The organism is Psychrobacter nivimaris (assembly GCF_904846365.1).
Lineage (GTDB): Bacteria > Pseudomonadota > Gammaproteobacteria > Pseudomonadales > Moraxellaceae > Psychrobacter > Psychrobacter nivimaris_B.
This window is the reverse complement of the sequence record NZ_CAJHAL010000005.1, coordinates 57,672-115,342: the sequence shown is the minus strand read 5'-3', so window position 1 is coordinate 115,342 and position 57,671 is coordinate 57,672. Positions and strand designations below refer to the sequence as shown.

The 57,671-nt window shown below is 44.1% G+C and carries 49 protein-coding genes (1 of these 49 only partly in view); 23 read left to right on the top strand and 26 right to left on the bottom strand.

The window, feature by feature from the left end; translation table 11 throughout:
* On the top strand, positions 1–370 hold the end of the coding sequence (locus tag JMX63_RS03935) for an S-(hydroxymethyl)glutathione dehydrogenase/class III alcohol dehydrogenase (protein ID WP_265089088.1). 761 nt of this gene lie to the left of the window's left edge; the window shows 370 of its 1,131 coding nt (coding positions 762–1,131); its start codon lies beyond the left edge, outside the window; its stop codon occupies positions 368–370.
* A gap of 124 nt (positions 371–494) precedes the next feature.
* Here the strand turns inward: JMX63_RS03935 and JMX63_RS03930 are convergent, their stop codons facing one another.
* Entirely contained in the window at positions 495–1,190 is a 696-nt protein-coding gene (locus JMX63_RS03930; protein ID WP_201571087.1) for a haloacid dehalogenase type II, read from the bottom strand.
* Between the two features lie 44 nt (positions 1,191–1,234).
* A complete protein-coding gene (locus tag JMX63_RS03925) occupies positions 1,235–1,894 on the bottom strand; it encodes a DsbA family oxidoreductase (protein ID WP_201571086.1) in 660 nt (219 codons plus the stop codon).
* A 406-nt stretch (positions 1,895–2,300) separates the two neighbouring features.
* Here JMX63_RS03925 and nfsB point away from each other — a divergent pair, with 406 nt between their 5' ends.
* The 7 genes from nfsB to JMX63_RS03890 all read left to right on the top strand — a co-directional run bounded on the left by nfsB (position 2,301) and on the right by JMX63_RS03890 (position 10,147).
* On the top strand, positions 2,301–2,957 hold the full coding sequence (gene nfsB, locus JMX63_RS03920) for an oxygen-insensitive NAD(P)H nitroreductase (protein WP_201571085.1): 657 nt from the start codon (positions 2,301–2,303) through the stop codon (positions 2,955–2,957).
* 335 nt (positions 2,958–3,292) lie between these two features.
* The gene (locus JMX63_RS03915) at positions 3,293–3,949 is read left to right on the top strand and encodes a 2Fe-2S iron-sulfur cluster-binding protein (protein WP_025650766.1); all 657 of its coding nucleotides are present in this window, start codon (positions 3,293–3,295) and stop codon (positions 3,947–3,949) included.
* Positions 3,946–4,938, top strand: coding sequence for an FAD binding domain-containing protein (locus tag JMX63_RS03910; RefSeq protein ID WP_201571084.1), 993 nt, complete (start codon positions 3,946–3,948; stop codon positions 4,936–4,938). Before JMX63_RS03915 ends, JMX63_RS03910 begins: the two co-directional genes overlap by 4 nt.
* A 2-nt stretch (positions 4,939–4,940) precedes the next feature.
* Entirely contained in the window at positions 4,941–7,379 is a 2,439-nt protein-coding gene (locus tag JMX63_RS03905) for a xanthine dehydrogenase family protein molybdopterin-binding subunit (protein ID WP_201571083.1), read from the top strand.
* A gap of 111 nt (positions 7,380–7,490) precedes the next feature.
* Positions 7,491–8,804 carry an XdhC family protein gene (locus JMX63_RS03900; protein WP_201571082.1) on the top strand — a complete coding sequence of 438 codons (1,314 nt, stop codon included), beginning with the start codon at positions 7,491–7,493 and terminating at the stop codon, positions 8,802–8,804.
* Complete coding sequence (locus tag JMX63_RS03895; protein WP_201571081.1) at positions 8,801–9,523, top strand: nucleotidyltransferase family protein; 723 nt, start codon at positions 8,801–8,803, stop codon at positions 9,521–9,523. Before JMX63_RS03900 ends, JMX63_RS03895 begins: the two co-directional genes overlap by 4 nt.
* Before the next feature lie 48 nt (positions 9,524–9,571).
* A complete protein-coding gene (locus JMX63_RS03890; RefSeq protein WP_201571079.1) occupies positions 9,572–10,147 on the top strand; it encodes a GNAT family N-acetyltransferase in 576 nt (191 codons plus the stop codon).
* A 19-nt stretch (positions 10,148–10,166) separates the two neighbouring features.
* On the opposite strand, the gene JMX63_RS03885 is transcribed toward JMX63_RS03890, so the two are convergent.
* The 6 genes from JMX63_RS03885 to JMX63_RS03860 all read right to left on the bottom strand — a co-directional run bounded on the left by JMX63_RS03885 (position 10,167) and on the right by JMX63_RS03860 (position 14,556).
* Complete coding sequence (locus JMX63_RS03885) at positions 10,167–10,847, bottom strand: class I SAM-dependent methyltransferase (RefSeq protein ID WP_201571077.1); 681 nt, start codon at positions 10,845–10,847, stop codon at positions 10,167–10,169.
* Between the two features lie 418 nt (positions 10,848–11,265).
* Positions 11,266–11,880 (bottom strand): hypothetical protein, encoded by a 615-nt coding sequence (locus tag JMX63_RS03880; protein WP_102090409.1) that lies wholly within the window; start codon positions 11,878–11,880, stop codon positions 11,266–11,268.
* A gap of 140 nt (positions 11,881–12,020) precedes the next feature.
* A complete protein-coding gene (locus JMX63_RS03875; RefSeq protein WP_102090408.1) occupies positions 12,021–12,644 on the bottom strand; it encodes a hypothetical protein in 624 nt (207 codons plus the stop codon).
* A gap of 124 nt (positions 12,645–12,768) precedes the next feature.
* On the bottom strand, positions 12,769–13,518 hold the full coding sequence (locus JMX63_RS03870) for a PhnD/SsuA/transferrin family substrate-binding protein (RefSeq protein WP_201571075.1): 750 nt from the start codon (positions 13,516–13,518) through the stop codon (positions 12,769–12,771).
* A 3-nt stretch (positions 13,519–13,521) separates the two neighbouring features.
* On the bottom strand, positions 13,522–14,016 hold the full coding sequence (locus JMX63_RS03865) for a PAS domain-containing protein (protein ID WP_201571073.1): 495 nt from the start codon (positions 14,014–14,016) through the stop codon (positions 13,522–13,524).
* Between the two features lie 177 nt (positions 14,017–14,193).
* Complete coding sequence (locus JMX63_RS03860; protein WP_010201036.1) at positions 14,194–14,556, bottom strand: roadblock/LC7 domain-containing protein; 363 nt, start codon at positions 14,554–14,556, stop codon at positions 14,194–14,196.
* 623 nt (positions 14,557–15,179) lie between these two features.
* On the opposite strand from JMX63_RS03860, the gene gdhA reads away from it, so the two are divergent.
* Positions 15,180–16,526 carry an NADP-specific glutamate dehydrogenase gene (gdhA, locus tag JMX63_RS03855; protein ID WP_201571071.1) on the top strand — a complete coding sequence of 449 codons (1,347 nt, stop codon included), beginning with the start codon at positions 15,180–15,182 and terminating at the stop codon, positions 16,524–16,526.
* Between the two features lie 114 nt (positions 16,527–16,640).
* Here gdhA and hutI read toward each other — a convergent pair whose 3' ends face one another.
* The 4 genes from hutI to hutU form a co-directional block, all read right to left on the bottom strand.
* A complete protein-coding gene (hutI, locus tag JMX63_RS03850) occupies positions 16,641–17,918 on the bottom strand; it encodes an imidazolonepropionase (protein WP_406947813.1) in 1,278 nt (425 codons plus the stop codon).
* A gap of 110 nt (positions 17,919–18,028) precedes the next feature.
* A complete protein-coding gene (gene hutG, locus JMX63_RS03845; protein ID WP_201571113.1) occupies positions 18,029–19,060 on the bottom strand; it encodes a formimidoylglutamase in 1,032 nt (343 codons plus the stop codon).
* Between the two features lie 42 nt (positions 19,061–19,102).
* Positions 19,103–20,665: a histidine ammonia-lyase gene (hutH, locus tag JMX63_RS03840; RefSeq protein WP_201571069.1), complete on the bottom strand. Its 1,563-nt coding sequence runs from the start codon at positions 20,663–20,665 to the stop codon at positions 19,103–19,105.
* A 62-nt stretch (positions 20,666–20,727) separates the two neighbouring features.
* Positions 20,728–22,446 carry a urocanate hydratase gene (gene hutU / locus JMX63_RS03835; RefSeq protein ID WP_227673229.1) on the bottom strand — a complete coding sequence of 573 codons (1,719 nt, stop codon included), beginning with the start codon at positions 22,444–22,446 and terminating at the stop codon, positions 20,728–20,730.
* A 382-nt stretch (positions 22,447–22,828) separates the two neighbouring features.
* Between hutU and JMX63_RS03830 the strand changes: the two genes are divergently transcribed.
* From JMX63_RS03830 to JMX63_RS03815, 4 genes are all read left to right on the top strand, one after another.
* Positions 22,829–23,602, top strand: a complete 774-nt coding sequence (locus JMX63_RS03830) for a UTRA domain-containing protein (RefSeq protein WP_201571068.1) — start codon at positions 22,829–22,831, stop codon at positions 23,600–23,602.
* A gap of 429 nt (positions 23,603–24,031) precedes the next feature.
* Complete coding sequence (locus tag JMX63_RS03825) at positions 24,032–24,868, top strand: amino acid ABC transporter substrate-binding protein (RefSeq protein ID WP_201571067.1); 837 nt, start codon at positions 24,032–24,034, stop codon at positions 24,866–24,868.
* A gap of 14 nt (positions 24,869–24,882) precedes the next feature.
* Positions 24,883–25,626, top strand: coding sequence for an amino acid ABC transporter permease (locus JMX63_RS03820; protein WP_057762590.1), 744 nt, complete (start codon positions 24,883–24,885; stop codon positions 25,624–25,626).
* Between the two features lie 241 nt (positions 25,627–25,867).
* Positions 25,868–26,611 carry an amino acid ABC transporter ATP-binding protein gene (locus tag JMX63_RS03815; protein WP_201571062.1) on the top strand — a complete coding sequence of 248 codons (744 nt, stop codon included), beginning with the start codon at positions 25,868–25,870 and terminating at the stop codon, positions 26,609–26,611.
* Positions 26,612–26,723: 112 nt separating this feature from the next.
* Here JMX63_RS03815 and JMX63_RS03810 read toward each other — a convergent pair whose 3' ends face one another.
* The 5 genes from JMX63_RS03810 to JMX63_RS03790 form a co-directional block, all read right to left on the bottom strand.
* Positions 26,724–27,677 carry a DMT family transporter gene (locus JMX63_RS03810; RefSeq protein ID WP_201571060.1) on the bottom strand — a complete coding sequence of 318 codons (954 nt, stop codon included), beginning with the start codon at positions 27,675–27,677 and terminating at the stop codon, positions 26,724–26,726.
* A 298-nt stretch (positions 27,678–27,975) separates the two neighbouring features.
* Positions 27,976–28,722 carry a lysozyme inhibitor LprI family protein gene (locus tag JMX63_RS03805; RefSeq protein WP_201571058.1) on the bottom strand — a complete coding sequence of 249 codons (747 nt, stop codon included), beginning with the start codon at positions 28,720–28,722 and terminating at the stop codon, positions 27,976–27,978.
* Positions 28,723–28,728: 6 nt separating this feature from the next.
* The gene (locus JMX63_RS03800) at positions 28,729–29,376 is read right to left on the bottom strand and encodes an anthranilate synthase component II (protein WP_201571056.1); all 648 of its coding nucleotides are present in this window, start codon (positions 29,374–29,376) and stop codon (positions 28,729–28,731) included.
* A gap of 72 nt (positions 29,377–29,448) precedes the next feature.
* Positions 29,449–30,867: an anthranilate synthase component I family protein gene (locus tag JMX63_RS03795; RefSeq protein WP_201571054.1), complete on the bottom strand. Its 1,419-nt coding sequence runs from the start codon at positions 30,865–30,867 to the stop codon at positions 29,449–29,451.
* A gap of 114 nt (positions 30,868–30,981) precedes the next feature.
* The gene (locus JMX63_RS03790) at positions 30,982–31,257 is read right to left on the bottom strand and encodes a Trp family transcriptional regulator (protein ID WP_201571052.1); all 276 of its coding nucleotides are present in this window, start codon (positions 31,255–31,257) and stop codon (positions 30,982–30,984) included.
* A gap of 512 nt (positions 31,258–31,769) precedes the next feature.
* On the opposite strand from JMX63_RS03790, the gene JMX63_RS03785 reads away from it, so the two are divergent.
* The 3 genes from JMX63_RS03785 to JMX63_RS03775 all read left to right on the top strand — a co-directional run bounded on the left by JMX63_RS03785 (position 31,770) and on the right by JMX63_RS03775 (position 38,593).
* Positions 31,770–33,872 (top strand): TonB-dependent receptor domain-containing protein, encoded by a 2,103-nt coding sequence (locus JMX63_RS03785; RefSeq protein WP_201571051.1) that lies wholly within the window; start codon positions 31,770–31,772, stop codon positions 33,870–33,872.
* 903 nt (positions 33,873–34,775) lie between these two features.
* Complete coding sequence (locus JMX63_RS03780; protein WP_201571050.1) at positions 34,776–37,097, top strand: FepA family TonB-dependent siderophore receptor; 2,322 nt, start codon at positions 34,776–34,778, stop codon at positions 37,095–37,097.
* Between the two features lie 218 nt (positions 37,098–37,315).
* Entirely contained in the window at positions 37,316–38,593 is a 1,278-nt protein-coding gene (locus JMX63_RS03775; protein ID WP_406947812.1) for a PepSY-associated TM helix domain-containing protein, read from the top strand.
* A gap of 429 nt (positions 38,594–39,022) precedes the next feature.
* Here JMX63_RS03775 and JMX63_RS03770 read toward each other — a convergent pair whose 3' ends face one another.
* The 4 genes from JMX63_RS03770 to JMX63_RS03755 all read right to left on the bottom strand — a co-directional run bounded on the left by JMX63_RS03770 (position 39,023) and on the right by JMX63_RS03755 (position 43,254).
* Positions 39,023–39,793: an iron ABC transporter ATP-binding protein gene (locus JMX63_RS03770; RefSeq protein ID WP_201571047.1), complete on the bottom strand. Its 771-nt coding sequence runs from the start codon at positions 39,791–39,793 to the stop codon at positions 39,023–39,025.
* A 58-nt stretch (positions 39,794–39,851) separates the two neighbouring features.
* Complete coding sequence (locus tag JMX63_RS03765) at positions 39,852–40,937, bottom strand: iron chelate uptake ABC transporter family permease subunit (protein WP_201571042.1); 1,086 nt, start codon at positions 40,935–40,937, stop codon at positions 39,852–39,854.
* A gap of 96 nt (positions 40,938–41,033) precedes the next feature.
* Positions 41,034–42,119 carry an ABC transporter permease gene (locus JMX63_RS03760; protein ID WP_201571041.1) on the bottom strand — a complete coding sequence of 362 codons (1,086 nt, stop codon included), beginning with the start codon at positions 42,117–42,119 and terminating at the stop codon, positions 41,034–41,036.
* 82 nt (positions 42,120–42,201) lie between these two features.
* Positions 42,202–43,254, bottom strand: coding sequence for a siderophore ABC transporter substrate-binding protein (locus tag JMX63_RS03755; protein WP_201571040.1), 1,053 nt, complete (start codon positions 43,252–43,254; stop codon positions 42,202–42,204).
* Positions 43,255–43,740: 486 nt separating this feature from the next.
* Here JMX63_RS03755 and JMX63_RS03750 point away from each other — a divergent pair, with 486 nt between their 5' ends.
* The 3 genes from JMX63_RS03750 (at position 43,741) to JMX63_RS03740 (ending at position 46,026) form a co-directional block, all read left to right on the top strand.
* Positions 43,741–44,700, top strand: a complete 960-nt coding sequence (locus JMX63_RS03750) for an energy transducer TonB (protein ID WP_201571039.1) — start codon at positions 43,741–43,743, stop codon at positions 44,698–44,700.
* A 108-nt stretch (positions 44,701–44,808) separates the two neighbouring features.
* Positions 44,809–45,498, top strand: a complete 690-nt coding sequence (locus tag JMX63_RS03745; protein WP_201571038.1) for a MotA/TolQ/ExbB proton channel family protein — start codon at positions 44,809–44,811, stop codon at positions 45,496–45,498.
* 126 nt (positions 45,499–45,624) lie between these two features.
* Complete coding sequence (locus tag JMX63_RS03740) at positions 45,625–46,026, top strand: ExbD/TolR family protein (protein ID WP_025651314.1); 402 nt, start codon at positions 45,625–45,627, stop codon at positions 46,024–46,026.
* 216 nt (positions 46,027–46,242) lie between these two features.
* Here the strand turns inward: JMX63_RS03740 and JMX63_RS03735 are convergent, their stop codons facing one another.
* Complete coding sequence (locus JMX63_RS03735; RefSeq protein ID WP_227673228.1) at positions 46,243–46,782, bottom strand: DUF2799 domain-containing protein; 540 nt, start codon at positions 46,780–46,782, stop codon at positions 46,243–46,245.
* A 357-nt stretch (positions 46,783–47,139) separates the two neighbouring features.
* On the opposite strand from JMX63_RS03735, the gene JMX63_RS03730 reads away from it, so the two are divergent.
* The gene (locus JMX63_RS03730) at positions 47,140–47,736 is read left to right on the top strand and encodes a hypothetical protein (protein WP_201571037.1); all 597 of its coding nucleotides are present in this window, start codon (positions 47,140–47,142) and stop codon (positions 47,734–47,736) included.
* 283 nt (positions 47,737–48,019) lie between these two features.
* A complete protein-coding gene (gene topA, locus JMX63_RS03725; protein ID WP_201571036.1) occupies positions 48,020–50,686 on the top strand; it encodes a type I DNA topoisomerase in 2,667 nt (888 codons plus the stop codon).
* 224 nt (positions 50,687–50,910) lie between these two features.
* Here the strand turns inward: topA and JMX63_RS03720 are convergent, their stop codons facing one another.
* Positions 50,911–51,468, bottom strand: coding sequence for a superoxide dismutase family protein (locus JMX63_RS03720; RefSeq protein ID WP_201571027.1), 558 nt, complete (start codon positions 51,466–51,468; stop codon positions 50,911–50,913).
* A gap of 361 nt (positions 51,469–51,829) precedes the next feature.
* Positions 51,830–54,433: an endopeptidase La gene (lon, locus tag JMX63_RS03715; RefSeq protein WP_227673227.1), complete on the bottom strand. Its 2,604-nt coding sequence runs from the start codon at positions 54,431–54,433 to the stop codon at positions 51,830–51,832.
* 434 nt (positions 54,434–54,867) lie between these two features.
* Here lon and JMX63_RS03710 point away from each other — a divergent pair, with 434 nt between their 5' ends.
* Together JMX63_RS03710 and JMX63_RS03705 are read left to right on the top strand one after the other, a co-directional pair.
* Complete coding sequence (locus JMX63_RS03710; protein ID WP_101205176.1) at positions 54,868–56,229, top strand: Na+/H+ antiporter family protein; 1,362 nt, start codon at positions 54,868–54,870, stop codon at positions 56,227–56,229.
* 127 nt (positions 56,230–56,356) lie between these two features.
* Complete coding sequence (locus JMX63_RS03705) at positions 56,357–56,572, top strand: hypothetical protein (RefSeq protein WP_197176127.1); 216 nt, start codon at positions 56,357–56,359, stop codon at positions 56,570–56,572.
* 35 nt (positions 56,573–56,607) lie between these two features.
* Here JMX63_RS03705 and JMX63_RS03700 read toward each other — a convergent pair whose 3' ends face one another.
* Both JMX63_RS03700 and JMX63_RS03695 read right to left on the bottom strand, forming a co-directional pair.
* Positions 56,608–56,856, bottom strand: coding sequence for a hypothetical protein (locus tag JMX63_RS03700; RefSeq protein WP_201571026.1), 249 nt, complete (start codon positions 56,854–56,856; stop codon positions 56,608–56,610).
* Positions 56,856–57,536, bottom strand: a complete 681-nt coding sequence (locus JMX63_RS03695; RefSeq protein ID WP_227673226.1) for a 5-formyltetrahydrofolate cyclo-ligase — start codon at positions 57,534–57,536, stop codon at positions 56,856–56,858. The genes JMX63_RS03700 and JMX63_RS03695 overlap by 1 nt, the downstream gene beginning before the upstream one ends.
* Positions 57,537–57,671: the final 135 nt, after the last annotated feature.

The following is a 57,671-nucleotide window of genomic DNA, read 5'->3' as shown; positions in this document are numbered from 1 at the left end:
CGTTGAGCTAACCGATGGCGGTGTTGATTATTCTTTTGAATGTATCGGTAATGTCGATGTTATGCGTTCAGCGCTAGAGTGCTGCCACAAAGGTTGGGGCGAGTCAGTCATCATCGGTGTCGCTGGTGCTGGACAAGAAATCTCAACCCGTCCATTCCAGTTAGTGACTGGTCGAGTCTGGAAAGGCTCCGCATTTGGTGGGGTAAAAGGTCGCACAGAGCTACCAGGTTATGTCGAGCGTTATCTAGCGGGTGAGATTCCTTTACAAGACTTCATCACTCATACGATGCCGATAGAAGACGTCAACGAAGCGTTTGACTTGATGCACAAAGGCGAAAGTATCCGTACGGTTGTACATTTCTCAGAGTAATTAATGACAGCAGCAACGAGGTTATTGTCTTAGAAATACTTTATTAAAAACAAAAAGGCTGCTTCAATATTGAGGCAGCCTTTTTTTAATGTTATTTGCAGACATAGCTTAAAGGTTAAATGTATCAAGCACTTTTTTTGCTAATGATTAGATCCGCTAGTGTCGATAAATCTGATGCGGTCAAATCAGGAACTGGTACATTAGGCGCGTTAAGCATCGCATTATAGGGACGGGTCAAAAATGCACCGCGACAACCAGCCGCTTGTGCGCCTATAGTATCCCAGAGGTGACAGGCAACAAGACATAAGTCTGACGTATCAACAGCTAGCGTATCAGCCACCAATTGGTAAGTATCAGGTGCTGGCTTGAACTTGCCAACAGTCTCAATACTAAAGTGCTGCTCAAAGTACTGACTGAGGCCTGCTTTTTCTAATGGCGTTGGAGACGCACTGCTTGCTGAATTGGTCAGCGTGACCAGTCGAAACCCTGCATCACGCAAACAAGTCAGTGCTGGCGCTGCATCAGGATGAGCAGGCAACGCACTCATTCTTTCTTTGAACTCATTGATATCGGCGTCTGTCAAAGTCACTTGTCTGATATCAGCAACCATTTGCAATGCACCAACCCCGAGCTCGCCAAAAGGCGTATAGAGGCCGGACAATGTCATAGTTTGCGAGTACAGTACCAGCTGAGCGAACCATTCTCGCAGCACTCTTTGTTTGCCAAATACACGGGTGAATAAAGGCGTTAGCGTGTCGATATCGAGCAATGTTTCATTGACGTCGAACACAATAATCGAGGGAAAGCGTTCAGAAGACATAAAGTATCCTTTTATAGAATGACATTTTTATAACGTCAGGTGGTTTACTCAGTCATGTTCATGTTGGCCAATTGCTCTAAGATACTGACATAGTTCTCGACCCCTTGAGCGCCGCTGACCAGATGACGCTCATTAAAGATAATCGCTGGTACACTTTGGATGCCTTGCTGTTGCCAATGCTGCTCTTCTGCTCGTACTTCTTTCACAAAGAATTGACCTTCCAACACTGCCAATGCTTCACTACGATCAAGCCCAGTCTCTGCTGCAATATCGGCAAGCACATTGATATCTGAGATATCTCTGTTATTGGTGAAATGCGCAGCAAACAAGGCTTGCTTTAATTCATGCATAAGGCCTTGCTGATCAGCGAAATGTAGCAGCTGATGCAAGTTAAAGGTGTTGTGCATGCGTGTGTCATCATTGAAGTTAAATTCAAAGCCAACTTCCTGTCCAGCTTCAGTCATTCTGACTCGGCTAGCATCTGACTCTTGCTTGGTAGAGCCGTACTTCTCGATGATGTGCTCACGTAGGTTTTGACCTTCGCTTGGCATATTTGGGTTTAGCTCAAACGGATGCCAGTGGATAGTGTGAGCAGTATTGGTTTGCTCAAGCGCTGCTGCCAATTGGCGATAGCCGATAACGCACCAAGGGCAGACGACGTCTGAGACGATATCTATTCGAAGTGGTTTTTCTGATGTGCTCATATTTCCTCGCGGGTATTATTATGTATGTTTTATTTGAGATGTATAGATAGAGGCATATCAGTTGGAATCAAGCAGATATACCTAGTTATCAGACAACTATAACTAGTTACCATATATCAAGTCAGTTCATACTAAGAGAATGGCTAAGTGATTACAATGTAGTCTGCGCAGTCGACGTCGCCAATTCGGTAGCGTAATTGTAACCATTACTAATAAGAAAGTAGGCGTTTTTGCAATACGCTGACTCAGTCATAACAAAACCTACGAATACTTAACCAAGCAAGCATGGTCATAAAATAGCTTTTTATTTAAAGTGACTTCGTTGAAATGATAATGTTGAAATGGCAATCGAAAAAGAAAAACTCTAAGCAAAAATAAAAAATTAATATCAATAATGGAGTCACAGATGAAAAATATCACTGAAGCAATGAACTGGCGCTATAGTACAAAAGAATTTGATACCAATAAGAAAATCTCAGCAGAAGACTTCCAAAGTCTAAAGGATATTTTGCGCCTCAGTCCTTCGAGTACCAACATTCAGCCTTGGCATTTTGTCATTGCCGATGATGAAGCTGGTAAAGCCCGAATCGTAAAAGGCACTGAGGGCATGTATGAGTTCAACAATGCCAAAGTAAAAGGTGCCTCGCACGTTATTGTATTCTGTAGCCGTGTCTATGCAGATGATGAGTTTTTGGATGACATCTTAGAAAAAGAAGATGCAGATGGACGTTTCGCAGAGCCAAAATTTAAAGAGCAAATGCATCAGACGCGTAAAATGTTTTTAGACATTCGTCGTTATGAGCAAAAGGACGAGCCACATTGGTTGATAGAGCAATTGTATCTCAATATGGGTGCTCTACTACTAGGAGCGGCTACCCTAGGTATTGATGCGGTGCCGATGGAAGGGGCGGATTTGAAAACGCTCGATGAAGAGTTTGATTTACGTAGCAAGGGCTACACCGCTGTGGCGGTCGTTTCGCTTGGTTATCGTAGTAAAGATGACTTTAACGCTGAGCTGCCAAAATCACGCTTTGATGAAGAAACGATTATCACGAAAGCCTAGCCAGTTATTATCTAAGCAAAGAACATTTTTGGTAGACAGATCTACTAAATACTATACGTAAAAAGTCTATCTAAGAGCCTCGTAAACTGACCGTTTATGGGGCTTTTTTTAGCCAGATTTCCTTTGAAACAACGTTAAAAAATGATGATAAACAATATACCACCTATTAGCAGCGTTAACATTTCGACACTATCGCAGATTAGAAACTACACTGGAATCCCTACAAAGTAAAAACAAAACAACTGTTTTCATACGTCATAATAAATTTATTGACGCTGTCATTTTGAAGCGTATTTCACCATTTTATTATATTCATCCGCCAGCGAGAAGCCAGCATGTCTACCTTGACGTTAACAATCAATAAGCAGGATTATCAGCTCGAGAATCTTGACGCCCGTACGACACTGCTCGACGTCTGTCGTCAACATTTACAAATTACTGGACCCAAAAAAGGCTGCGACCACGGCCAATGCGGCGCTTGTACCATGCTCATCAATGGTCGCCGAGTCAACTCTTGTCTCACACTTGCTATCATGCATGATGGTGATGAGATTACGACCATCGAAGGCATCGGTATGCCGGATTCACTATCGGCGCTGCAACAAGCCTTTAAAGATAACGATGCCTTTCAGTGCGGATATTGCACCCCAGGTCAAATTTGTTCAGCGACTGCCTTAATAGAAGAAGTAAAACAAAATTGGCCAAGCCATGTGAGCACAGACTTACAACATCCTGATAGCCTTCTGGTACAAGAAATCGCTGAGCGCATGAGTGGTAATGTCTGTCGCTGCTCCGCTTATCCCAATATCATCAAAGCCATCTCACAAGTACTTGAAAATGAGATGTCAGAGTCTGCTGCCCAGACCAATGACACCTCTACACAAAATTCAAGCGTAACAGGTATTTGGTCACCGCCGTCAAGCGAGGCTCAGTTCCATAAAGCCTCAGCGAATAACAAAACAATAACAGGCAAGGCAGGAGACCACTCATGAAACGTTTTGAATATAGCCGCGCTGATGCACCTAAGCAAGCCGCAACCTCTGCTAGCGGCAAAGACGCTTCTTTTATCGCAGGTGGTACCAACTTATTAGACTTGATGAAATTGGAGATTGAAACCCCAATCAAACTGGTCGATATCACTCGTTTAGAATTAGAGCAAGTAGAAACGACTGCCGATGGTGGTTTACGTATTGGTACGCTTGTGACCAATAGCGATTTGGCCGCGCATCCTGAGGTGATTGCAAACTATCCAGTATTGTCCCGAGCTATCTTGGCAGGAGCGACTGGTCAGCTACGTAACAGAGCGACAACGGGCGGCAACTTTTTACAGCGTACTCGTTGCTATTATTTTTATCAAACAGACAGCGCTTGTAATAAACGTGAACCGGGCACAGGATGTCCTGCTATCAACGGGGAGAACCGTACCCTAGCTGTCTTAGGTACCAGTGATTCATGTATTGCTCAGCACCCATCCGATATGGCAGTGGCAATGCGCTTACTGGATGCCACGATAGAGACAGTTAAAGCAGATGGCTCGACTCGCGCTATCGATGTCAAAGATTTTTATTGTTTGCCAAAAGACACGCCGCATATCGAAAATGTGCTAGAAGCAGGCGAGCTGATTACTCATGTTGTATTACCTGCCCCTATTAAGGGCATGCATACCTATGACAAAGTGCGTGATCGCGCTTCTTACGCGTTTGCGCTCGTGTCCTGTGCCGCAGTCATCGATGCTGACGACAATGGCAACCTAAAGACAGTACGATTGGCGTTCGGTGGCATCGGTACCAAGCCATGGCGTAATGAAGAGGTTGAGGCACTATTAACGGATACCGATGGCAATAGCGACGTTATCACGCAGGCCGCTGATCTATTATTGCATGATGCCAAAGGTAATGGTCAGAACGACTTTAAAATACCGTTGACGCGTCGCCTACTAAAACAAGTTATTCAGCGCGCATTAGCGGGCGAGGGAGCATAATCATGGCACTATTAGAATCAATCACCCAGTCAGAACCAACCAAAAAACTGACCATGGATGAGCCTGTTGAAACGCTATTTAGCACAACGGCAAGCAAGCTAGTTGGTAAGCCAATCAACCGTGTTGATGGTTCCCTAAAGGTTAGCGGTCAAGCGCCTTACAGTGCCGAAATCCACTTAGACAATAAAGCGTACGGTGTCTTGGTCGGTGCGACCATTGCTAAAGGTCAAGTTGAGAGTATCGATAGTAGTTCTTTAGACGGCATTCCTAATATTATTAAAGTCGTGACCGATCCTGAGCACTTTTTGCGTAACTCTCAACAAGGGACAAAAACTAAAGCACCCAAGCAAGGGGTTAGCGAGATTTTTTATCATGGTCAGCCTATTGCTGTCGTGGTTGCTGAGACTTTTGAGGCGGCAAGAGAAGGCGCTAAAGCGCTGAAAGTGACTTATAAGGATGAGACTGACCAAGCGGCACTGAACTTTACTCAAGAGCTCTCTAACGCACATGCGGTAGATGAAGAAAAAGGCTCTGATAAAAATAATGTCCAAGGCGATCCAGACCAAGGCTTAGCTGATGCGGCAGTGACCGTTGATCGCTTTTATCATACCTCAAGTCAAAGCAACTCTCCGATGGAGCCCCATACAACGTTGGCTCATTGGGAAGGCGATAAGCTCGTTCTGTATACTTCCAATCAGATGATCGCTTCTTGCAAACAGCAAGTCATGGATGCTCTGGACCTAAATAAAGATCAAGTACAACTGATCGCACACTATGTGGGTGGTGGGTTCGGTAGTAAGCTCGGTATTGCTCCTGAATCTATTGCAGCGGCGATTGCTGCGAAAGATCTGGGTCGTCCTGTGCTAATCACTATGACGCGTTCACAAGTGATGGAAGCAACGGTCAGACGCTCAAACACGCGTCAGCGTATCGCTATTGGTTGTAATAAAGAAGGTATTATCAACACATTTATTCATGATACTACGACCAGTAATTTGCCAGGAGAAGCTTTTTTTGAGCCGACGGCATTATCTACCCATTATCTATACCGTGGTGAAAACCGCCGTGTACATTATCAGATGGTAGATATGAATCAAGTATTATCAGGCTCGATGCGTGCGCCGGGTGAGGCGGTGGGTTTGATTGCGGTTGAATGTGCCATGGACGAGCTAGCCTCACAGCTGGACATTGATCCAATCGAGCTGCGCCGCCGTAATGAGCCTGAAGAGGACCCTACCGAAGAGATTCCTTTCTCCACCCGTCAGCTAGTCGCTTGTATGGAGAAGGGCGCTGAACAGTTTGGTTGGGATAAGCATAATCCCAAGCCTGCCAGTCAATTAGAAGGTGACTGGTGGATAGGTACAGGCATGGCGGCGGCTGCCCGTGGTAACCAATTACAGCCATCTGAAGCACGTGCAACCCTACAGGTAGATGAGTCAAAAGCACTTGGTATCAAAGCAGTTATCGAGACAGACATGACAGACATCGGTACAGGGTCTTATACGGTGTTTTCTCAGGTAGCGGCAGACCTGTTAGGACTGCCTATCGACCATGTTGAGATGAAACTAGGCGATAGTGCCTTACCACCTGCATCAGGTTCTGGTGGTAGTTGGGGCGCAGCAAGTGCAGGTAGTAGTATCTACCTCGCTTGTGAGCAGCTGCGTGAGATGCTAGCAGCAAAAGTCGGCCTGTATTCTGATACGATTCAGTTAGATAATGGTCAAATTAAGCAAGTAGGTAAGCACGATCTGACTGCAGTAGAGGCAGCCAAAGAGAACGGTCAAGCGTTCGCTGATAGTACTATTGATAAAATATCAAAAACTACAGGAGTTTCATTTTCAGAGAATGTATTAGAAGAACAGTCAGAATCAGAGAAGTATAATTTTGACAATATAGAATCATATGCGCTTGCTGACGTGATCGCAGGCTACGAGGAGCAAAAAGTCAGTGCCAAAGGACAGATAAAGCCAGGTAAAAATGGTAAAAAGTATCGTCAGTCTTCTTTTGGTGCAAACTTTGCTGAAGTAGCTGTGCATAAAGTTACTGGTGAGATTCGAGTAAAACGCATGACAGGCGCATTTGCTGCAGGTCGTATTCTTAACCATAAAACAGCGACTTCGCAATGCTATGGTGGCATGGTATTCGGTATTGGCTCAGCGTTGATGGAAGAGGTCATCCACGATAAACGTGACGGTCGCCTATGTAACCATGATCTCGCTGAATATCATGTGCCAGTCAATGCCGATGTACCACAGTTAGATGTGATATTGGTAGAAGAGGATGATCCTTATACCAACCCAATGCATATCAAAGGTATTGGTGAGACGGCTATTGCCGGTGCTGCTGCCGCGATTGCTAACGCTGTATACAATGCCGTCGGCGTACGTGTTTATGATTTTCCGATTACGCTTGATAAGCTGCTTTATGAGATGCCAGAGTAAATTTTTAAGCCATATGTACGACAGGAACCCGCTTAATGAGCGGGTTTTTATAACTCAATCAGCAGTATATTTCGTCATTATCAAGAAAATAACTACCAAATAAGAGGCGTTATGAATCAGGTCGCTGACATTCTTAAGCTGGCAATCAAAGCTAAGCAACAGGGTATTGATGCTGTATTGGCAACGGTCGTACGTACTGAAGGCTCAGCATATCGCCGTGCTGGCGCGATGATGCTTATCTGTGAGGATGGTCGCTCAGTTGGGATGATTAGTGGTGGTTGCTTGGAGCCGCATATTATCAAACGTGCCTTTTGGCTTACTCGTAACGGTGCCAATGTGCAAGTCTATCAGACGGGTGATGACATTCACTATGCTGACGATGGCCAAGCGCAAGCAGATGTGAAGCGAACTAACTCTAATATATATGATGGATCGGATAACGGTTTAGATGAAGCGGACTTTGATGAGCTAAACTTTGGATTGGGCTGTAATGGGCGAGTACATGTATTGTTTGAGCGACTAACGACAGCAACACCATTGTTAGAGACAATCCGTGATGTTCGACGTGCTCAGCAGCCGATTTCTGTAGCGACTTTAATTCGTGTTAATGACTATCAGCATCAAGATTCTATAACGCAAAACAGTGATAAATTGCAAATCGGGATGCGGATTAATTTAGATGAACATCGCAACTTGGGAAGTATTTCTGCACAAGGGAAAACAACGTTTTCAAGCATACTTGCCAATACCGTAGAAGAGTTAGCAGAATATAAGCTGTCTGATAAAAATGCCGAATATGTGACGGTGGAAAACGGCAAGGTAACAACAGAGTGGCTCGTGCAACGCCTGCAACCACAATTGCGTCTATTGATTTGCGGGGCAGGTAACGACGTGATGCCACTGGTGACCATGGCCAAACTACAAGACTGGTATGTGACAGTTATAGATAGCCGCGCGCAATATGCAACTCGTATGCGGTTTCCTCAAGCGGATGTTGTGATGTCGCTATCTTTAGGTGACAGTGAGACTTTGCTTGAGCTTAGTAACAACGCAGCAGTTGCTTTGATGTCACACAGCTTGAGTCAAGATCGCGCTCGCTTAGCAATACTGCTTAAGCATTCAGACAATTATAAATACTTAGGGCAATTAGGGCCGCGCTATCGGACCGAACGCTTGATTAATGAAATCAGCATAAACCTTAGCAATCCTACTATGTTAGAAGCGGGCATTCATAAACTGCATTATCCGATTGGTTATAAGCTGGGCGGAGATGGCCCTGAGGCACTCGCACTCGGTATCATGGCAGAGATTAATGCGGTCATGTACAATCAAGACGCTCCAGTAAATGGTTCACATAGTAATCTCTCAAATATCACAGCGATGAGTAGTGATATGGATGCCAATACTGTCCAGAGTGGCGTATGAGTAAGCGTGTATTTACAGAAGGTACTGAACATATAGAAAGTACTGAACAGCATAGCCAAAACCATGCGGTCATTATCTTAGCAAGTGGTCTCAGTCAGCGCCTTGGCCAACCCAAGCAGCTACTCGTTAAGAATGGCGAGCCGTTGATTACTGATATGACTCGACTGGCAACAACTACCAATCCGCAAGTTATTGTCATTGTCATTCCTGATAATCATTGTTTGATTGCTAGTACGATGACAGAGTTGGCCAATCAATATCCAACGGTTCAGATAGTGGTGAACTCACAAGCTGATACTGGTATGGCACATAGTTTGAGTCTGGGTATTGAGACAATTGTTGCTCTTGAAACGACTTCAATTGATCGAGTGCTCATCATGGGAGTCGATCAAGTATTGTTAGATGAGCCACATCTAACAGCTTTGCTAGCGGGCAAGCAGACGGTAGTGGCCAGTCGCTATCACAGTTGGCAACGTTTAGAAAAACATCAAAATCGAGATGAAAAGGTATCTGATATTATAGGTCTACCTTTAGCAATTAACTATAAACTGCTGAGACAGTGGCAGCCAGAATTGATAGGAGATAAAGGGTTTCGTCACTTAATTAGAGAATTGTCCGCTGATCAAATAGGTGAGATTGATAATGACCAACTTAGCTACGATATTGATACGCCCGAGCAGCTAGCATTTGCTAGAAAACTGGGTTGGCTTGATAGCTAGCATGATTAATTTAATTTATTTTGAACAGTATTCCTTCTGAACAATAAAATGCGAGAGAATAAAATTATAAATACGATAGAAACCGAACGACTGTACCTACGACAGTGGCAAGCGAGCGATTTTGCGCCATTCGCTGAGATGAATGCAAATCCTGAAGTAATGGAATACTTTCCCAAGTTATTAACTACTTCCATGAGTAATACTATCGCCAAAAAATGCCAGTCGCTGATTAATGATAATGGGTGGGGTTTTTGGGCGGTGAGTTTAAAAGAGACAGATACTTTTATCGGTATGGTTGGGTTAAATCACGCGCATGCCGATATGCCGTTTTCTCCTGCTGTCGAGATTGCTTGGCGCTTACATAATGACTATTGGGGACAAGGTTATGCAACTGAAGCTGCCCGAGCATCTCTGGATTTTGCCTTTGTTGAGCTAGAGATTGAGGAAGTGGTTGCCTTTACTGCCGTTATCAATAAGCGCTCACAATTGGTTATGGAGCGCCTTGGTATGACCAATACACAGGAGGATTTCTATCACCCTATGCTTGACCTTAATCATCGGCTCGCTGAGCATGTGCTATACAAAATTACTCGGCATCAGCGGCAAGATATTGTGCTCACTTAATTGCATTGACGGCTGTCTTTTACTCTGTTTGGCTACTATTATCACGCGAAAACGTCAAAATATGTCCCTTAAACGGTAAGTCTAGATAAGTCGTATTTTCAGGTTTAACGTGCTTACTACTAAAGCCAAATTCAGTCATCTTGTTGGTTAGTTTGTTTTTGCGTCCGCGACCAGGATCGACCACGATGACCTCGCAAGTCGGCATAGCATGGCGGTCAATAAACTCAGCTAATATGTCAATGTGTTGGTCTTCATAGAGCAAGTCACTGCCGATAATCATATCAAACTTGCCAAGATGGCTATTGTCCTCTGCCCAGTCTAAACGCTCAAAGTTTATCTCTTTGGTATTATTCAGCGTGGTATTTCTATCAAGGAAATACTCAACCGTTGGATGGTAGTCAGTCGCTGTGATGTCCGCATGTCTATGATTAAGTAGCAGACTAGAGAGCGCCATACCGCAGCCAACTTCCAAAATACGTTTGCCTGCAATATCGTAATCAAGCATATGATTGGCCAGCACCAAGCTTGACGGCCATATCACCCCAAACATCGGCCAAGAAGCAGAGCAAATGCCAAGTTTTAACGCTTCGTCGTCAGGGTCGCTAAATTGTTGATTGTCACGTAGTGTGCAAATATGAATGTCGGTATTGCCAATTTCAATCGTTTGATAACGCACGCGCACAGTGGTCAGCGAAGTCATAAACTGTCCTAAAAAATAAGCAAGAATGCAAGTTTTGGCAGGGGTTGCCGATTTCGGTAGGGTACGACGTTGGAAAAGATGATGAAAATATTGGAAGCTGTATAGATGTTTGAATGGTTAGAGATTTGTGGCAACTTAAGTCGTGGCAAGAAAATACTTAAGCGTGTGAGGAGAGTATGACCTAAATTCTGACAAGTTATTGTTAATTCTGAGAGTATTGTTATTGCTGCGTAGAATTGGCTGATATCAGAGAGTGATATAGATAAGAATGGTACGAACATTTTCGTATAAGCATAAGTAGTGCGCTTAATTTGAGCTAAGCGCACTGCTTATGCTCGCGTAAAAGATTGAGATTAGGTATCAAATCAGTTGATACAGTGGAATGAATTAAGCGAGTTAAATCAGTTAAGAAATCTCCTTAGTTAAGAAATCTCAATCCAGAGGTTTTGAGTGCCCATACCAGCTCTACAAAAGCGCGACTGTTGGTCAAAGGTTCACCATCGATGATGAGAACGTAGCCTGCATTATCTATCCATAAAAACACAAAGCTGGTCTCAGGAATGAGTAGGTCGACCTGCTGAAAAAACGAGATGGCTTGGCTTTCTACCGCCCATCCACGTTGCTTTTGGCGAAGCATAAATCCTGAAAAATCAGCGGCGGCGACACTGAGCATATCTGCTTCTTCTTGACTATAGCCCACTCGCGCTAAACAAAACCCTTCATCAGAGCCGATCGCGGCACGGCGTTTACCAGATAAGCTCGCCACGACATAAGGCAAAAACTGGTCCAATGGCAAGTTAGGCGCTGGTAAAAACAGCGACAGCTTTTCAATCCAACCTTGTTCGATAAAGCCTTGTAGCCATTGTTCAGAATAACGCTGAAGCCAGTCAGCAGCGAGCAGTGTCTGATCATAAGACAGCAAATCCTGTAATGCCAACTGCTCATCAGTTGGTTCGTTCTGTGAAAACGCCTCAAAAATACCAGCTGGCGTCAGGGTAAGATAGGTTTTATCAGCATTTAAGTAAGAGGACATAGTAACTACCATTATGATAAAAGTGATTAATAGGTGACAAATTAGGCTTTTATATCGTTGAGTTCAAATAATTTCGATACAAGGAAACCGAGCGTAAGTTATACATTAATATGCTTAGCGAGGATGACGATGTAGCGGATTTATATGGATTTGACTATAGTTTGATCGAGATGTTGTTGGCAGTTGTCCCAGCGCGCATCGAACTGCCAATCACTTCTACCCAAGCGAAACCATACCAGCGAAAATGCGAGACGATCATTGCGCGCAGTACAATGGGCAAAAAACTCATTTTCGATTTGCTCGATCGTACCCCAGTCTTCGTCCTCACGCGCTTGCATCAGCTCAGTAGTGATGTCTTTAGCGATTTCTCGGGCATCGTCGCTGCTGATACGCAGCCGTTGCTTTTGCTCATTGAGAGAAGGGGATATCAGCACACTCCAACGAGTGGCCAACATACTATTGCGCTGGATGTATCTTTTTTTATCAATGCAATCGCGAAAGCCTTGCTGGACATGAGGATACAAACGATCTTTGATACGAGTAAACAGATTGTTTACATCGTATGGGATATCAAACCAGCAACCATAAAAAAAGTCTGCCACTGCACCCTGTAGCGGTTCTTTCTCCGTCAATAGCAAAGCTGCGTTGATACGCTGCTCATGAAAGTGACGGTTGTTGGGTGCCAAAAACACTTTACGAGAGTAAAACCGAAATACTCGATGCGCGACTCTTTCATTTTCTTTGATCAGGTCTGAATCAGACATAATAATACCCTCCTGTCATCGCTATTATTACGACGGTGCTTGCTTCAATGATAATGATGTTGTAAAACAAACGATGACTTCATCTCGCAAAATAGCGCTTGATATCAATATAACAATTAAGCGACTAATCCAATAATGTCTGCATCAAATCAATCATAAATTCGGCATCTTCTTCGCTCATTGGCTCAAACCCTTGATGCATGCTAAGCTCAGCCAAGGCTTCTTTACCATCTGCATCGTTGTGTAAATTCAGGATGGCCTCTAGGAAGATTTGCGAATCGGGAAAGTCTTCTTTAACAAGGAGTACATGACTAATATCAGCCAAGTCACTTTCGATAAGTACTGACAGCTGAGTCTTGGTCAAGCGTGAAAAGCTATGAAAAATCTCTGCCAAAAAGAACGCGACTTGGGCTTCACCTTTAATGACTTTTCGGGCAGCCGCTTGATAGGTCTCGGTCACATCCCAGTTGAGATCAGACGCTTCTATATCGACGGCTTCTAGCAAGCGCAAGCCAATCAGTTTAACATCTCGATTGTCAGCCATCGCGACAGTAGCCCCTGCTCGAATGTCTTCCAAACGGCTGATAGTGCTATTGGCTGCGGCTGCAATGATCATCTCGTCAGATTTACCGATAGGTCGGGCAATGGCTCGATAGCCTTGCTCTCGAATGAGAGTGGCTGCATCAAAAGGGTTGGCATAAATGATTTGAATGTCACCAGCATCAATGACCTGCTCTTGCTCAGCGTGAGAGGCAGGAATATTGAGATGCATGTTTAAGTTGGCACGTTTTTGAATCAAGGTGTTGAACATGTGCCAGCCTGCAAAGCGATCAGGCGAAAAATCAGGGGCGATTAACATATTGTGTGTCGTCATGAGTTAGCCTTCCTCATCTTGTTTCATTTGGGCATATTGAGTCATCGCCGCTTCAATTTTCCTGCGTGATGGTTTGCGTCGTACCGAGGTGTAGCCGACGGTTTCACCGCGACGCACGTTAGGCACCACAGTGGCATAGACCCAATAATGACTGCCGTCTTTGCATAAGTTTTTGACATAGCCATGCCATTTTTGTCCAGACTCGGCAGTACTCCATAAGTCTTTATAGGCAGCTTTTGGCATATCAGGATGACGCAAAATATAGTGCTGTTGGCCAATCAATTCATCTACATGATAGCCACTGATTTCGACAAAGGCGTCGTTGACGTGAGTGATGATACCGTCGAGATTGGTACGCGAGACAATCAGTTTGCCATCTGGGTAGGGGCGCTCTATACCAGTATCATAGACAGTCCGTGACGTGCCATCATGATAAGTCATCGTGATTTGCTCAGCAGGCATATCGGGTTTGTGTGCATCAGGGATTGGAGAACCCATGGTCATCTCCTTCGTTGATCGTTATATCGTCAATCCTCTATAAATTGAACACGGTGTCAGCCTTGCTTAGTCTACTACTTGTAGTACTCTCACTCGGCTTTCTTGTATTCAAATTATATTGAACCGACTATGTTTATAGTGATTAAAAAGCTAATAAGTTCGATAAGCAGTCGCTAATCAAATGAGCTTTGCCAATGCTTCTGAAGCACGCTTAATATCTAGGAATATCAAGCCAAGCTTGGCGTTGGGTTTTGCCATGATGGTAAGTACGGCTTCATCGCCTGATGAGGTCATGATGACGTAGCCTTTCTCGCCTTGAATCATAATGCGATCGATACTACCGCGTGCCAACTCGCGTCCTGCACGATCACCCAATGATAATAGTGCTGCTGACATAGCACCCACGCGATCTTCATCCACGCCGGTTGGTAGAGCTGAAGCAATCATAAGACCATCGTTAGAGATTAGGGCAGATGCTTCAACATCTGCTGATGAACTGTTTAAGTCTTCCAATATCTGCTGAAATGAATCTGTACGCATATCGCTTTCTCTGTACTGGTGATTGGTTTTTTATTTATGAGCTAATGAAGTTAGTCAAAAATATCCTTGTTTAAAAAATGGTATTATAAATCCTTACTAATAATATTGATATATATTTGCCCAATTAAAAGTAAATTTTTTTGGACTTTTGTGCCTTTTGTCATCAAATCATTACCCTTTATCTTTATTTTTTCGAGGAAAATGATGGTTTTTTATTATGTCTAATCGATGAGCGGTTGAAGACCTAGCAAGATCCTTGGTATTTTTTTCAATAGAGATATTTTTTGTAACTATAGATTAATGTCCACCATTGCTATCAAACGGAGCCGCTGAAATTTAGCTAACAAAAATCACTTATAGATTCTTATGATGAAGATATTTACTAGACTTATAAGTCTCAAAAATGATATACAGTCATGAGGGGATAAATATTGACACTTCTAAATGCGTTATAAAGATACAAATTGAGTCAGCTTTTTTGATCCTATCAGTCTCTATACATAATCTTGTATAGGGGCGATTTCAGTTTTACATCAACGTTTATAGCCCTTTCGTTTACTCAATATGTTGTAGCGTCGATGTAAATAATTACTATCACCAGTTTTATCCTAAGGAAGAAATACATGAGCATCAGTGAAGCCATCCAAAAAGTCGAAGCACGTTATGCCCATCAGCCTGAATTCATTCAAGCAGTAAAAGAGGTGGCAATTACGATTCAACCTTTATACGATGCGCATCCTGAATATAGTACGTTAAAGGTATTCGAGCGTTTGGTAGAGCCTGATCGGGTATTTGGCTTTCGTATCAATTGGGAAGATGATCAAGGCGTGGTACAAGTCAATCGTGGTTGGCGTGTGCAGTTTTGCAATGCTCTAGGCCCTTATAAAGGCGGTCTTAGATTCCATCCTACCGTCAATCAATCCGTATTGAAGTTCTTAGGCTTCGAGCAGATTTTTAAAAATGCCTTAACTGGCTTACCGATTGGCGGCGGTAAAGGTGGGTCAGATTTTGATCCTAAAGGCAAAACGGACAGCGAGATTCGTCGTTTTTGCTATGCCTTTATGCGTGAGCTACATCATTACGTGAGCAAAGACATGGATGTGCCTGCTGGTGACATCGGCGTCGGTGGTCGAGAAGTTAGCTATATGTTTGCGATGTATAAGAATTTAACGCGTGAATCAACAGGGGTTATCACTGGCAAAGGCGTGGGCTTTGGTGGCAGCTTGATGCGTACAGAGGCGACTGGCTACGGTGCAGTCTACTTCTTAGAAAATATGCTCATCGCTCAGAACGATAAGCTTCAAGGCAAAAAGGTGCTGATATCAGGAGCAGGTAATGTCTCATTACATGCTGCCGAAAAAGTGAATGCGCTAGGTGGTATGGCAATAACTGTCTCTGATTCACAAGGGACGTTGCATGATGAAAATGGTCTCAATCAAGAAAAAATTGATTGGCTCAAAAAACAAAAGCAGCAAAACAAGCCTTTAGCAGAGTATATTGATGTTTATGGTGGCGAGTGGCTTGCCAAACAGAAACCGTGGCAGTTTGAAGCTGATATTGCGATTCCATGCGCTACTCAAAATGAAGTCAATGAAGCTGATGCCAAATTGTTGGTCGAAAATGGCGTGAAGTATGTGGTGGAAGGCGCTAATATGCCACTCACTGCGGAAGCAATTGATTATATCCGTTTGCACCGTGTTCATTATGCACCTGGTAAAGCTGCTAATGCGGGCGGGGTTGCGGTATCTGCGCTTGAAATGTCGCAAAACTCTGTCCGTCAATATCAAACCTTTGAGCAAGTCGATGAGCGTCTAAAAGGTATTATGAAAGATATCCACGACAGTGCTGCGAATGCTTCAGAACAATATGGTCAAACTGACAATGGTTATGTCGATTATATGGCTGGTGCCAATATGGTTGGCTTCAAACGTGTGGCTGATGCGTTGGTCGCTTTTGGTATTTTGAACTAGTCTTACTTATAAGTGGTAAACAAGCCTTAGTGGTTGGTTAATATGGACAAATAGCAAAGCCCCAATCATTGAATGGTTGGGGCTTTTTAATTGAGATAAACAAAGGTAGATTGATTATATTGTGTCGCGCCATTGTCCTTGAACCATGATGCCTTGGATGGGATTTAGCCCCATCTGATAGGCCAAGTCAGCAGGACGAGCGATATTCCATAGCGCTAAATCGGCATCACAGCCGACTTCTATTTTTCCTTTATTAGGTAGACCCAATGCTTGTGCTGCGTGAACAGTAACTCCTGCCAAAACCTCTTCAGTGGTTAAGTAAAATAGCGTACAGCCCATATTCATCGTCAATAACAGCGACGTCAACGGTGAGGTGCCGGGGTTACAATCAGTTGAAATTGCCATAGGGACGTGATGCTTGCGCAAAGCTTCAGTCGGTGGCAACTTAGTGTCACGTAACGTATAAAACGCCCCTGGTAATATCACGGCAACGGTATTGCTAGCCGCCATTTTTTTGATGTCTTTTTCTGATAAGTGCTCTAGATGGTCGCTTGATAGTCCTTTATATTCAGCAACTAAGGCACTTCCGCCGATATCAGACAGTTGCTCAGAGTGCAGTTTGACTGGTAGATCTAAAGAGCGAGCTACCTCAAACACTTGTCTGATTTGTTCTGTACTAAAAGCGATGTTTTCACAAAACCCATCGACTGCATCAACCAAGCCTTCTGCATGTAGAATCGGCAGCCACTCGCAAACTTGATCAATATAGTCGTCCGCACGGTCCTGCTCGTGAGATTTGTACTCAGGTGGCAAGGCATGAGCCGCCAAATACGTGGTACTTACATGAATGTCGTATTTTTCTCCCAGTTGACGAGCGACCGTGAGCATTTTGCGCTCCGTGTCTAAGTCGAGACCATAACCTGACTTGATTTCGATACTGGTAACGCCTTCTTTCATGAGCGCGACTAAACGTTTTTCACTTTGGGCAAATAGCGATTCAATACTGGCAGCGCGGGTAGCACTGACCGTCGCGACAATACCGCCGCCTTGTGCTGCAATATCTTGATAACTAACGCCCTGCAATCGCGCTTCGAACTCATTGCTGCGGTTGCCGCCATGGACAATATGCGTATGACAGTCGATAAGCCCTGGAGTTATCCATTTGCCATCGGCGTCTGTAACCTGCTTGTCTTGATAATGTGGCAGATGCGTCGTGATTTGCTCTTGTGCCCCAATCCATGCAATCTTGCCGTCTTTAATACCGATAGCCGCGTTCTCTAACTGACCATATGGGATACTACGAGCGTCTTCATTCTTATCATTATTAAAACCATAGTGCGCTGAAAAGGTCGCAATATTGGCGTTAATAATGACGTGGTCAAATGATGTCATAGTAGACTCGTCGAGCGTCTGTTCTGTAGGGTTTTTCAATACGGAGTTCTTTGATTCATTCATAATATGCTCCTGATTTTTGTGAAGTCAGTGATCTTTGTTGGCAAGATCTAAGCGCTAAGTAAGTGTTGCTCTACAATAGTGGCCAGTAAGCGAGCAGCGACTTTGCAGCTACGACTGTCAATATCAAAGGTAGGATTAATCTCAGCAATGTCTGCCATTTTTACTTTGCTTGATGCCATGATGGTTTTGACCATACGCTCAACAAAACCAAGATCAATGCCGTAAGCAGCTGGGGCACTCACACCGGGCACAACACTAGATGGCAAGCAGTCCATATCGACGGTTAAATATATGATATCGACCTGATCTACAAAGCTTTTGACCTGCTCGGCAATGGTGTCCCAAGGTTGATAATGACAGTCTTCATCACTAATAACCTGTACGCCCAGTTGCTCAGCGCGATCAAAGAGCGCGGCGGTATTAGAAAAGCGACTGACGCCAATACAGCAATAATGAAAGGGCTGATCGTGTGCGTCAAGATGCTCGGCAATCTGGCGAAATGGTGTCCCAGAAGTCGCTACATCCGACTGACGAATATCAAGATGAGCATCAAAATTAATAATCCCGATAGTAGGCGCTGTGTTTGTGCTGATAGTTGTTTCTCTGGTATTTTCTAAGGCCTGCCATAATCCTAAAAAGCTACCATAAGCAATAGCATGACCACCGCCAAGTCCGATGGGTAGACCACCTTGCTTAATGATAGTACTCACTTCATCAGCATATTTGATCTGAGCTTGCTCAAGGGTGCTCTCGGCAAAGCCATCATTATCATTACAATAAATGTCGCCAGCATCACCCAATAAGGTTGATAATTGACTATCAAAGCGTTGTTGCAAATCAGCGATGACTGGCAGCGTAGCAAAAGCTCGACGAATCAATGGCGGGGCAGCTCTAGCACCTACGCGGCCTTGATTGCGTCTGACGCCTTGATCACAGGCAAAGCCAATTAGCCCAATACTTTGATCCTCGTAAGGCTGAGCAAGCTGATACCAATAGTGGGCACGTGCAGTCTCAAATGGCTCTGCACGTCCTGTCCACTGGGTTATATCAGCGGGTGTATGGCTAATGGGTGTGGTCATGTTTGTGACTGCCATCATGGCTCTCCTTTTACCAGCCAATGCTTATTTAGACTCGTACCAGTTGTGACGTAGTTCTTGCCAGTGCTGAGCAAGTGTGCCGTCTAGTACTAACTGCTTGGCTGCTTCGATATCAGGGGCTAGATAGCGATCTTTGTCATAGAAAGTCACTTTTTCACGTAGTTTCTGATGTGCCACAGTCAGCGGCTCTGACGTATCTAGTCCGCGATGGAAGTCGATGCCTTGACCAGCAGCCAGAAGTTCAATACCAATAATGGTGGCAGTGTTTTGCGCCATCTCGTATAGGCGACGTGCGCAATAAGTTGCCATTGAGACATGGTCTTCTTGGTTGGCAGAGGTCGGGATACTATCGACGCTACCAGGGTGGGCGATAGATTTGTTTTCTGACGCCAGTGCGGCGGCGGTCACATGAGCAATCATAAATCCTGAGTTTACCCCAGCGTTATCAACCAAGAATGGCGGCAGACCACCTGACAGAGTTGCATCGATTAGCAAAGCGACACGGCGCTCAGACATAGAGCCAATCTCAGCGATTGCCAAGGCTAAAATATCCGCGGCAAAAGCGACTGGCTCAGCATGGAAGTTACCACCTGATATGGCGACCGGACCATCTTCATTATTAAAGATAAGCGGATTGTCTGTTACCGCATTAGATTCGATGAGCAGCGTTTTCCCTGCTTGGTTGATGATATCAAGACAAGCACCCATGACCTGTGGCTGGCAACGTAAGCAATATGGGTCTTGAACGCGATCATCTTGTTCGCCATCGTGCGAAGCACGGATAGCACTGCCTTTGATCAGTTGACGGTGCGCTTTGGCGATCTCTATTTGACCATGATGACCGCGTACTTCGTGAATACGCGCATCAAATGGTGAATCTGAGCCTTTGGCGGCATCAATTGACAGTGAGCCGACGATAGTAGCTGTCTCAAGTAAATCACGCGCTAAGAAATAACCACGTAATGCTAGCGCAGTTGAGACTTGCGTACCGTTGATCAGTGCAAGGCCTTCTTTGGCTGCAAGAGTAATAGGCTCAAGTCCATGCTTTGCTAGGGCATCAGCAGCTGGCACTTTTTTACCAGCGACAAACACATCACCTTCGCCCATCATCGCAAGTGTCATATGTGATAGTGGCGCTAAGTCACCAGAGGCACCAACTGAGCCTTTGGCTGGGATATTTGGGGTGATTTGATTGTTGATTAAACCAAGTAAACTATCTACCACCTCGCGGCGTACGCCGGAAACGCCTTGCGCCAGACTGGCAACTTTCATCACCATAATCAGTCGTACTACGCCGGCAGGAAGAGCTTCACCAGTACCCACTGAGTGAGAAACGATTAGGTTACGCTGAAGTAGCTCAAGCTGATCATCACTGATACGTGTCTTGGCAAGTAAGCCAAAACCAGTATTGATACCATAAGCGCTTTTGTCTCGCGCAATGATGGTACGTACATCTTCATGCGAGGCATCTATCGCCTCATAAGCGCTCTCAGGCAACGTCAATATGACAGGCTGCTCGTAGATATCACGTAGCATCTTAAAGCTAAGCTGGCGAGGATGTAGGGTTAGTTGTTTGATATTGCTCATAAGGGTAATCCTAGTTGCATAGTTATCTGGCTATTTATTTTTATAAAGTAAAATGATTCGAATTATTTAATCATTGGCAGATTTAGACCATAGTCTTTCGCTGTTTTAATCGCCAGCTCATAACCTGCATCGGCATGACGCATAACGCCTGAGCCGCAATCATTGACAAGCACGCGTGACAGTCTTTTGGCTGCGGCGTCCGTACCGTCTGCGACAATTACCATACCTGAGTGCTGCGAGTAGCCCATGCCGACACCGCCGCCATGATGTAGTGATACCCAAGTTGCGCCGCCTGCCACGTTCAGCATGCCGTTCAATAATGCCCAGTCTGAGACTGCATCTGAGCCGTCTTTCATGCTTTCTGTTTCGCGGTTTGGACTGGCAACAGAGCCAGTATCCAAATGATCACGACCAATGACGATAGGGCCTTTTAGCTCGCCGTTTTTGACCATTTCATTAAATGCTAAACCTGCTTTATCACGCTCACCAAGCCCTAACCAGCAGATACGCGCAGGCAAGCCTTGGAATTGAATGCGCTCTTTTGCCATATCTAACCAACGATGAATATGTTTGTTTTCAGGGAATAGCTCTTTGATTTTTTGATCAGTCTTATAGATATCTTCTGGATCACCTGATAACGCTACCCAGCGGAACGGGCCTTTACCTTGGCAAAATAGCGGACGAATATACGCAGGGACAAAACCTGGGAAGTTAAAGGCATCTTTGACACCTTCATCAAAAGCGACCTGACGGATGTTATTACCGTAATCAGTCGCTGGAATGTCCATCGCTTGCAAGTCTAAAATCGCTTGGACGTGTACGGCACAAGACTGAGCAGCGGCTTTGGTCAATGCTGCATGTTGCTCTGGATCTTCTTGGGCGGCTTTCCATTCCTCTACTGTCCAACCGCTTGGTAGATAGCCATTAATCAAATCATGCGCTGAGGTCTGATCAGTGACCAAATCAGGCTTCATGCCACCAGCGTTAGCGCGCTTGACCATCTCAGGCAAGATATCTGCAGCATTGCCAAGTAGGGCGATAGAGACAGCTTCGCCAGCGTCAGTATGTTGTTTGATTAGCTCATAAGCGTGGTCAAGATTGTCCGCTTGCTTATCGACATAACCCGTGCGCAAACGGAAATCGATGCTAGACTGCTGACACTCGATGTTTAACGAAGTCGCACCTGCAAAGGTAGCAGCTAATGGCTGTGCGCCGCCCATACCGCCTAGACCAGCGGTCAAAATCCAACGACCCGCCCAGCTACCGTCATAATGCTGACGACCCGCCTCCACAAAAGTCTCATACGTACCTTGAACGATGCCTTGCGTGCCGATATAAATCCAGCTACCTGCAGTCATTTGACCATACATAAATAGGTCTTTGCGATCGAGCTCGTTGAAGTGCTCCCACGTTGCCCAGCGCGGTACAAGGTTGGAGTTAGCAATCAAGACACGCGGTGCGTTTTCGTGTGTTTGAAACACGCCGACTGGTTTACCAGACTGTACTAGCAACGTCTCATCATCTTCTAATTCTTTTAGTGATTCTAAGATTTGATCATAGCTTTCCCAGTTACGGGCTGCGCGTCCGATACCACCGTAGACGACCAGGCTTTTTGGGTTTTCTGCCACATCAGGATGCAGGTTGTTTTGCAGCATACGATAAGGTGCTTCGGTCAGCCAGCTTTTGCAATGTAGCGTGCTACCGGTAGGCGCAGCAATATTACGGCTCTCATCGCGGCGAGTCAGCTTAGTTTCTTTGTTGGTTCCGTTGTCAGTAGTCATGATCATATCCTTGTGATAGCGAATAGGGCGATAAAGTCATCAAAGTAAGTGTCTTACAGTCAGTCTAGATATTCATTTACTAAGTATTTATCTACTAAGCATTCATCTAAATTCATAAAAATATCGAATCGATAAAGCAAATTTTCTAGCACTGCTGTATATTTGTATATACAAATTATCAAAGATACTTTTTTCATGCAAGGTTTTTTTTCATGAGCTGATTATTTTTGTTATTTACTCAGTCGATTTAGATAACACCGAGTGAGTTGAAAAACGCCCTAGTCAACACTGAACGCTCAGACATTTTGACTAAGGCTTGCACGGTGGTCTCGTGATATTATGTGGTCATTCCTATTAGCAAAACTGACGGTCAAAGGCGGATATGACAAAGACGATTCCGGCGTATCAACGCATAAAAAACGCCATACTAGACAACATCCATTCTGGTAAGTGGCAAGCGGGCAACGCAATTTCGACAGAAATGGCACTGGCTGAAGAGTTTGGCGTGTCAAGAATGACGGTCAACCGTGCGCTAAAAGAGCTGAGCGAGGAGCGGGTGTTAGAGCGTCGGCAAGGGTCGGGCACGTTTGTCGCGCAGCAGCAGTTCAATCATACCTTTGTTGAGGTACGCAACATCGCTGAGGATTTAAAGTCTGCCAATCGTGATTATGAGGCACAGGTCGTGAGTAAGCGTGCTATTACGGCTGATATGCTCGATAATGAATTGTGTCGTAAGTTTGGTATTAGTGAAGGGGCTGTGATTGATGAAGAGTCTGTGCCTGTTAACACAAGCGCTCAGAAAGATGCTAGTGATGAAGCTGTCCTGTATGAAGTAAAAATTATTCATTTTGCTGATGGTCAGCCTATACAGTTTGAGGAACGTTGGGTCGATGCGAAAAAAGTGCCGAAGTTTATTGATCAGGATTTTAGTGTGGTCAATACCAGTGATTACTTGATTGCCAAAAGCCCTCTAGAGAGTGGCAGTTATACCATCCGAGCATTGGCAGCTCCTGATGAAATTGCTGAGTTTTTGCAAATTGCGCCGCAGTCACCAACGCTTGTGTTGCGCCGGCAGACCTATTCGGCCGGCCAAGTCGTTACCTTTGTCAAAATGTGGCATGCGGGTGATCGCTATCAGTTCTCAGGCGAATTGTAGCAGATATAGTCAAGCCTATATAAATCCGCTACATCGTTATCCTCGCTAAGCATACTAATGTATAACTTGCACTCGGTTTCCTTGTATCGAAATTATATTGAACTGACTATAGCTTACGTATGCTCACTGATTTTGTACGTTTTTCTGTCTAAAGTGAGGTACTATATCCATAAGCTGCTATTTAATAAGATAGCAATTAGCGTTAATTAAACTCGCCAGAATATTTGAACAATCGTTAAAAATTAAAATATAATATAGAAACAGTATTGAAAAATAGCCCGAATAGCCTCAAATCGGGCAACCAAAGCCGAAAATCATAGAAGAGCTTATATTGTTCTTCTGTGTCGGCTTGTCCTATTTATTAGCACCGTATATTTTATTAGCATTATGCGTTTTTACTTTATTTATTCACTCTTATAAGGACGTCTTATGAAACGTCGTACTCTCTTAGCCCTTGCTGCCAGTACTATGTTCCTTGCCGCTTGTGGTCAATCTACTACCAACGAAGCCGATACCAGTGCAACTGATAGCGCTGCAACAGGCGGTTCTGATTTGCTACAACGTATCAACAACGGCGGCACCATCAACGTCGGTACAGAGGGTACTTATCCTCCGTTCACGTACCATGATGAGAGCGGCAAACTAACGGGTTATGATGTTGAAGTAACGCGTGCAGTCGCAGATAAACTAGGCGTAGACGTTGAGTTTAAAGAAACCCAATGGGATGCGATGCTAGCTGGTTTGGATTCAAAACGTTTTGATATGGTGGCTAACCAAGTTGGTTTGACCACGCCTGAGCGTAAAGCAAAGTATGACAAAGCAATGGCTTATAGCTGGTCAGGTGCGGTCGTATTGGCACCTACTGATGACAACCGTTATAGCTCGTGGGAAGGTCTAAAAGGCCTACGTACGGCACAATCACTTAGCAGTAACTATGGTGAGCTTGCAGAGCGTTATGGTGCAGAGATCGTTCCTGTCGATGGTATGGCGCAGGCGATTCAATTAGTGAAGCAAGACCGTGCTGACTTTACGATGAATGATAATCTGGCGGTATTGGATTATCTAAAGAAATTCCCAGATTCTGATCTTGAGATTAAACTGACAGCACCTGCTAGTGAGTTGCGTGGTTCAGGCCTAGTGCTTATCAAAGGTGATGATGAAGTTGTAGCTAAATTAGATGAAGCAATGGCTGAATTGGCGGCTGAAGGTACGCTAACTAAGCTTAGCGAACAGTTCTTTGGTGCTGATATAAGTCAACAAAAATAATGTCAGTTTCTATCATGTCAGCTTCTGTAATGTCTACATCATGGTTCGCGGACTTATTGGCAGTATTGCCATTTATGAGTCCTGATCGAGCACAGATTGTCATCTCGTCGTTTTGGCCAATGCTCAAGGGCGGTATCTATTATTCGATACCGCTGGCATTGATCTCATTTGCGATTGGTATGGCCATTGCACTGACAGTGGCATTGATTCGTATCATTCCGCGTGCTACTTGGTTCCATGAAATTATCTATCGGCTCGCTCGCGTCTATGTGTCTGCGATTCGCGGTACACCGATGCTGGTTCAGCTATTTATTATTTTCTATGGTCTGCCAAGTGTTGGGGTGAAGCTTGATCCCTTTCCTTCAGCGATTATTGCATTCTCATTGAACATCGGTGCTTATGCATCGGAGACAGTGCGTGCTTCGATTTTATCGATACCAAAAGGACAGTGGGAAGCAGGCTCGACGGTTGGTTTGACGTATCTACAGACTTTTCGTCATGTGATTTTACCGCAGGCGCTTCGAGTGTCGGTGCCGCCGTTATCTAATACCTTTATCAGTCTGGTAAAAGATACCTCACTTGCTTCACTGGTACTGGTCACTGAACTATTTAAACAAGCGCAGATTATCACAGCTCGTAACTATGAGTTTATGCTTGTCTACACAGAAGCGGCAATTATCTACTGGGGTATTTGTCTGTTCTTGACTTTCATCCAAGGCAAGCTTGAAACTAGGCTAGACCGTTATGTAGCAAAATAAGCTACGTAGTAAAATAAGTTATGGCTCAATAGACACTCGCAAATATAGACTAGGGCGTGTCATCATTTAGATAGCGAGGCTTAAAATGAGATAAATAGTAGTCAAATGAGGAAAAAATTGCAGAGAATATAGGTATATTCACAATATTTTTGACGATATTTGACAAGATTTAGCCATTTTAAGACCGCTAAATGATTGAATGGGCTAATTGATGACACGCCCTAGTACAACAGGAATTTTTATGATCAAAGTCACTAATATTCATAAAGCCTTCGGTGGCAATCAGGTGCTAAAAGGCATCGACTTGACCATTAATAAAGGTAAGGTGGTCGTCATATTAGGACCTTCAGGATCGGGTAAAACCACCTTTTTGCGTTGTTTAAATGCGTTAGAGATTCCTGACCAAGGTGTGATTGCTTTTGATGATGATAGCTTGAGCGTCGACTTTGCAACTAAGCCAAGCAAAAAAACGCTACTAGCCTTACAGCGTAAGTCAGGCATGGTGTTTCAGTCTTATAATTTGTTTCCCCATAAGACAGCCATTGAAAACTTGATGCTTGGGCCTACAGTGGTACAAGGACAGAGCAAAGCGCAAGCCCGTGAGCAGGCACTGGTACTACTTGAGAAAGTTGGACTGTCGGACAAAGCGGATCTCTATCCTTTCCAGCTATCTGGTGGTCAGCAGCAGCGTATTGGTATTGCCCGTGCGCTTGCTATTGAGCCGTCATTGTTACTATTTGATGAGCCAACGTCGGCGCTGGATCCAGAGTTGGTACAGGATGTGCTTGAGACGATGAAGCAGCTCGCCTCTGAAGGTTGGACGATGGTCGTAGTGACTCACGAAATCAACTTTGCCCGCGACGTTGCCGATCATGTTGTACTGATTGAAGATGGTTATGTGGTCGAAGAAGGCAGTGCCAAGCAGCTGTTTGAGGACTCAAAGCATCCTCGTACGCAGGCATTTTTGCAACGTATTGAGCAGTAAAAACGCTTGTTTTTGCGTAAGTAATAAAACAAAAAGGCCCCAATCATGATGCAATGGCTGGGGCTTTTTTTATCGCAATAAATAGGACGTATTTCAAATAATAGACAGTAAACTATATTTTTTGTCGTTGCTTTAACCAGCGAGGTACGCGAGTAGCAGTACCATTTAATACAGCATTTAACAAAGCCGCCAGCAAAATAAGCGCCACGCCCAGATATTGAATCCAAGACAAAGATTGATGTAGTAAAAACATCGCGAGCGCAATAGCAGTTAATGGCTCAAAAATCGTAAATACTGATGCGCGAGAGGCAGGCAGCTTTTCTAATGCTTTCATATATAGCGCAAATGGTACGACAGTTCCTAGCAAAGACAGCCCTAGGACATACCCCCACGTCATTAGCGGTAGGGTTAGCAGTTTTTCATAAGTATGATAAGTTTCTGGTAATAATAACAGCATGCAAGCACTGATGATAATAGAGGTAAAAAACACCAATGGGGCAGGGTGAGCATCGTGCATCGCACGTTTGCCCAGCACGCCATATAAGGAGTAGCACATTCCCGCTAACAGCCCCAATAAGATACCCCAGTTGACTTGAGCATGCTCGCCTAACATCGTCAAACCAACACCAAAGACAGCCATTAGAGCCAGTAGGGCTGATTGACGAGTAATGGATTCATTGAGCAAGACTGCCGAAAATAATAGGCTAAAAACCGGTGCAGTATATAATAAGGCTACGGCTGGTCCTGCACCGACGTAGATAACAGCAAAGAAATAACACAACGACATGCCAAGGACACCTATCAACGACTGCATCGCCAGTCCAAGCCATTGTTTTGGCTGTAACTTGATAAGGTGGGGCCACAGTGTTGGTAGCATGGCTAAGATGATAAAGGCCGCCGTGACAATGCGTAATATCGTTACCTGCCAACCACTAAATCCAATTTGGTTTAGGTAAGTCGAGAATATACCCAACGTGCCCCAGCAAATAGCAGCCGTGATGATTTGAATGGTGCCTAGCCATGATTGATGCGAATGGGTCGTCATTCCGTTGTCGATGTTTGCCATACTGTTTTCTTCTTACGATCTAAGTGACACAAGATGTTGTAAGATTGCTATTGATACAATCTCTCCAAGCAATACTAAAATAAGAAAAGACAACCTGATTAAAGGCTGTCTTTTGTTTGTTCTTTTGAGTCTATCACTAAAAGATAATAAGTGGCTATTAGGTCGTATGATAAATTCAATCAATAGTTATTCAAATGGCTAAAAAATGGCTAGCGTTTGCTAAATAACCTAAGTAATATCGAATTATTAACTCATATCATATTCGTGTTCGCGTCATTTTTTCTTTCTACAGTCTCTGTTAATCAATCCATAAAAAGAATGTTTGCTCTCGGAGAGCATTTCGCTGAATAAAGCACACTTTTTCCAATTGGGTTCTTGGTAAATGATCCGTATCAGCCCCGCAGTTTTTTGAGCGCTGTTTTATCCACTGAGTCTGCTCTTTTTTAAGATTAGCCGCCATATCCTCACCGTACAGGCGTCTGACTTCATTTCGCGTTACTCTGTAGCTTTCATTCAATGCTTTATCAGACGTGTTATATATCTGATCAACCAAATCAGCTTGTGATGCTAATGGCAGATAAATCTCGTTTTCTTTGTAGGTGGCACTATAGGTATCGACTGTCCATTTACTTCTTATAGATATCTCATGGTTCGAGGTATCTATAAACCCATCAAAATCTTCGCCCTCAAAGGTATAACCCTGAAATCGACACGGGGTCACGCCATCTTTACATAAGCTATGCTTGGTTTCCGCAGAGTAGTATTTGACAGCGTAGGGCGACTTACTAGATTCTGGTGTTGTCTGCAATAGTCGTCCTAAATCGGGAGCGACCAGTAGCATATTGTTGCAAGTAACGCTTCCTTCTGCACATCTCTCATAAAGGTTAAGACGTTGGCCTTGGATGTCCATGCCCATGGTAAAGTTTGCCTGTACAGGAGCTACAGCCGAACTGACAGATGTCACTAGCGTTAAGCTCAAGAGCAACGCAGTACGTCTGAGTAAGCTGGAGGTATTTAGGCTTGAGCTAGACATGGAGACGGACATATAGGTTTATACCTGCAGCAAAAAGTTACTCAGCAATCGCTTCGCGCCTTCAGTGGCAAACGACTCAGGATGAAACTGTACACCTTGAATTGGATACTCTTTGTGCGCCAGTCCCATAATCTCATCACCAGTCAATGCTGATTCAGCAAAGCTCAATTCAGCACGGCTGTCATTAGCGACTACCGAGGTAATCGTGAGACAGCTTGGGATGGTGTCGGCTTTTACCACCAGTGAGTGATAGCGCATGATCTCAAGCTCTTGTGGTAAGCCTTGATAAATACCTGAGTTATCATGGCGAATTGATGAGACTTTGCCATGCATCGGTACACTGGCGCGTACCACGTCACCGCCAAACACATGAGCAATGCCTTGCATACCTAGGCAGACGCCTAGTAGCGGCACAGTTTTGCCTAATGTCTTGATCACTTCTGCACAGATACCAAAGTACGCGGGATCGTCAGGGGAGCCAGGGCCAGGTGAAATGATAATTCTATCAAGATTCATTGCTTGCACGTCTGCTAAAGTGATTTCGTTATTGCGTTTAACGATGACGCTGGCTTCTTCATCGCTGTCTAAGGTTTGCAAAATCTCGCCCACGTATTGGTAGAGATTGAAGGTAAACGAGTCGTAGTTATCGATAATTAAAACATTCATGGGTCATAAACTCTTTTGTAAAAATAGTGCTAGGTAAAATATGGTCAATTTATGCAGTACGTTTGGTATCCGTTATGATTGTATAAAGCTGTCTAACACGACTTTCATTGCCGACAGTTTGCGCTGAATCTCTAAGTACTCATCGGCTGGGTTTGAGTCGTAAACGTTACCGCCGCAAGTTTGAGCATAGGCAGACTCGCCATTGATAAACAGACTGCGAATAGGAATGGCAAAGATACAATCACCATTGAAATTGAACGATCCTAATGCACCGCCATAAGCACCGCGACCATCTGGCTCTAGCTCATTGATCACCTTAATGGCTTCTACCTTGGGCGCGCCTGATAGTGTACCAGCAGGGAAGTTGCTGGCAAGCGCGCTAAACATATCTTCGTTAGGATGCAGGATACCAACGATTTCAGAAGAAATATGCTGTACGTGAGAGAAGCGTTTGATATCCATCAGGCTACGTACTTTTACCGTACCAAATTGTGCCACACGGCCAATATCATTACGATGTAAGTCGACTAGCATATTGTGCTCGGCAATCTCTTTGTCATCGTTGAGCAAGGCGCGGGCAAGCTTACGATCCTCTATCACATCGGCGCCGCGCTTGGCAGTCCCTGCGAGCGGATAGGTTTCCATTTCACCCTGACGCAAGCGGAATAGCAGCTCAGGAGAAGCGCCAATGATGCATTGCTGCGCAAATTTCATAAAGTACATGTGCGGCGATGGATTGACAGCGCGCAGCTTTTCATAAATCGGCATCTTGTCACCGGCAATACGATACTTAGACTTAAAGCCTACCTCACACTGAAAAATACGCCCAGCGATGATATCTTCTTTGACTTGCATAACGACATTGGCATGCTCTTCTTGGCTCATGCCGTCACCTAAAAATTCAACTTTAGGCGCTTCATAGCTAGGCGTTGGCTCATCGAGTAGGGCTTTGATTTGCTCGATACGGTTTTCTTGCTGAGCAGTTGGGTAATAAAAATAAAAGATTTCCCCAGTCATCTTATCTAGGGTCAATCCATCTAGATACACGCCGAATTTGAACGGCTCAAAGTCTTCACTGGCTTTCGCTGTCAGGCTAGGTTCAAAGAAGTTCACGCAGTCATAACCCAAATAGCCAACCAGACCACCGCTTTGATCGCGAGCGATGACATGCTGCGGCGTGATGGTGCGGAGCAATTGATAAGGGTTGTCGGTTTGATAGCAGCTTGTTTCAGCAGTTTTATTGTCGGTAATCGCAAGCGTGTTGCGGTCTAATGCGGCGATAGTTGTCACAGGGTCAAAGCCAATCGCATGATGGCGCGAGATATGGCTGTCTTCGCCCAATGACTCGAGCAAATAACAGGTATCAAATGCACTTTCGATACGTTTGAATAATGCAAAGAAATCGATATCTTGCGTCAGTTTGATACGTTGTGGTTTGCTCGGGATATCGATAGGAGCAGGTTTGGTCTGTGTGCGAGTACTAGAGGTCATAACAAAGTCCGAAATGGTTCAAATATGTGTTGATTAATAAGCGTTGACTAATAAGTGTCGATTAATAAGTATAAGTTTCGTCAGTAAAAAGCTAGATAGTATCGTCGTCAGAGGCTAAGAGTGATCTCTATGAGTGGCCAGTAACGCGCTGACATCATGGCTTTGCTTGGCCTTGGCACCGCGAGAGACAGTGGCGATACCAACACCTAGCTGCTCTGAGATATCACGTTGGGTGATGCCACGATCTAGCAAGTCAAAAATGCGAATACGATTGGCAATGTCAAGCTGTTCTTTATCGGTCAGCAGGGCACTGAGCAGCTTTTCGATATCTGCGCTATCAGTACAGTTGGTCAAATGTTTCACTAAGCTCTGATAAGGATCGGTAGTCATAATAGGTAATCTTAGCCAAAGAAAATAGATAGGTCGCTTGTTGAGCGATTTTTCGCTGAGAACTATCTTGTATCAGCATTCTAGTACAGTAGTACAAGAAATACAAGTGATGAGCTAAGTTAATAGCAGGCTGCTATAGACGTGATGATTTTTAAGCTTTGTTTATATAGATTCAACTCGTGGCCAGCGTCATATTCGATAGCATATTTATAGTTAGTACCAAGCGTTGCTGCGTTGTATTGCTACGTCCACTTGGCGTACTAAGTACTAGAATTGAGAATGTATGATATTAATTATTGCCAAATTGTTAATACTTAGTTATTATGCCTCTCTTTATTTAAACGCTAATCATTATTATTAGCATTAATCATGTTATTTGCACGGTATGATTGAGTGTTTTTAAGGTGTTGAATCTTCTGATAGGCACTATTTTAAGGGTTTTCGATGATAGCCCTTAAAAATAATTCTAAACATTCTAATTTCTGACAGTAAACAAAGTGAGTAAATGTGTTATGCGCGAAGTAAAGTTATCTAGTCAATTGACAGTATTGTCTATCGGTGTCGCCGCTGTATTGTGGACGCAAGCTGCCAGTGCCGCAACGGCAGCAGATATGCCAAACACGACATTGCAGACGATCACTGTAACAGCGAATAGCTCAGTACGTGACGCTGTACAAGAAGACTCTGTCTACATAGATGACTACACCCCAGCTGCACAAGCCAGCCATTTGAGCGATTTTCTGGACGTTGTGCCAGGGGTAAGCGTGGGTGGTACTTCATCGGTCAACCAACGTATTCGTGTACGCGGTCTTGATGATACCAATCTAAAAGTAACGATTGATGGCGCACGTCAAGAAGGCGCGTTGTTCTATCATATGGGTGACGTCACTATTGATCCAGATCTGCTAAAACAAGCAGAGGTATCAGTGGGCAATAACTCAGTGACGCTAGGCAATGATGCTATTGGCGGCGCGGTTGCTTTTGAGACAGTCGACGCGGCAGATTTACTCAAACCAGGTCAAAAGGTAGGTGCTAAGCTGCATACAGGTTATGCGAGCAACAATGATGAACTGCTAACTTCTGCCACTGTGTATGGTGCGCCAACAGAAAATATTGATTTACTGGCTTATTATGGCAAACGCAATGCGGACGCTGGTGAAGACGGTAAAGGCCGTAAAATCCAAACGGAAGACAGCGAAGGCGAAAACATCCTATTAAAAGCGGGTGCTTATGTCGGTAGTGATCATCATGTAGGTGCTAGCTTTAGCCGTACCGAAAACAAAGGTAAGTTCCCATTACGTCCAGATTTTCCTGCTGGTGGCTGGAACCCAATCATCCCGCAGGAAGTCAAACGTGATACCTATGCGCTTGACTACGCATATAGTCCTGCCAACCAGTTGGTCAATGTAGACGCCAATGTATATCAGACCAGCACGCAGATTTTGCGTAACTCTGATGGCTTACCTGGATTTGAGTTTGATGCAGAAGTCCAAACCACAGGCGCAAAAGTACAAAACACCAGTATTATCGATAGCAGTATCATTAACGGTGTACCAGGGGTTCATAAGTTAATCGCTGGAGTTGAGCATTACAAAAAAGAATCTGACTATAGCAGTGTTCAGCGAGGTACAACTATACCAGTTGCTGGTACAGATGAAGCAACCAATACGTCTGTGTATCTAGAAGACCAATGGCAAATGGGTAAGCTTAGCTTAACGCCAGGCGTCCGTTATGACCGTTATGAGTCTCCAGAGTATGTATCTGCTGGCAAGACTTATGACAATGTCGTTGGCGCATTGGCTGCTAGCTATGAAATTGCACCGCGCACCCAGCTATTTGCGAGCTATACGCAGTTATTTAATGGTCCAGATCTTAGCCAAACGATTTTTAACACTGATGGCGCTGATACGTATGTGAACAATGACCTAAAAGCAGAAGAAGGTGACAATGCAGAAGTCGGTATTGCTACAACGCTGCGTGGTCTGACTATGGCTGATGACTCTTTAAAATTAAGTGCTAAGTACTTTGAAACCAATATCGAAAACTATATTGAGTTTGTACGTGCAGGTGGTAGTAGAACTGGCATGAATTGCACAACTGGGCAACTAGGTACAAGTGCTGCCCCTGAAGCCTGCCAAGGTGTCATCAATAATGATGAAGATTTCAAAATCAAAGGTGTAGAGCTATCAGCCGATTATCGCGCAGATAACTTCAACATGGGTCTAAGCTATGCTCGTGCACGTAGCAAAGGCGAAGATACAGGTTACAATATCTCTTCTGTCAGTGGCAGTGGCTCTGAGTCTGGCGATAAGTACATGGTCAACTTGGGTTACGCTCCAACCAATACTACTGAGCTTGGCTGGCGCAGTACTTATGTCGCCGATGTGACACCGAATACCGCTGGTGATGACAACGAAAAACCAGGCTATGATGTGCACGATATCTTCATGACTTACACGCCAACTCAAATCGAAGGTTTGAAGGCCACGCTAGGTGTATACAACATCTTTGATGAGACTTATGCAAGCCATGCGTCACGTAACTCTATCGATGATGCCTATACTGATTTTGAAATGGGACGTAATATCAAAACGTCTTTAACTTATCAGTTCTAATCTAGCTTATCGAATTTAAGTCTAATCGTACTTATAAAGTCAGCTGTCTTATACGGGAGCTGGCTTTTTTTACGAGATTTTTGAGAGTGCGATTTATCTAAGAGTAGATGTTAAGTTGCTCGTTTGGTAGAAGGTGAAGCTACCGTATAAATAGCATATGAGTTAAATCGTATGCGAGTCGTATGCGAGCACTATGCCAATACTCTAAACAACAGCGAGCTATCATCGAAGCTCATTTATATCTTTCAAATTATCAGGAAATGATTGTGAATGAATACGAGCATAGAGTAATCAAACGTCGAAATTTTGAAGCTGACGCATAATGTTTCTAACTGCCCGAATTATCATATTGGAAATATCGACAAGATCTGACAGAGTAGCGCTTATACAACTGAAACTATCAGGCATTTCTATAAAGATATTAAGCATTAATTAAACTGTTAACTGAACCGAATATAATAATGCAAACATTAATGATAATAATTATCATTAATGTTTGCATTATTATATGTATCTTGCTAAAGTGTGTTTCGTTCATTACAGAACAGTTAATGGCTCTTTGCTCTATTCTATTTATAGAGACTTTTTTACGCTAGATATTTAATTCATTGGATAATTAATGACAGTTACAGCGTCATCAAACTTTTAACCCTACTCAGTACATACCCTTATTCGTTTACTCTCAATAGCTAAGCCGCTTGGCAATATTTTAGTCATGTTTTTATAACACATATATTTATGGACACGTCTATCCGACAATCGTATGTCAATTTTAGATGTTTATTTATGTGTACTTGCACCGAGAATGCATCCGAAGCATTGCATAAAAAGTGGCTAAAAACATTCACTGACGATGAGATAAACAGGTATTAACGAAATTGTGCGCTTCAAGGAATATTACTTATGTCAAACCAATCAGGTGGCTCTGATTTCTCAGTCATCACTTCTCCAAAAAAACTTCAACGCGTCGTGACTGGTAAGCTTTTACTAAGTATCGCTGTGACTTCTATTCTTAGTAGTACCGCTTTTGCTGCCGAGGGTGATGAGGTAGCTGTGCAAGGGGCGACCGACCAAGAAGCTGTGCCTACAGCTACATTGGATACAATTGTGGTGCGGGCAGCAAGGGACGAGCTAGAACAAGCAGCTGGGCTGTCTATTATTAGTGAAGAAGCCATCGAAAAAGCATCAGTTTCTAATGATATCTCGGAAATTGTACGTAAGATGCCAGGTGTGAATTTGTCGGGTTCATCAACGTCAGGTCAGCGTGGTAACCAACGTCAAATTGATTTGCGCGGTATGGGGCCAAACAATACACTTATCTTAATCGACGGTCGTCCTGTCACTTCTCGCAATTCCTCACGACCTAGTCGTGGGAGTGAGCAAGACACGCGTGGTGACTCGCAGTGGGTACCACCAGGCGCTATCGAAAGCATCGAAGTATTGCGTGGTCCAGCAGCAGCCCGTTATGGCTCTGGTAGTATGGGCGGTGTGGTAAATATCATTACCAAGAGCCCGACTGAGCCAGAGTTTTCTATCAGTGGTCACTATGAGGCACCAGAGAGCGATCTAGAAGGCAGTAGCTGGCGTACCAATATCAATATGGCAGGTGCATTGACGGATAAACTGTCCTCGCGTACCACTCTTGGTTATCACGATAGTGAAGGCGATGATCCTTATATCAATGCCAAAGATGCACAGATTGTTGACGGGCGCAGTGGTCCGGCTGCCTCGGTAGCGGCAGGTACTGAAGGTGTCGAAAATATCGATGTGCGCCAATTGTTTGAATACGCGATGGATGCGATGAATACGGTCGGTTTTGAAGTGAATTATAGCCGTCAAGAAAACCACTGGGCGGGTGATTCATTGTTCCAAACCGTGAACCAAAATTTGTTAGATGAGTTAGAAGGTGAAACAACGAGCAAAATGCAACGCTATGGCGCGGCGATCACACATCGCGGTGAGTATGATGACGCTAGTAGTAACAGTTTCATTGAGTATACTCGGACAGTTAATGAGCGTTTGGGTGAAGGTAGTGCGGGTGGTGGCGAAGGACAGATTGTCATACCTGACGATGGCGAAGATTTTGAGTGGACAGAGGCGACTTACGATACGCTAAATGCCAAATCAGAATGGGATATTTACTTTGATCGTCATACCTTGACGGCTGGTGCAGAGTTTCGCGGCGAAAAGCTAGATAACCCCGTGGTATCTGATTTGGCATTTGCAGAGGGTTTTGATTTTGGTGATGTAGAGACCGATCCTGACAAGCGTGATCCAACTTCAGATGCTTATCTTATTGGTGTATATCTAGAAGATAACTACGAGATCACACCTGACTGGTATGTGACTCCAGGTCTACGCTTCGACTATCATAGCGAGGCTGGTAGTAATTGGTCGCCTAGTATCAATACTACTTGGCACTTTAGTCCTGATTGGTCAGTGAAAGGCGGCGTCAGTCGTGCGTTTAAAGCCCCATCGTTATATCAGCTTGATCCAAACTATATTTACTATACTGGTGGCAATGGTTGTCCATCTTGGGTACCTCTTGATGAAAGAGGTTGCCACGTATTAGGGAACCCTGACCTAGAAAATGAGACATCTTGGAATAAAGAGATCACCTTTACTTATGATGATGGTACTGGACTGAATGCAGGCTTGACTTATTATCACAATGCCTATGATAACCGCATTGGTGCTGGTACGGATCGTGTGGCGGTAGATACAGCGACAGATCGTTCTATCTTTCAATGGGACAATCAAGGTGAAGCAATTGTTGAAGGTTTAGAAGGCTTTGTACAAGTACCAGTCACTGACAATGTAAGATGGTCTTCTAATATCACTGGTAACATCCGCTCAGAGCGAAAAGACAATGGCGAGCCATTATCGCTCATTCCTAAGTTCACTGTAAACACGGGTGTCGATTGGGATATCACGCCTCAGTGGAATGCCGACTTTGATGTGAGCTACTATGGTGTGATTGAAGCCCCAACGATTTCAGCGACGACGGGAGATGATAGTGATGACCCGTTGCTTGATCGCGAGCCGTATGCCATTGCTAACGTGAGCACTCGCTATGATTTGACTAAGGGTATAACCGTTGGGGCTGGTGTCAAAAACTTATTTGATACGGGTGTTTATCGTGAGGGTACCGCTACGAATGCTGGTGCACGTACGTTTAATGAGCCTGGTCGTACTTATGTGTTCGACGTTAGCGTTGACTTTTAATAGTTAGACATAGGGTTTGTTCAATATAAAAGGTCTGAGCTATTTGCTTAGACCTTTTGTGTTGTTAGGGCAGGGTCTTATTTTTAAAATAAGCCCATGCCCCCGTAAATATTTTTAATAATTCAATAACTTACTATCACAATATAACAGCAGATTTATTTATGTCATTTAATTTTCGCTATAGCTGTCTTTGGATTCACCGTTATACTGGGCTTGCCATGGCAGCTTTTTTAATTATTACTGGTATTACTGGCACATTATTGGCATTTCATGACGAGCTAGATGATATCTTCAACCATAAACTGGCTCAGGTCGAGAAACAAAACGCATCACATCTGCCTATTGCAGAGCTTCATGATAAGGTCATCAGTGCGTATCCACAATATGCTTTTTCTAGCATGCCAACCTCGATAGCAGCAGAGAGGTCAGCCGTATTTTCGGTAGATAGAGCGCGAGGAAAAGCCGCCCAAAACCAACCAAAAGCACCGTTTCAACAAGTTTATGTCCACCCTTATACTGGCGATATCATTGGTACTCGTGATAGAGATGAGTGGGCATGGCACAACACCATGTGGAAAGTGTTTTGGTTACATCGCGATTTATTACTGGGTGATATTGGAAAATTGCTACTAGGGATTGTTGCGCTCGTGTGGACGATTAATTGCTTTATTGGCTTTTACTTAACGTTTCCTAGAGCGATTAAAAAGAAAAAAGCACAGAACCAAACCTCGCCTAAAAAACGTACCTCATTTTTGAAACGTTGGTTACCAGCGTGGAAAATCCGTACCAAAAGTAATATGTTTAAATTGAATTATGATCTACACCATGCCTTTGGATTATGGCTTTGGGGGATCTTATTTGTCATCGCGTGGTCTAGTGTTGGTTTTAACCTAAGAGAGGTCTATCAACCTGTGATGCACGCTGTCGTAGGGCTTGAAGGAAGGGGTGAGAGACAGGAGAACTCAAGAAAACCATCAGAAAAAGCAGAGCAGGCGTCTGGTGCAGAAACAGCGACTAGGGTTAAGGTTGTAAACAATGAGGTTGTCGATGTCGAGTCTGTTGATGTGGTCAATAAAGCCAATAGCATTGCTTATTTAAGTGAGCAGGCAAACACTGCTGCCCAAAGCAAGGGTATGCTAGTACGAGAGTTTTTAGGCATACGTTGGATTGAGGACGAGGGTCAATGGCAGTTGCGCTTTAAGACAGATAAGGACATTGGTAAAAAAGGCGGTGCATCATCCATCACGGTCAATGCAAAAACGGGTAGCGTTGAACAGGTGAACTTTGGCTACCAAAACTCATCATTTGGTAGCAAAACTAACAATTGGTTGATGACTTTACATATGGGTCATATTGGCCATGGCATTGGCCACTTACTGTATCAAATATTTTTAGCACTGGTAGGTTTGGCTGTGACAATGTTGTCAGTTACTGGCGTCTATCTGTGGTGGAAAGGGCGTCAAAGTCGATTGAAGGCGTTGCAAAAGGGTAGGTAATATTGCCAGATTTCTAGGGTATATTTTTATTTAGATAGCTATCTGTTGAATCAAAAGCATGCCCTAGTTATAAATTTAATTGCAAGAATATTGTGTATGCTATCGAGACAGTAAAAATGAAGAAAGCAAACGTTTCACCTATCATGACCCATCTATGCCAACTATTATTTTCATCATAGTTCTTTGTGTAATCTACTGAAGAGATGTCTTGAGTAAAATCCATAGGAATAACCACCAATCTTAGACTATATAAGGTCATTCCTAACCAAAAAAAGGTATTTGATACCTCCTTATTTAAAGCATTAAAAATGAATAAGCAAAAGCTAATTACTAAAACTAGTAGAGATAAGTTCTTGTAGTTTATCCATCGATTATTTAATAGCGCTCTATACATCTATAATTTCTTTTATTATTTGCGAAGTTCTTTATTTAAACCGTATCAACAATCACTGGACGACCCTGATGACTTAGGACAGTGACATCGACGTTGTATAAATCTTTCATCGTCTCTTTAGTAATAACATCAGCAGGGCAACCTATAGCGGTCACTTCTCCTGCTTTCATCGTAACGACCGTATCTGCAAACTGTGCCGCTTGGTTGATATCATGCAGGACGATTACCACGGTTTTTTGCTGATTGTGGCTAAGCTGGCGTAGCTCACGCATGAGTCGACCAGCATGATACATGTCTAGGTTATTTAGTGGCTCATCGAGCAATAGATAGGGTGTATCTTGGCAGACAATCATAGCGATCAGCACGCGCTGTCGCTGTCCACCCGATAGCGTTGACAAGAAACGCTCGGCAAGTGGCTCAAGCTCAAAGCGCTCGAGTATTTCTTGCACTTTTTGCTGATCGTCAGCGGTCGGTTGCCCTTGATGATAAGGGTAACGACCAAACATCAGTAGCTCATGTACGCGCAGGCGTCCTTGTACATGATTGTCTTGCCCAAGCATCGCGACAGTCTTTGCCAGTGTCCGTGCCTGACAGCTGACAATGTCACGTTCCTCATTATCTACAGCGAAGCTCACTTGCCCAGATTGTAGCGGTTGCAAGCGAGCCATGACAGAAAACAACGTAGACTTCCCAGCGCCGTTAGGCCCAATCAAAGCAATCACCTGCGCCGTTGGTAGGGACAACGTAATGTCATGCAAGATTTGTTGTTTGCCAATATAGTGAGAGATATTATTCAGTTTAATCATAATCGTCTTATTTTAAAAAATCTTAAGGCTTTCTTTATTAACAGTATCAGTTAAGTGGTCATACTGAACGGCGCTGGGACATAAATATCAATGCCAAGAACACGAGGCCACCTGCTAGCTCTATCACGACGGACAATACGCCTGCCATGTCTAGCACTTGCTCAAAGAGTGTTTGACCCAGCACTAAGCAAATCATGGCAACCAAACTGACTAATATCAGCCGCTCAGTGTGATACATATGTCGTGCCATACGATTGGTCAGTGCGCAAACCAGCAGACCAAAGAAAGTCACTGGACCGACCAGTGCAGTGGCCGTGGCAACCAGTACAGCAATGACAGTTAATAGACCAAATGCTAAACGTTGATAGTTGATACCAAGATTGACGGCTTGTGCTTGTCCAAGCATCAATACATCGCACTGATAACGCCAGCGCCATACAAATATCGCGGTGATGGCACAGATAAATAAGCTGATACCTAGTAGCTGAGGGTTGACCGTATTGAACTGCGCGTAGCTGGCAGACTGTACGACCACAAAATCATCAGGGTTAATCAGCCGTGCAATGAGTGCTGATAAACTGCGAAATAACACGCCAAAGATAACGCCCACCAATATTAGCCGCGTCAGATCCTGACTGCTGTTAGAAAATAATAACTTAAACAATAATAAAGATGCCCCAAACATCAGGACAATCTCTAGCGTGAACTTGGCAATAGGATCGAGACTGGTAAAGCTAATCGCACCTAAAAAGAAAACCAGTAAGCTCTGCAACAGAACATAGAGTGAGTCAAACCCAAGTAGGGAGGGCGTTAGAATTGGATTGTGAGTCAACGTCTGAAACAGTAGCGTCGACACGCCAATCGCATAGCCAACCACCATCAGTGACAGCAGTTTTTTGCCGCGTAACGGTAGCGCAAAGTCCCAATAGCCATTGACATTGAGCGTCATAAACAAGGTCATTGAGATAAGTAGAATGATAGCTGCTATAGATTTTGGATGGGCAGCTATACATGCCCAAAGCTTTGCCAACTGACCTTGTGCAGCGGCTGAATACTGACCATCTGCTGAAGATGAGTTATCTATCGCTGTGCTGGTTTTGGTAGCATCAGTCTTGGTAGAAGTAAGCTTAGTTGATGAGAACATACAAAAATCCTATGGTGCCAAGCTTATCTAATAAGGCAAAAAATGAACGACGGTAAGTGAGTACTAAAAATTAATACATAGTTAGTGGACATGGTGCTACTGCTCAGCTGGCGCACGTAATAACAGCCATAAAAACAGCACCGTACCAACCACACCAAAAATAGTGGCGACAGGCACTTCAAATGGGTAGCGAATAGAACGCCCGATAATATCGCATAGCAATACGGCTGAAGCACCAAGTAGGGCAACTGCTGGCAAGCTGCGACGCAACTTATCTCCCATTAGACGGCTCACAATGTTTGGCACGACCAGCCCAATAAAAGGAATCATGCCTACAGTCACGACCACGACAGCGCTCATCATGGCTACCATACCTACGCCAATCCAAGTGACTTGACGCTTACTAATACCCAAGTTTAAGGCGATATTGTCACCCAAACCGACGATAGTCAGCTTGTCAGCAATAATATAAGCCAGCACACACAGTCCACCCGTCAGCCACAACAGCTCATAGCGCCCTGCCAATACGCCCGAAAAATCACCAAACTGCCAAACACTGAGCATCTGTAGCGATTCGGTTTGATAGGCGATAAAGGTAGTGACTGCTTCGATAATGCCGCCAAAGACAATGCCAATCAGTGGAATCATCAAAAAATCAGTGGGCGGTATTCGGTGTATGAGCAGCATAAATAGCATCATGCCAAAAACGGCAGCGATGGTTGCCACGCCCATTTTTACAATGAGCGCGCTGGCAGGGAACAGCAGACTGACTACCAATAAACCAAGTGCAGCGCTTTGAGTCGCACCGACCATGGACGGCTCTACAAAGCGGTTTTTTAGCACTACTTGGATAATCATCCCAGCCACTGCCATTGCAATACCAGTCAAAATAATGGCGATGGTACGCGGTATGCGGCTAACCAATAGCAATGAGCTATCGGAGTTGGCACTCTGAGTCAGAAGACTCTGCAAGATACCTGACCACGAAAAGTCGGCCACCCCAATAGATAAGCTTAATAACACCAAAAGCCCCATAAGAATGAGGCTTGCTATATTGATGAACCACGGTGGTATGGCAGTACGTCGATGTAATGCATTGCCAGTACCGCTCTGCCAGCTTGACGCTGATGGAGCAGTACTGGATTTGAGCCTAGCATGAGTACGGGGTGAAAATAACGACATAATCTTTACTGGCTTAAAAATGAGCAGGGTTAACGGTAATAATTACCTACTTGTACAACAATCGTTTTTATCACTAACGACATTATTTAGCGTTAGTAAAAGCATCTTTAATCGTCGTTAGATCCTGCATCCACTGGTAGTAACCGCCAAATGCTAAGTAAGAATCTGGGCTCAAATAAACCACTTGCTGCTTGCTCCATGCATTGCTCTGGGCAACCAGTGGATTGTCCAATACGGCCTTGGCACCAATACCGTCTTCACCAATTGCGGCACTGCGGTCGATGACAAATAACCAATCTGGATTGGCTTTTTGGATGTATTCAAACGATATCGGCTGACCATGAGGCGCATCGGCAATTTTGTCATCTGCCATTGGCACACCTAACACAGTATGGATAAAACCATAGCGAGACTTGTCACCATAGGCTGACATTTTGTTGCCATTGACCATGACGACTAGGCCCATGCCTTTATTTTCTTTTGTTAGACTCTTGGTCTCAGTGATGAGTCCATCGATGTTCTGTTGTAGCTTAGCGGCTTGATCGCTTTTACCAAACAATGCACCTAGATCATGCAGGCGCTGCTTGCTTGACTCATAGATATTTGCTGTATCAATACTCATATCCAATGTCGGCGCGATACTTGATAGCTCGTCGTATTTTTCTGCCATGCGTGAACCGACCAAAATAGCTTGTGGCTGCATTGCATTCAACGCTTCAAGATCCGGCTCAAACACAGTACCTACCGATTTTGGATCAGGCTGTGTTTCTGAATGTAGATTCTTTAGTAATAGACCACCAGGCATACCATCGACCGCCACATCTAGTGCAGCCAAATCTTGCATCAATGTCATGTCATAAACGACAAGTGGCGATGGGTTCATAGCCAGCTCAACATCACCTTTTACGGTATTGACCATGATTTTTTCAGCAGATACAGCGTCGTTATTAGCAACGTTCTGTGATTCATCAGCCGTTGGGTTTTCGGTTTTAGCGTCTGCTGGCTCAGAGTCATTTGATTCAGGCGAGCTACATCCTGCCACTACCGTAGCTAATAACGCTGTCATGGCAGCAGTCAATAATGGACGTTTGAAAAAAGAGGCGGTAGATCTGCTAGATAATAAGGGTGTCGGCATAATGAACTCGGTCTATCAAAAAATGTTTAAGCAATTGTCTAAAATAATTGCAAATGAATAACGCTAAAAATATTAAGTCTGAAAGTTGCTTGAGATAAAAAGCATAAAATAAATAGTCTACTTAGTACCAATTACTAACTTTTTATACGAATAGTTTTTATAAAAATAGTATGGGTAGACAGTACAGCGGTTATAATAAAGTAGTTGAGACTCATTATCAATATAAATGATAATGGTTTTTATTAACAGCACTTGTTATATTAAACGCAACGTATCATTTGATGTAAAGATAAGATTCATAGTAGTGAGGTATAAAAGTAGGTAACGTTCATAGAAATAAGCGTTCTGATAAATAAGGCTACTAAGCAATGTCACGTGTCAGAGATGTATTAAATAGCGAAAATATTGTAAATTATTATTGATAATAATTATCGTTTGCATTATTATCTACGCCATTCTACTCTGAGTAATAAACATTAGGCTGTTATGAGTTCAACGGATTTAGACGCGCCACCACTTAAATCGTTATTGCTAGCTATTGTTGCAGTCTTAGGACTCCATGTGCTTGCCGCAATTGCACTAGTGGCAATAAAAACGCCTGAACTCAAACCTGAGCCAAAAAAAGAGATGTCACCACTTGAGATAAAGTTTGTGTCATTACCGGCAAAAACGCTCTCAACTGAATTAGAAAAGCAAACAGTCACAGCCAAAAAAGAAGTACAGCCTGAGGTACAAGTTCAGCCATTGCCGCAACCTGAATCAAAGCCTAAAGAGCCGGTTAGAAAACCAAAAGAGACACCAGTAAAACCAAAAGAGCCTGTTGTAAAAAATATAGAGCCGAAAGTGACGCCTGTGATAGCGTCAGAAAAGCCTCGTCCTGATATCAGTCAAAAAGTAGCCCCAAAAGAGCCGCTACCGAAACCGAAGGTTGATAACTCAGCAGCTGAAGCACAACGTCAAGCAGCTGCCCAAGCTGAATCGGAGCGCCAAGCCAGAAAGGCTGAGCAAGAAGCGCAAGCTAGGGCAGAACAAGAAGCCAAAAGAGTCGCTGATGTCAGAGCTGCCGCTCAAGCGAAGGCTGCCGCAGAGGCCGCCGCTGCACAAGCAAGAGCTGAGGCAGAAGCAGCAGCTGCTTTAGCACAGAGTAATGAGCCTGTGAGCTTTACTGCTAGCTCAGCCAACTGGGCATCTGCGCCAAACTTTAGTTTTCCTGAGCGCGCTGCCCGTAGAGCTCGTTCTGGTGATACGCTCAACGTTGTCTTGGTATTACGAGTCAACAAACAAGGCGGCATCGATAACGTGCGAGTTGCTCAATCATCAGGTAATCCGCTAGTAGACAAAGAAGCCCGACGTCAAGTTCGATCTGGCAAGTTCAAACCCTTTACTAAGAATGGCGTACCCGTGGTAGGTGATGTAACCCTACCGATCAGTTACGCGGTTCCTTGATAGCTCATACTTTATAACAACGTATTTATTAATCATTTTTCATTATAAAACTAAACATGGTATTTACCTCAGTATCATGTAATGGCATTACACATTAAGGAGTCTGACATGGACTTTATGCAATACTGGCAGATCAGCGACATGGTGACAAAAACGTTGTTCTTTTTGTTGCTTGCGTTATCTATTCTCTCTTGGGTGACAGGTATCGTCCGCGTATTGCAAAGCCGTAAGCTGGCGACCAATGTAGCAGATGATTTGAGTCAGCAATTACAAGCCAAACAGTCTGACTTGGCTGGTACTGATGCTGCCACTCGCCGCTTGGTGACTGAGCAGACTTTGCTCAAGCATATCGGTCGCTATCGCTTTGCTAGTGAGCGCGGTCTGCCAATTCTTGGTACGACGGCAGCGATTGCACCGTTCATCGGCTTGTTTGGTACGGTATGGGGTATTTTCCATGCCTTGCACAATATTGGTATGAGTGGTCAGGCAGGATTGGGGCAGGTTGCAGGGCCAGTCGGTGAAGCTCTAATTATGACAGGTCTTGGTATTGCAGTAGCGATTCCAGCTGTGGTGTTTTACAACCTTGCAGTACGTATCAATCGCCGCATAATGTATCAAGCCAACGACAGAGCCCATGATTTATTGGCGCAATCAACGGGTCTTGTGGATACTACCAAGGTAACTGCGAGCAATCCTGCTAGCGCCTCACAAGTGCATGCTGCACCAAGCAGTCGTTCAATTACCAGTGAGACGCAGCATACCAGCAACTACAGTAATTCTGTGCCAAAGCAGCTATAGATACTGCTAATTCTACAGATACTGATTCTGTAGATGCTAGGTCTGTAAAGGCTCAAACGACAAGTCGAAAAACCGTCGAAAAACGGCTTGGCTGTGTGAAAATAACCAAAAGTATTGAGAGTAACTATGGCATTTCAATTGGGTGATGATGACGTACGAAGCATGGATGAGATGAATCTCATTCCGCTGATCGATATCATGCTGGTATTGATGATTATATTTTTATTGACAGCGACCGTGCTGAATCCGACGGTGCCTTTAGATTTGCCAGAGACTAGTGCCGCGCTCAATGAAACGCCGCCAGAAGCGATTCAAGTCAGTATTGATAAAGATGCAGGGATATTCTGGGATAGCGATCCAATCAGCATGGAAGAGTTAGAGACACGCTTGCAGCAGCAAGGCGCGACTGGTAAGAACCCAGCGGTACAGTTACGTGCGGATAAAGAAGGCAAGTACGATACGGTCGCTCAAGTCTTAGCAGCCGCAAGTAATGCTGGACTGACCAAAATCGCATTTGTGAATGAATAGCTAAATACTGAAGAGCTGAATACTTAATAGTTTAAGCACTGTGAGTCAGTGCTAATAGTTTTAGCCCTATATTAGAAAACTGGCTAGATAAACCAATAGCCCAACCAGTAAGACAACCAGCACCACTATAATAAAAACAATTAAAATAATAAAATTTTCTCCAACCTCATTAACTACTTAAACCTCAAATTAAGTCGTTAGTGAGGTTTTCTTTTTTTACCAGCCGTAGCCAAATGGACGATAGCCGTAACCGAAGCCTGCATGTCTGTAGCCAAATGGGTAAGGTGAGCGTAAGTAGTCGAGATCGCGCTGACGGATATAGTAGTAGCGCCCTTGGGAGTAGGCTTCTTCTAACTTATCAATACCTTCTAACGGACAGACAGGTTGCCAGTCATAGCCTTCGCGGCCGAGCTTATAAGCATTCAGCTCGGTACAGTAGTTTTTGAGACCTTGTTGACGGCCTTGCTCCCATTGGATACGGTTAGGGCTAGCACCGCCGACACTGGCGCAGCTATTGGTATAGTGACCGAAGTAAGCGCCTGAACGTCCTTGCGAGCCATCAGCATAGCCGACTTCTTGCCAGTTACTGCTTTGACACTGCTGCGGAGTTAGGCTCTGAGTCGTGGCACAGCCCGATAATGTCAGTACGACCGCGCCAAGTAGCGATAAGCTCATGCCTGTTTTGCTCATGACTCTACTTGTCAGCTTGCGAGCGTGATAAGCGCCCGATGAGTTTGACTCAATAAGATAATTCATAATAAACCTGCGCGCGTTTAAAATTATGGTTTATCATAGCACTTTTTTGAACTGACCACTTTTCGTATCTGGTTTTTATAGCGTGCTGTGATCAGTAAATTTGTATACGCTAAATAGCTGATTTAATAGTGTAACTTGCTAAATTGTCATATGCTTTAAAAGTACCTGTTGCACCCCGATTGGACGACAACGCTTGATTTTTAATGGTTCGTGCTCATTATAAGCCCTTATATATCGTTGTTTGTTATCGTGCTAATCGCAAAACTATATGTACTATTTATAAATAACGGTTCATTAGCGATATTTACCGCTATATCTCTTAGTATCTTTTTCATTTAGTCAAAAGGCCAGACCATCATGGGAACATTGATTGGCGTTATCATTGTACTATTCGTATTAGGGAGTATGATGGCGCTCAAACCGAACGGTATCGATCAGCGTTTGGATAAGCTGCGTATGACCGCGCGTCGTTTACAGCTCAATCCAAAACTTGTTTCGTGCCCTGATTGGATCAAAGGCCGTGATAATGATTATGGCCGCGGTATGCTTGGACAGTACTGCCTAATATTTGAAGACACTAAACTGCCGCATACCCGTTATCAAGTGATTGATGGACAGTGGCGACCAGATAGCAGTTTTGTTGATACCAGTACAGACGATAAGACGCTTACTATTCCCAGTGCGATTCGATCTAGTCAAATCAGCAATAATCCAGTAGTCAAAAAGACTGATTTTAGCTTGGATCAAGTGCCGTTAGAGCTGCCAGTAAGTATTGAGCCGTTTGTTAAAGGTCTATTGACCAAGGCCAATAGCATTATTATTTATTGGGAAGATATTGCTTATGTACGTCCAGCATCCAACCCAACGTACCATCAAAAACGGATTGAAGCGGACTTATTAGTGCTCAAAGAAAACCTTGAGAAATGGGCGCTACAGATGCAAAAACAAGCATAAACCTAGTAAAGCGTTTTTTCGTCTCCATTAAAGGGCAATATGCAAGCGGTTTGTCATATTCAAATTATTTAAAGTTGACAGTTTAACGCTTAGCAGTGTAACGTCTTTATAACTATATCTTTATTTTATGGTTATTATTTGTTTTATAACCTTTTTTATCAGCAGCGATTATTACTATAAATAGCTGAACCATGGTCGAACCATGAGTATTAGCTTCCCTAAATTGCCGTGCTGCTGAATTTAACCTTACTTTTAATTTACTTATATTATGGTGTCGTCAAACATGGCAAAAACCACAACCAAAAAAAGTCCAGCACCAGCTGCTGACAGCCCGAAGGGTAAGTCTTTGGTGATTGTAGAATCACCAGCCAAGGCAAAAACGATTAATAAATACCTTGGTGATGACTTTATCGTACGCTCAAGTATCGGTCACGTCCGTGATTTGCCGGTCAGTGCGAGCAAAAGCGCAAAGAAAGCAACAACCGCTAAAAAAGATGACAGTCTGACCAAAGAAGAAAAAGCGCAGCAAGCACTGGTACGCCGCATGGGTGTAGATCCAGAGCATGACTGGGCAGCAGCCTATGAAGTACTACCAAACAAAACCAAAGTCATCAAAGAGCTCAAAGCACTAGCCAAAGACGCTGACAAAATCTATCTAGCAACGGATATGGATAGAGAAGGGGAAGCGATCGCTTGGCATTTAAAAGAAGTCATCGGTGGCCCTGATAGTAAATATCAACGTGTGGTCTTCAACGAGATTACCAAGTCAGCTATTCAAAGTGCATTTAAGCAGCCTTCGAAATTAGACATTGACCGCGTGAACGCGCAGCAAGCGCGCAGATTCTTGGACCGTGTTGTTGGCTTTATGGTATCGCCGCTATTATGGCAAAAGATTGCTCGCGGACTGTCTGCAGGCCGCGTACAGTCAGTCGCCATGCGCTTGGTCGTTGAGCGTGAGCATGAAATTCGCGCGTTCATCCCAGAAGAGTACTGGCAGATTCATGCGGACACGCACATTGCTAATGGTAAAGCCAAAAAAACCTCAGACGCTGAGCAAATCGGTATCCGCTTAGAGGCGACCAAACAAGGTGGAAAAACCTTAAAGCTTGGTAATAAAGAGCAGACCGATAAAGTTTTAGAGGTGCTCAAAGCAAGCGATTTTATCGTCAAAGAGCGTGAAGAAAAACCAACGCAATCACGTCCAAGCGCGCCATTTATTACTTCAACTTTGCAACAGGCTGCTAGCACGCGCTTAGGGTTCTCTGTTAAGAAAACCATGATTTTAGCGCAGCGTCTATACGAAGCCGGTCATATTACTTATATGCGTACCGATTCGACATTCTTATCAGGCGACGCGCTTGCTGCTGTCCGTGGTCATATCGAAGACAGCTATGGTGCAAAATATGTACCAGAAAAACCAAACTTCTATGGCAATAAACAAGGCGCACAAGAGGCGCATGAAGCGATTCGTCCGTCTAACGTCAATATGAAATCGACGCAGTTAAAAGGTGTTGAACGTGATGCCATTCGTCTATATGAGCTGATTTGGCGTCAGTTTGTCGCGTGTCAGATGACGCCTGCGAAATACTTATCCGTGAATCTGTTCGTCGCTGCCGGCGATGTCGAGCTAAAAGCACGCGGTCGCACCCTAGTGTTTGATGGCTTTACTAAAGTCATGCCACCAGCTAAGACTGACGATACTTTATTACCTGATGTCAAACAAGGTGATAAGTTAACGCTCGATAAGCTCGATCCGAGTCAACACTTTACCAAGCCGCCACCGCGCTACACAGAGGCAAGCCTAGTCAAAGAGCTGGAGAAAAAAGGTATCGGTCGTCCATCGACTTACGCTTCTATCATCTCAACCATTCAAGACCGCGGTTATGTGAAGCTTGAAAACAAACGTTTATTTGCTGAAAAAATGGGCGATATCGTCACCGATAGACTGACGGCAAGTTTCCCAGATTTGATGGATTATACCTTTACCGCTGCGCTAGAAGACAAGCTTGACCATGTTGCTGAGGGCGATACTGACTGGAAAGATGTCCTTGATAATTTCTATGGCGACTTTAAAAAGACCCTAGATCGTGCCAAAGAAAAAGACGGCATGCGCCCCAATGATCCAACCGATGTGCCAGATGTCCATTGTGATATCTGTGATCGTCCGATGCAACTGCGTACCGGCTCAACCGGCGTATTCTTAGGCTGTACTGGCTATAACTTACCGCCAAAAGAGCGCTGTAAAGGCACCAAAAACTTAATGCCGGTCGAAGCGTTTGCCAATCTTGATGATAGCGACAGCGATGACGAAGCGGCTGAAGTCAAAGATTTGATGGAGAAAAAACGCTGTCCGAAATGTGGCACGGCGATGAATGGTTACATCGTAGATGGTGGTCTCAAACTACACATTTGCGGTAACAACCCTGATTGCGATGGTTATATCCTAGAAGAAGGTAAGTTTGAAGTACCTGGCTCAGATGCACCAACCATTGACTGTAATAAGTGCGATGGGCAGATGGAGCTTAAAACAGGACGCTTTGGCCCGTACTTTGCTTGTCAAAACTGTGATAACACGCGTAAAGTACTAAAAACAGGTGAAGCAGCGCCGCCGCGTATGGATCCAATCCACTTGCCAGAGCTAAAGTCGACCAAACATGATGATTATTTCATTTTGCGTGAAGGGGCGGCTGGGATGTTCTTGGCAGCATCTAAGTTCCCAAAAGTGCGCGAGACACGTCCGCCAAAGCTGGCTGAGCTACGAGAAATCAAAGACAAGATGGAAGACAAGTTCCAGTATCTATTTGCAGGACCAGATGAAGATCCTGAAGGTAACCCAACCATCTTGCGCTGGTCACGTAAGAAAAAAGAGCAGTATATCGGCTCTGAAAAAAACGGCAAGGCCACACGTTGGGGTGTTTACTGGCGTAAAGGTGAATGGGTAGAGGAGTAACTATTGTTAAATCCGATATGTCGCTTTTATAGCGTCAGACTCATCTGATGTGCTACAGGTAAAATTTACATTTGTCTTTCTTGTATTGGCTTCAACAAACCTAATAGTTACTTCCAATAAAAAACCCTCTTATAATTTAAGAGGGTTTTTTTATGCTTGTAATATTTCTTCTAAGCTATTTCTATATTTATAGAATTAACCTAAATTAATAGATTTGGACAGTATTAGTTTTTTACGATGATACCGCAACCAATACGATCGCCTGCATTACCTGAAGGCTGACTGGTATAGTCGTCAACGCCAGCATGTACGATAAAGGCCAAACGATTTACGCTGTATTTACCTGCTTCAGTCGCTGCGATTTTCTTATTCACATAGTTAATAGTAGCAACACCATCTTCATTAGCAGTTAAGTTTGGCAGGTCACCAGCATGACCATTCATATCATCTGGATTAGAATGTGGCTTGTTGTCTGGGTTGAAGTGACCGCCTGCTGCTTTACCCATAACGTCACAGCTGCCTGTTTCGTGGATATGTAATGAGACAGTTCTGCCTGGCTGTAGGTTAGTAAGTTTACCGTAAACTTGGACGCCGCCATCGACTGGACGTAAGAAAACTTGACCAACTTCTTTCTTCTCGCCATCTACTGTTTGTATGGTTGATTTTAGCGTTGGCTGTGCTAAAGGATTGCCTGTTTGCATTTGACTCTCTACGGTCTGGCAACCAGTCATTGCTAACGCTGAACCGCATAATAGGGTACTTGCAAATAATGTCTTATTCATTATTATCTCCAATTGTTTGAGTTGTTATTTTTAATCTTTATGAAAGCCACGAATATTTATCGTTATTGTTCTATAAAAATCGGTGTCAATATTCGTTAACATCGGAGTCAGTATAGCCAAGCTAACTCTATAGTTATTCATCAAATGCGCAACAATCAGTTAATAAATGTAAGTAACGTATGGGTTTGAAAAACGAACTAAGATAAATGATTTTCAAAATTAAATGGCTTTAAATGCGTGAGAAACCTACTAAGAAGGCTATGAACTGCAAGCAAATGAATAACAAACAGGTATAAAAAAGCCGCTCACCATAGTGATGAGCGGCTTCCTAATCTATAGAACTGGCTTAATAAAGGTTCAATTAATTGTGCAGTGCTTTACCAGAGGTTTTATCAACAGTCACTTTGGCAGGCTTAATTGGTGTTGGCATACTGACCAAAGCAACCTTTAAGATTTCTTCAATCGTCGCGACTGGCTGAATGGTTAAGCCTTCTTTCACGTTATCAGGAATATCAGCCAAATCTCGCTCATTAGTCGCTGGGATCAAGACATGCTTGATACCACCGCGATGTGCCGCAAGCAACTTCTCTTTGAGACCGCCGATACGTAGGATTTTACCGCGTAAGGTAATCTCACCTGTCATCGCAATATCTGGACGAATAGCAATACCTGTCAACGCAGAGACTAGCGCTGTCGTCAGTGCACCACCAGCAGATGGGCCGTCTTTTGGCGTGGCGCCTTCTGGCATATGCACATGGACGTCTGTTGTTTTAAACGTTTCGTAGTCGATACCTAAGCTATCACCGCGAGCACGAACCACACTCATAGCCGCGCGAATCGACTCTTTCATCACATCGCCTAGTGAACCGGTAAAGCTAAGCTCGCCTTTACCTTTCATACCGACCGCTTCGATGGTCAATAGCTCACCGCCGACCTGAGTCCATGCAAGACCAGTAATACGACCAATTTCAGGCTCTTCTTCAGCCAGACCGTAGTCATACTGATGTACACCTAGATAGTCATCGATATTTTTGTCATCGACGGTCACTAGCTGACGTTCTGTTTTTTTCGGAGCACGTGCGCCATGAGTTTCAACCGAACCGCGAACCACTTTACGGCAGATCTTGTTCACTTCACGCTCAAGGTTACGCACACCTGCTTCACGCGTATAGCTACGCACGATGCTATGCAATGCTGCTTCAACAATCTCAATTTCACCTTCTTTAAGACCGTTTTGCTTAATCGCTTTTGGCACTAGGTATTTCTGTGCGATATTGACCTTTTCTTCTTCGGTATAACCCGGCAGACGAATAACTTCCATACGGTCAAGCAGTGCAGGTGGAATATCCATGCTGTTGGCAGTACAGATAAACATCACTTGCGACAAATCTAAGTCCATATCTAAATAATGGTCGTTAAATGTATCGTTCTGTGAGGGATCTAATACTTCAAGCAACGCTGATGCTGGATCACCGCGGAAGTCTTGCGCCATCTTATCGATTTCATCCAATAGGAACAGCGGGTTTTTGACTTCTACTTTTGCAAGTGATTGAACGATTTTACCCGGCATCGCACCGATATAGGTACGGCGATGACCACGAATCTCTGCTTCATCACGTACGCCGCCAAGGGCCATACGCACAAACTTACGACCCGTGGCACGGGCGATAGATTCACCCAATGAGGTTTTACCAACACCTGGAGGACCGACGAGACATAGAATCGGGCCACGAAGTTTCTTCACGCGTGATTGCACGGCGAGATATTCTAAGATGCGGTCTTTCACATCTTGCAAGCCATAATGATCTTCGTCTAATACTGTTTTGGCTTTGTCTAAATTGATCGAGACTTTGGTCGTCGCATTCCACGGCGTGTCCAAAATCCATTCAATATAGTTGCGTACCACTGATGATTCACTTGACGCAGGTGGCATCATTTTGAGCTTTTTGAACTCTTGCTCAGCTTTTTTGCGCACATCTTCCGGCAAGTCAGCATCTTCTAAGCGCTGCTCTAGCTCAGCCACATCATCTTCACCATCGAACGCGCCGTCATTCATATCTGACAGCTCATTTTTAATGGCTTTCATCTTCTCATTTAAGAAGTATTCGCGCTGATTGTCTTCCATTTGCTGACGGACAGCATCTTGGATGTCCTGCTCGATGTTTTGCTCAGCACTTTGCTTGACTAAATATTCAGTCAAAGTGTTGATATGCGTTTTGATATCGTCTTCTTCTAGGAAAGACTGTTTGATATCAAGATCCATCGACACACGAGTTGAGATGAAATAAACCAACTCAAGCAAGTCGTCAATACGTTTGGCCACACGAGTCAGCTCACGTGCATTGCGAAGTCGCGCATCTGCATAGCTTTCGAATAATGTAGTTAATGCTTGAATCGTATTTTTCTGTTGGCTTTCATCCATGCTGACGTCAAGGTCGGCACGCTCAAATCTCGCCATCAATAAGTCATCATGGCCTTCTATGTTATCGACACGAGCGCGGTATTGACCTTCGATCAATACCTTGATGCAGTTCTCATCGCTGTCATGTGGCATAGTGCTGACGATGCGACACACCGTACCGTACTGATACAAGTTATCTTGATCAATATCTTCGGTCAGTGAGTCTTTTTGCGCGACTACCAGTACTTTGTTGCCATACTCAGCCTGTGCCAACTCAACCGCTTTCACCGATGGCGCGCGTCCCACAAACAATGCAATCTGCATATGTGGATAGACGACGACGTCGCGTAATGCCAGCAATGGCAAATAGTTTTCATCTTCATTGTCTTTAACAGCGTCAGATGAGGCATTTAACGCATCCGTAGATGAGCTTTCTGTCTCATTATTCGCGTCAGCACTGATGTTAGCGTCAGTGTCAGTATTTGCATCAGACGTCGTGTCAGTGTTCAGGGCAGATGATACATCGATGTCGATGTTGTCTTTATCAATATTATGTTCACTCATATGTTTTTCCTCGTTCCCCAGACTTGTAAAGTCAAGTTCGTGGTTCATGTTTAGATAAATGGTGCTCACGAAAAAAATTGCAAGGCTGATTGGTGAAGTCGTCTGCTTATCTTTGTTAAATAGTTATCTGAGCGTCCAGTTATTAATGCAATTAATGTGGGTAACGATGTATCGTCAATGGTATGACTGGTCTATGAATAATAAAGACAGTCAGAAATTATAGAAGAGGGTTTAGATGTATAGGTGATATTTGGCTACCTATGATGATGTCTAATCGGTTCTATGCGTAGGCTTTATACCCAAAATAAGGTAAACTGGCGCGCGTCTAAAATAGGCTCTCATATTGAGACGTTTTAGACAACAGGGCGATATTCATTAGTTTCAATATTCATAGGTCTCAATAAGACCAAAGTATAAAGAACAAGGGGCAACACATGGCCATCAATGCAGTATTGCTAGCAGTTATTATCATGCTAGGACTGTCACTTTCGCGAGTGCACGTGGTGCTCAGTTTATTAATCGGGGCGCTGGCAGGTGGACTGCTAGCAGGGCTTGGTATTACTGATACGCTCAATGCTTTTCAAGAAGGCATCCGTAATGGCGCAGAGATTGCGTTGTCGTATGCACTGCTTGGGGCGTTTGCGGTAGCGATTGCTCATTCGGGATTACCACAATCGTTGGCAGGCGCGGTTATCAAGCGTATTGATGCTGCTGGCACGAGTGGCATGATTAAGTACATGCTGTTTGCAGGCCTCATTACCATGAGCTGCTTTAGCCAAAACTTAATCCCTATTCATATTGCCTTTATTCCGCTACTGGTACCGCCACTATTGTTAGCATTCAATCGCATGCAGATTGATAGACGCCTGATTGCTTGTCTGATTACGTTTGGACTGGTCACCACCTATATGTTTATTCCTTATGGCTTTGGTGATATCTATCTCAATCAGATTATGCTAAAAAACGTGGGTGAAGCGGGCATTGATGTTGCCAATATTTCTGTGGTGCAAGCCATGGCGATTCCTGCATTGGGTATGCTAATTGGTTTACTGGTTGCTGTATTTATCAGCTACCGTAAGCCACGCGCATATCAGCAGATTGCGATAGATCAGCAAGCGCATGATGCCGTCGTAGAAGGTGATGCATTAAGCAAAACTGCTGCTGGTGCACAGTCGCAAAGCAAGCTAAAGACACTGGTTGCACTGGCTGCTATCGTGACGGCTTTTGTGGTGCAGCTATATACTGATTCGCTACTACTTGGCTCAATGTTTGGCTTTGGTGTGTTTATGGCGACTGGCGTGGTGAAGTGGCGTGATGCTGACGGCGTCTTTAATGACGGTATCAAACTGATGGCGATGATTGGCTTTATTATGATTACCGCGCAAGGCTTCGCTGAAGTGATGAAAGCCACTGAGCAAATTCAGCCATTGGTCGATGGGGCAGCGTCACTGTTCGCTGGTAACAAAGCGATGGCGGCATTTATTATGCTACTAATCGGTTTGATTGTGACCATGGGCATTGGTTCTTCATTTTCGACCATTCCTATTTTGGCTGCGATTTATGTGCCGCTGTGTATCTCTTTAGGGTTTTCGCCGTTGGCTACTGTGGCGATTATCGGTACGGCTGGCGCGCTGGGTGATGCGGGTTCGCCTGCGTCAGATTCGACATTAGGGCCAACCTCTGGTCTAAACATTGATGGACAGCATGACCATATCAAAGATAGTGTGATACCGACTTTCTTACACTACAACATTCCGCTACTCGCATTTGGTTGGATTGCAGCGATGGTGCTGTAGATTTTTGATATGTGTAAAATGCTCAGTAGCTTTGTAAGGTGTGCCGTGCGCACCTTACAGCTCCCATTAGTATTTAATTGATGCTAACCTTTAAACAATCTAATCTATTATATGCAGGCTAGACATCATGGACAGTCAAGGTTTTAGTCAAAATGAAGTAGAGTTATTGTTAAAAGGGCTTAGAGTTTTATTATCTGAAAAAGCAAAGAGCGATCCTGAATTAATACAATGGTCGTATGTGAGAAGTGATCCTTACATGGAAGTATTTGCTGTAGATAAGGCGAAATATGAAGAAGACCGCAATCATATAATAGATTTAATTCGTAAATTAGAAAAAGGCTAGCTCAGTAATAAAGTGATGTTAAATTAACTAGTAAATCACTCATCGAAATCTCTCAACTCGTCACTTAAACCATTCAAAAACGCATCACTTTGCGCAAGCAGCTCATTTAAGCGTTCTTCATTGACGAGCTGTGTCATTTCTTCAGCGCTAAACGGTTGCTCTTGACTGTAGTAGCGTTGCTCTCTAGCGTCCTCATTGCCTAATGTCTGCAAATACTCATCCACACTGTCTGCACTGGAATCAGCAGCGCTAGAGTCTTTTTCAAATTGTTTATCGTCTTTCATTAAAACCACCTTATGCTGCTTGGGGTAATTAAGCCGTCTAATGGTACATCCCACGGTTGACGCGCTAATTGCTCAACCACTTGAAAGTCATAGCACCAGCCTATTTTTAACGGCCTTGAAGCCCCTGATCGATAGCTTTTCCCAAGCGTCGTATCATAGAACCCGCCACCCATGCCCATACGATTACCGTTTAGATCAACCGCGACTAACGGACAAATAATCACGTCTAGTTCTGATGCCCATAATAGAGCGCGACTGTGGTTTTGTTTCATACCTAATTGGTGAATGCGAGTGGGGACATTGACCAGTTTTGAGTGATAAACAGGTACAAAGCGCAGGCGTTTATCATCATTGCCATTGCTAGTACGACCAAGCGAGCCAACAACTGGTAAATAAGGTAAATAGCCTAAGCGTTGACACCAGTCTAATATTAGCTGAGTAGGTAGCTCACCAAAGCCATCATAATAAAGTCCAATACGCGCATGTGCTGGCAATCGCTTCTGTAATTTAGCTAGCTGTAAACTAGCAGCTTGCCCTAAATTCCTACGCACGCCGTCACTTAACTGGCGACGCTGGCGAGTAAACAGCCGTCTGGGTGGGTTGCTAATTACAGGTTCGGATGATTCAAGGTTTTTTGAGTCAAGATTGTGTGGCTCAGGGTATATTGATTTAGAGTGCATAGGTATCTTATCCAATGAAGTATCAGATTGGTGATGACAGGCGTTTTTAGACATTCGTTTTTAGGTATTGCTCAAGGCTATTTGTGAATATTCAACACGCCTTAGTCATGCTATCATAACGCCACTTTACATCGT

Coding starts and splice junctions, on each gene's coding strand:
- JMX63_RS03930 (WP_201571087.1), bottom strand. CDS start 1,190: ATGTCTTCTGAACGCTTTCCCTCGATTATTGTGTTCGACGTCAATGAA.
- JMX63_RS03925 (WP_201571086.1), bottom strand. CDS start 1,894: ATGAGCACATCAGAAAAACCACTTCGAATAGATATCGTCTCAGACGTC.
- nfsB (WP_201571085.1), top strand. CDS start 2,301: ATGAAAAATATCACTGAAGCAATGAACTGGCGCTATAGTACAAAAGAA.
- JMX63_RS03915 (WP_025650766.1), top strand. CDS start 3,293: ATGTCTACCTTGACGTTAACAATCAATAAGCAGGATTATCAGCTCGAG.
- JMX63_RS03910 (WP_201571084.1), top strand. CDS start 3,946: ATGAAACGTTTTGAATATAGCCGCGCTGATGCACCTAAGCAAGCCGCA.
- JMX63_RS03905 (WP_201571083.1), top strand. CDS start 4,941: ATGGCACTATTAGAATCAATCACCCAGTCAGAACCAACCAAAAAACTG.
- JMX63_RS03900 (WP_201571082.1), top strand. CDS start 7,491: ATGAATCAGGTCGCTGACATTCTTAAGCTGGCAATCAAAGCTAAGCAA.
- JMX63_RS03895 (WP_201571081.1), top strand. CDS start 8,801: ATGAGTAAGCGTGTATTTACAGAAGGTACTGAACATATAGAAAGTACT.
- JMX63_RS03890 (WP_201571079.1), top strand. CDS start 9,572: ATGCGAGAGAATAAAATTATAAATACGATAGAAACCGAACGACTGTAC.
- JMX63_RS03885 (WP_201571077.1), bottom strand. CDS start 10,847: ATGACTTCGCTGACCACTGTGCGCGTGCGTTATCAAACGATTGAAATT.
- JMX63_RS03880 (WP_102090409.1), bottom strand. CDS start 11,880: ATGTCCTCTTACTTAAATGCTGATAAAACCTATCTTACCCTGACGCCA.
- JMX63_RS03875 (WP_102090408.1), bottom strand. CDS start 12,644: ATGTCTGATTCAGACCTGATCAAAGAAAATGAAAGAGTCGCGCATCGA.
- JMX63_RS03870 (WP_201571075.1), bottom strand. CDS start 13,518: ATGACGACACACAATATGTTAATCGCCCCTGATTTTTCGCCTGATCGC.
- JMX63_RS03865 (WP_201571073.1), bottom strand. CDS start 14,016: ATGGGTTCTCCAATCCCTGATGCACACAAACCCGATATGCCTGCTGAG.
- JMX63_RS03860 (WP_010201036.1), bottom strand. CDS start 14,556: ATGCGTACAGATTCATTTCAGCAGATATTGGAAGACTTAAACAGTTCA.
- gdhA (WP_201571071.1), top strand. CDS start 15,180: ATGAGCATCAGTGAAGCCATCCAAAAAGTCGAAGCACGTTATGCCCAT.
- hutI (WP_406947813.1), bottom strand. CDS start 17,918: ATGACATCATTTGACCACGTCATTATTAACGCCAATATTGCGACCTTT.
- hutG (WP_201571113.1), bottom strand. CDS start 19,060: ATGACCACACCCATTAGCCATACACCCGCTGATATAACCCAGTGGACA.
- hutH (WP_201571069.1), bottom strand. CDS start 20,665: ATGAGCAATATCAAACAACTAACCCTACATCCTCGCCAGCTTAGCTTT.
- hutU (WP_227673229.1), bottom strand. CDS start 22,446: ATGACTACTGACAACGGAACCAACAAAGAAACTAAGCTGACTCGCCGC.
- JMX63_RS03830 (WP_201571068.1), top strand. CDS start 22,829: ATGACAAAGACGATTCCGGCGTATCAACGCATAAAAAACGCCATACTA.
- JMX63_RS03825 (WP_201571067.1), top strand. CDS start 24,032: ATGAAACGTCGTACTCTCTTAGCCCTTGCTGCCAGTACTATGTTCCTT.
- JMX63_RS03820 (WP_057762590.1), top strand. CDS start 24,883: ATGTCAGCTTCTGTAATGTCTACATCATGGTTCGCGGACTTATTGGCA.
- JMX63_RS03815 (WP_201571062.1), top strand. CDS start 25,868: ATGATCAAAGTCACTAATATTCATAAAGCCTTCGGTGGCAATCAGGTG.
- JMX63_RS03810 (WP_201571060.1), bottom strand. CDS start 27,677: ATGGCAAACATCGACAACGGAATGACGACCCATTCGCATCAATCATGG.
- JMX63_RS03805 (WP_201571058.1), bottom strand. CDS start 28,722: ATGTCCGTCTCCATGTCTAGCTCAAGCCTAAATACCTCCAGCTTACTC.
- JMX63_RS03800 (WP_201571056.1), bottom strand. CDS start 29,376: ATGAATGTTTTAATTATCGATAACTACGACTCGTTTACCTTCAATCTC.
- JMX63_RS03795 (WP_201571054.1), bottom strand. CDS start 30,867: ATGACCTCTAGTACTCGCACACAGACCAAACCTGCTCCTATCGATATC.
- JMX63_RS03790 (WP_201571052.1), bottom strand. CDS start 31,257: ATGACTACCGATCCTTATCAGAGCTTAGTGAAACATTTGACCAACTGT.
- JMX63_RS03785 (WP_201571051.1), top strand. CDS start 31,770: ATGCGCGAAGTAAAGTTATCTAGTCAATTGACAGTATTGTCTATCGGT.
- JMX63_RS03780 (WP_201571050.1), top strand. CDS start 34,776: ATGTCAAACCAATCAGGTGGCTCTGATTTCTCAGTCATCACTTCTCCA.
- JMX63_RS03775 (WP_406947812.1), top strand. CDS start 37,316: ATGGCAGCTTTTTTAATTATTACTGGTATTACTGGCACATTATTGGCA.
- JMX63_RS03770 (WP_201571047.1), bottom strand. CDS start 39,793: ATGATTAAACTGAATAATATCTCTCACTATATTGGCAAACAACAAATC.
- JMX63_RS03765 (WP_201571042.1), bottom strand. CDS start 40,937: ATGTTCTCATCAACTAAGCTTACTTCTACCAAGACTGATGCTACCAAA.
- JMX63_RS03760 (WP_201571041.1), bottom strand. CDS start 42,119: ATGTCGTTATTTTCACCCCGTACTCATGCTAGGCTCAAATCCAGTACT.
- JMX63_RS03755 (WP_201571040.1), bottom strand. CDS start 43,254: ATGCCGACACCCTTATTATCTAGCAGATCTACCGCCTCTTTTTTCAAA.
- JMX63_RS03750 (WP_201571039.1), top strand. CDS start 43,741: ATGAGTTCAACGGATTTAGACGCGCCACCACTTAAATCGTTATTGCTA.
- JMX63_RS03745 (WP_201571038.1), top strand. CDS start 44,809: ATGGACTTTATGCAATACTGGCAGATCAGCGACATGGTGACAAAAACG.
- JMX63_RS03740 (WP_025651314.1), top strand. CDS start 45,625: ATGGCATTTCAATTGGGTGATGATGACGTACGAAGCATGGATGAGATG.
- JMX63_RS03735 (WP_227673228.1), bottom strand. CDS start 46,782: ATGAATTATCTTATTGAGTCAAACTCATCGGGCGCTTATCACGCTCGC.
- JMX63_RS03730 (WP_201571037.1), top strand. CDS start 47,140: ATGGGAACATTGATTGGCGTTATCATTGTACTATTCGTATTAGGGAGT.
- topA (WP_201571036.1), top strand. CDS start 48,020: ATGGCAAAAACCACAACCAAAAAAAGTCCAGCACCAGCTGCTGACAGC.
- JMX63_RS03720 (WP_201571027.1), bottom strand. CDS start 51,468: ATGAATAAGACATTATTTGCAAGTACCCTATTATGCGGTTCAGCGTTA.
- lon (WP_227673227.1), bottom strand. CDS start 54,433: ATGAGTGAACATAATATTGATAAAGACAACATCGACATCGATGTATCA.
- JMX63_RS03710 (WP_101205176.1), top strand. CDS start 54,868: ATGGCCATCAATGCAGTATTGCTAGCAGTTATTATCATGCTAGGACTG.
- JMX63_RS03705 (WP_197176127.1), top strand. CDS start 56,357: ATGGACAGTCAAGGTTTTAGTCAAAATGAAGTAGAGTTATTGTTAAAA.
- JMX63_RS03700 (WP_201571026.1), bottom strand. CDS start 56,856: ATGAAAGACGATAAACAATTTGAAAAAGACTCTAGCGCTGCTGATTCC.
- JMX63_RS03695 (WP_227673226.1), bottom strand. CDS start 57,536: ATGCACTCTAAATCAATATACCCTGAGCCACACAATCTTGACTCAAAA.